Origin of the sequence: Olleya aquimaris, from assembly GCF_003259525.1 — a bacterium.
In the GTDB taxonomy this organism is placed as follows: Bacteria; Bacteroidota; Bacteroidia; order Flavobacteriales; family Flavobacteriaceae; genus Olleya; species Olleya aquimaris.
Genome location: NZ_QLLO01000010.1, coordinates 57,672 through 115,342, shown reverse-complemented (window position 1 = coordinate 115,342; position 57,671 = coordinate 57,672). Strand labels below are relative to the sequence as shown.

At 31.3% G+C, this 57,671-nt stretch carries 59 protein-coding genes and 1 other RNA gene (2 of these 60 cut by a window edge); 27 read left to right on the top strand and 33 right to left on the bottom strand.

Annotated features, from left to right (window positions below; genetic code table 11):
* The 3 genes from ppk1 to LY08_RS12595 all read left to right on the top strand — a co-directional run.
* Nucleotides 1–221: the 3' end of a polyphosphate kinase 1 gene (gene ppk1 / locus LY08_RS12605; protein WP_111660809.1), read on the top strand. It extends 1,840 nt beyond the left edge of the window; 221 of the gene's 2,061 nt are visible here — the last part of the coding sequence; its start codon lies off the left edge, out of view; the stop codon is at nt 219–221.
* Nucleotides 214–1,125, top strand: coding sequence for a Ppx/GppA phosphatase family protein (locus tag LY08_RS12600; protein ID WP_111660808.1), 912 nt, complete (start codon nt 214–216; stop codon nt 1,123–1,125). Before ppk1 ends, LY08_RS12600 begins: the two co-directional genes overlap by 8 nt.
* A gap of 97 nt (nt 1,126–1,222) precedes the next feature.
* Nucleotides 1,223–1,759 (top strand): porin family protein, encoded by a 537-nt coding sequence (locus LY08_RS12595; RefSeq protein WP_111660807.1) that lies wholly within the window; start codon nt 1,223–1,225, stop codon nt 1,757–1,759.
* A 67-nt stretch (nt 1,760–1,826) separates the two neighbouring features.
* Here the strand turns inward: LY08_RS12595 and miaE are convergent, their stop codons facing one another.
* The 3 genes from miaE to dnaX form a co-directional block, all read right to left on the bottom strand.
* A complete protein-coding gene (gene miaE / locus LY08_RS12590; protein WP_111660806.1) occupies nt 1,827–2,408 on the bottom strand; it encodes a tRNA-(ms[2]io[6]A)-hydroxylase in 582 nt (193 codons plus the stop codon).
* A 32-nt stretch (nt 2,409–2,440) separates the two neighbouring features.
* Nucleotides 2,441–2,581 carry a hypothetical protein gene (locus LY08_RS13520; protein WP_158526739.1) on the bottom strand — a complete coding sequence of 47 codons (141 nt, stop codon included), beginning with the start codon at nt 2,579–2,581 and terminating at the stop codon, nt 2,441–2,443.
* Between the two features lie 93 nt (nt 2,582–2,674).
* Entirely contained in the window at nt 2,675–4,408 is a 1,734-nt protein-coding gene (dnaX, locus tag LY08_RS12585) for a DNA polymerase III subunit gamma/tau (protein WP_111660805.1), read from the bottom strand.
* A 958-nt stretch (nt 4,409–5,366) separates the two neighbouring features.
* On the opposite strand from dnaX, the gene LY08_RS12575 reads away from it, so the two are divergent.
* Nucleotides 5,367–5,840: a hypothetical protein gene (locus tag LY08_RS12575; RefSeq protein ID WP_111660803.1), complete on the top strand. Its 474-nt coding sequence runs from the start codon at nt 5,367–5,369 to the stop codon at nt 5,838–5,840.
* 88 nt (nt 5,841–5,928) lie between these two features.
* Nucleotides 5,929–6,238, top strand: an RNA gene (rnpB, locus tag LY08_RS12570) — RNase P RNA component class A.
* Nucleotides 6,239–6,268: 30 nt separating this feature from the next.
* Here the strand turns inward: rnpB and rsmD are convergent.
* The 3 genes from rsmD to LY08_RS12555 are packed head-to-tail and all read right to left on the bottom strand — an operon-like array spanning nt 6,269 to nt 8,371.
* Entirely contained in the window at nt 6,269–6,826 is a 558-nt protein-coding gene (rsmD, locus tag LY08_RS12565; RefSeq protein WP_111660802.1) for a 16S rRNA (guanine(966)-N(2))-methyltransferase RsmD, read from the bottom strand.
* On the bottom strand, nt 6,826–7,647 hold the full coding sequence (locus tag LY08_RS12560) for a DUF3822 family protein (RefSeq protein ID WP_111660801.1): 822 nt from the start codon (nt 7,645–7,647) through the stop codon (nt 6,826–6,828). Before LY08_RS12560 ends, rsmD begins: the two co-directional genes overlap by 1 nt.
* Complete coding sequence (locus tag LY08_RS12555; protein WP_111660800.1) at nt 7,631–8,371, bottom strand: hypothetical protein; 741 nt, start codon at nt 8,369–8,371, stop codon at nt 7,631–7,633. The genes LY08_RS12560 and LY08_RS12555 overlap by 17 nt, the downstream gene beginning before the upstream one ends.
* Before the next feature lie 124 nt (nt 8,372–8,495).
* Between LY08_RS12555 and LY08_RS12550 the strand changes: the two genes are divergently transcribed.
* The 5 genes from LY08_RS12550 to LY08_RS12530 are packed head-to-tail and all read left to right on the top strand — an operon-like array spanning nt 8,496 to nt 13,059.
* Complete coding sequence (locus LY08_RS12550) at nt 8,496–9,926, top strand: ATP-dependent DNA helicase (RefSeq protein ID WP_111660799.1); 1,431 nt, start codon at nt 8,496–8,498, stop codon at nt 9,924–9,926.
* Between the two features lie 36 nt (nt 9,927–9,962).
* Nucleotides 9,963–10,691, top strand: a complete 729-nt coding sequence (kdsB, locus tag LY08_RS12545; RefSeq protein WP_111660798.1) for a 3-deoxy-manno-octulosonate cytidylyltransferase — start codon at nt 9,963–9,965, stop codon at nt 10,689–10,691.
* Entirely contained in the window at nt 10,682–11,386 is a 705-nt protein-coding gene (locus LY08_RS12540) for an HAD family hydrolase (protein WP_111660797.1), read from the top strand. Before kdsB ends, LY08_RS12540 begins: the two co-directional genes overlap by 10 nt.
* 40 nt (nt 11,387–11,426) lie before the next feature.
* On the top strand, nt 11,427–12,509 hold the full coding sequence (locus LY08_RS12535) for an iron-containing alcohol dehydrogenase family protein (RefSeq protein WP_111660796.1): 1,083 nt from the start codon (nt 11,427–11,429) through the stop codon (nt 12,507–12,509).
* A 1-nt stretch (nt 12,510) separates the two neighbouring features.
* Nucleotides 12,511–13,059, top strand: coding sequence for a 1-acyl-sn-glycerol-3-phosphate acyltransferase (locus LY08_RS12530; protein ID WP_111660795.1), 549 nt, complete (start codon nt 12,511–12,513; stop codon nt 13,057–13,059).
* Between the two features lie 227 nt (nt 13,060–13,286).
* Here LY08_RS12530 and LY08_RS12525 read toward each other — a convergent pair whose 3' ends face one another.
* Nucleotides 13,287–14,741 (bottom strand): TonB-dependent receptor, encoded by a 1,455-nt coding sequence (locus LY08_RS12525; protein WP_111660794.1) that lies wholly within the window; start codon nt 14,739–14,741, stop codon nt 13,287–13,289.
* A 93-nt stretch (nt 14,742–14,834) separates the two neighbouring features.
* On the opposite strand from LY08_RS12525, the gene LY08_RS12520 reads away from it, so the two are divergent.
* Nucleotides 14,835–15,596, top strand: coding sequence for an MBL fold metallo-hydrolase (locus LY08_RS12520; protein WP_111660793.1), 762 nt, complete (start codon nt 14,835–14,837; stop codon nt 15,594–15,596).
* A 12-nt stretch (nt 15,597–15,608) separates the two neighbouring features.
* Nucleotides 15,609–16,106 (top strand): hydrolase, encoded by a 498-nt coding sequence (locus LY08_RS12515; RefSeq protein ID WP_111660792.1) that lies wholly within the window; start codon nt 15,609–15,611, stop codon nt 16,104–16,106.
* Nucleotides 16,107–16,130: 24 nt separating this feature from the next.
* On the opposite strand, the gene LY08_RS12510 is transcribed toward LY08_RS12515, so the two are convergent.
* The 4 genes from LY08_RS12510 to LY08_RS12495 are packed head-to-tail and all read right to left on the bottom strand — an operon-like array spanning nt 16,131 to nt 20,289.
* Entirely contained in the window at nt 16,131–16,778 is a 648-nt protein-coding gene (locus LY08_RS12510; RefSeq protein ID WP_111660791.1) for an alpha/beta hydrolase, read from the bottom strand.
* Nucleotides 16,778–17,110 carry a hypothetical protein gene (locus LY08_RS12505; protein WP_111660790.1) on the bottom strand — a complete coding sequence of 111 codons (333 nt, stop codon included), beginning with the start codon at nt 17,108–17,110 and terminating at the stop codon, nt 16,778–16,780. The genes LY08_RS12510 and LY08_RS12505 overlap by 1 nt, the downstream gene beginning before the upstream one ends.
* Nucleotides 17,111–17,113: 3 nt before the next feature.
* The gene (locus LY08_RS12500; protein ID WP_111660789.1) at nt 17,114–18,364 is read right to left on the bottom strand and encodes a dihydroorotase; all 1,251 of its coding nucleotides are present in this window, start codon (nt 18,362–18,364) and stop codon (nt 17,114–17,116) included.
* Complete coding sequence (locus LY08_RS12495) at nt 18,361–20,289, bottom strand: vWA domain-containing protein (RefSeq protein WP_111660788.1); 1,929 nt, start codon at nt 20,287–20,289, stop codon at nt 18,361–18,363. Before LY08_RS12495 ends, LY08_RS12500 begins: the two co-directional genes overlap by 4 nt.
* A 150-nt stretch (nt 20,290–20,439) precedes the next feature.
* Here LY08_RS12495 and LY08_RS12490 point away from each other — a divergent pair, with 150 nt between their 5' ends.
* Together LY08_RS12490 and LY08_RS12485 are read left to right on the top strand one after the other, a co-directional pair.
* On the top strand, nt 20,440–22,335 hold the full coding sequence (locus LY08_RS12490) for a M61 family metallopeptidase (protein WP_111660787.1): 1,896 nt from the start codon (nt 20,440–20,442) through the stop codon (nt 22,333–22,335).
* Between the two features lie 104 nt (nt 22,336–22,439).
* Nucleotides 22,440–22,766 carry a DUF6799 domain-containing protein gene (locus LY08_RS12485; protein WP_111660786.1) on the top strand — a complete coding sequence of 109 codons (327 nt, stop codon included), beginning with the start codon at nt 22,440–22,442 and terminating at the stop codon, nt 22,764–22,766.
* A 52-nt stretch (nt 22,767–22,818) separates the two neighbouring features.
* Here the strand turns inward: LY08_RS12485 and LY08_RS12480 are convergent, their stop codons facing one another.
* The 5 genes from LY08_RS12480 to LY08_RS12460 all read right to left on the bottom strand — a co-directional run bounded on the left by LY08_RS12480 (nt 22,819) and on the right by LY08_RS12460 (nt 28,579).
* Nucleotides 22,819–24,015: a sensor histidine kinase gene (locus LY08_RS12480; protein WP_111660785.1), complete on the bottom strand. Its 1,197-nt coding sequence runs from the start codon at nt 24,013–24,015 to the stop codon at nt 22,819–22,821.
* Between the two features lie 66 nt (nt 24,016–24,081).
* Nucleotides 24,082–24,846 (bottom strand): TIGR02757 family protein, encoded by a 765-nt coding sequence (locus tag LY08_RS12475; protein ID WP_111660784.1) that lies wholly within the window; start codon nt 24,844–24,846, stop codon nt 24,082–24,084.
* A complete protein-coding gene (locus LY08_RS12470) occupies nt 24,846–25,403 on the bottom strand; it encodes a CPBP family intramembrane glutamic endopeptidase (protein ID WP_111660783.1) in 558 nt (185 codons plus the stop codon). The genes LY08_RS12475 and LY08_RS12470 overlap by 1 nt, the downstream gene beginning before the upstream one ends.
* A gap of 3 nt (nt 25,404–25,406) precedes the next feature.
* On the bottom strand, nt 25,407–26,066 hold the full coding sequence (locus tag LY08_RS12465) for an ABC transporter ATP-binding protein (protein WP_111660782.1): 660 nt from the start codon (nt 26,064–26,066) through the stop codon (nt 25,407–25,409).
* Nucleotides 26,067–26,131: 65 nt separating this feature from the next.
* Complete coding sequence (locus tag LY08_RS12460) at nt 26,132–28,579, bottom strand: DUF5916 domain-containing protein (protein ID WP_111660781.1); 2,448 nt, start codon at nt 28,577–28,579, stop codon at nt 26,132–26,134.
* Between the two features lie 175 nt (nt 28,580–28,754).
* On the opposite strand from LY08_RS12460, the gene msrA reads away from it, so the two are divergent.
* From msrA to LY08_RS12445, 3 genes are read left to right on the top strand one after another with little or no spacing between them, the layout of a single operon-like run.
* Nucleotides 28,755–29,321 carry a peptide-methionine (S)-S-oxide reductase MsrA gene (gene msrA, locus LY08_RS12455; RefSeq protein WP_111660780.1) on the top strand — a complete coding sequence of 189 codons (567 nt, stop codon included), beginning with the start codon at nt 28,755–28,757 and terminating at the stop codon, nt 29,319–29,321.
* Nucleotides 29,311–29,907: a GTP cyclohydrolase I FolE gene (gene folE / locus LY08_RS12450; protein ID WP_111660779.1), complete on the top strand. Its 597-nt coding sequence runs from the start codon at nt 29,311–29,313 to the stop codon at nt 29,905–29,907. Before msrA ends, folE begins: the two co-directional genes overlap by 11 nt.
* Before the next feature lie 53 nt (nt 29,908–29,960).
* Nucleotides 29,961–30,263, top strand: a complete 303-nt coding sequence (locus LY08_RS12445; RefSeq protein ID WP_111660778.1) for a hypothetical protein — start codon at nt 29,961–29,963, stop codon at nt 30,261–30,263.
* Between the two features lie 54 nt (nt 30,264–30,317).
* On the opposite strand, the gene LY08_RS12440 is transcribed toward LY08_RS12445, so the two are convergent.
* From LY08_RS12440 to LY08_RS12400, 9 genes are all read right to left on the bottom strand, one after another.
* Nucleotides 30,318–31,079 (bottom strand): CDP-alcohol phosphatidyltransferase family protein, encoded by a 762-nt coding sequence (locus LY08_RS12440; RefSeq protein ID WP_111660777.1) that lies wholly within the window; start codon nt 31,077–31,079, stop codon nt 30,318–30,320.
* A 148-nt stretch (nt 31,080–31,227) separates the two neighbouring features.
* Entirely contained in the window at nt 31,228–33,471 is a 2,244-nt protein-coding gene (locus tag LY08_RS12435) for a TonB-dependent receptor (RefSeq protein ID WP_111660776.1), read from the bottom strand.
* A 65-nt stretch (nt 33,472–33,536) separates the two neighbouring features.
* Entirely contained in the window at nt 33,537–33,866 is a 330-nt protein-coding gene (locus tag LY08_RS12430) for a hypothetical protein (RefSeq protein WP_111660775.1), read from the bottom strand.
* Nucleotides 33,867–34,355: a DUF6787 family protein gene (locus tag LY08_RS12425; protein WP_111660774.1), complete on the bottom strand. Its 489-nt coding sequence runs from the start codon at nt 34,353–34,355 to the stop codon at nt 33,867–33,869. It abuts the gene before it with no gap.
* Between the two features lie 36 nt (nt 34,356–34,391).
* Complete coding sequence (locus LY08_RS12420) at nt 34,392–34,823, bottom strand: DUF6146 family protein (RefSeq protein ID WP_111660773.1); 432 nt, start codon at nt 34,821–34,823, stop codon at nt 34,392–34,394.
* Between the two features lie 100 nt (nt 34,824–34,923).
* On the bottom strand, nt 34,924–35,562 hold the full coding sequence (locus tag LY08_RS12415) for a DUF937 domain-containing protein (protein ID WP_111660772.1): 639 nt from the start codon (nt 35,560–35,562) through the stop codon (nt 34,924–34,926).
* A 112-nt stretch (nt 35,563–35,674) separates the two neighbouring features.
* Nucleotides 35,675–36,637, bottom strand: a complete 963-nt coding sequence (locus LY08_RS12410) for a D-2-hydroxyacid dehydrogenase (RefSeq protein WP_111660771.1) — start codon at nt 36,635–36,637, stop codon at nt 35,675–35,677.
* Between the two features lie 111 nt (nt 36,638–36,748).
* Nucleotides 36,749–37,810, bottom strand: a complete 1,062-nt coding sequence (serC, locus tag LY08_RS12405) for a 3-phosphoserine/phosphohydroxythreonine transaminase (protein WP_111660770.1) — start codon at nt 37,808–37,810, stop codon at nt 36,749–36,751.
* A gap of 106 nt (nt 37,811–37,916) precedes the next feature.
* Nucleotides 37,917–38,978 carry an acyl-CoA reductase gene (locus LY08_RS12400; RefSeq protein ID WP_111660811.1) on the bottom strand — a complete coding sequence of 354 codons (1,062 nt, stop codon included), beginning with the start codon at nt 38,976–38,978 and terminating at the stop codon, nt 37,917–37,919.
* Between the two features lie 77 nt (nt 38,979–39,055).
* On the opposite strand from LY08_RS12400, the gene LY08_RS12395 reads away from it, so the two are divergent.
* On the top strand, nt 39,056–39,409 hold the full coding sequence (locus LY08_RS12395; RefSeq protein ID WP_111660769.1) for a 4Fe-4S dicluster domain-containing protein: 354 nt from the start codon (nt 39,056–39,058) through the stop codon (nt 39,407–39,409).
* 37 nt (nt 39,410–39,446) lie between these two features.
* Here the strand turns inward: LY08_RS12395 and LY08_RS12390 are convergent, their stop codons facing one another.
* From LY08_RS12390 to LY08_RS12380, 3 genes are all read right to left on the bottom strand, one after another.
* Complete coding sequence (locus LY08_RS12390) at nt 39,447–40,190, bottom strand: class I SAM-dependent DNA methyltransferase (RefSeq protein ID WP_111660768.1); 744 nt, start codon at nt 40,188–40,190, stop codon at nt 39,447–39,449.
* Nucleotides 40,191–40,193: 3 nt separating this feature from the next.
* The gene (locus LY08_RS12385; protein ID WP_111660767.1) at nt 40,194–40,799 is read right to left on the bottom strand and encodes a short chain dehydrogenase; all 606 of its coding nucleotides are present in this window, start codon (nt 40,797–40,799) and stop codon (nt 40,194–40,196) included.
* Between the two features lie 83 nt (nt 40,800–40,882).
* Nucleotides 40,883–43,678: a TonB-dependent receptor gene (locus LY08_RS12380; protein WP_111660766.1), complete on the bottom strand. Its 2,796-nt coding sequence runs from the start codon at nt 43,676–43,678 to the stop codon at nt 40,883–40,885.
* Nucleotides 43,679–43,906: 228 nt separating this feature from the next.
* Between LY08_RS12380 and ychF the strand changes: the two genes are divergently transcribed.
* The 5 genes from ychF to LY08_RS12355 all read left to right on the top strand — a co-directional run bounded on the left by ychF (nt 43,907) and on the right by LY08_RS12355 (nt 51,421).
* Nucleotides 43,907–45,001 carry a redox-regulated ATPase YchF gene (gene ychF / locus LY08_RS12375; protein ID WP_111660765.1) on the top strand — a complete coding sequence of 365 codons (1,095 nt, stop codon included), beginning with the start codon at nt 43,907–43,909 and terminating at the stop codon, nt 44,999–45,001.
* Between the two features lie 132 nt (nt 45,002–45,133).
* Nucleotides 45,134–45,586, top strand: coding sequence for an SRPBCC family protein (locus tag LY08_RS12370; protein WP_111660764.1), 453 nt, complete (start codon nt 45,134–45,136; stop codon nt 45,584–45,586).
* Between the two features lie 120 nt (nt 45,587–45,706).
* On the top strand, nt 45,707–47,566 hold the full coding sequence (locus LY08_RS12365) for a DNA topoisomerase IV subunit B (protein ID WP_111660763.1): 1,860 nt from the start codon (nt 45,707–45,709) through the stop codon (nt 47,564–47,566).
* Nucleotides 47,567–50,248, top strand: a complete 2,682-nt coding sequence (locus LY08_RS12360) for a DNA gyrase/topoisomerase IV subunit A (RefSeq protein WP_111660762.1) — start codon at nt 47,567–47,569, stop codon at nt 50,246–50,248.
* A 135-nt stretch (nt 50,249–50,383) separates the two neighbouring features.
* Complete coding sequence (locus LY08_RS12355; protein ID WP_111660761.1) at nt 50,384–51,421, top strand: hypothetical protein; 1,038 nt, start codon at nt 50,384–50,386, stop codon at nt 51,419–51,421.
* 43 nt (nt 51,422–51,464) lie between these two features.
* On the opposite strand, the gene LY08_RS12350 is transcribed toward LY08_RS12355, so the two are convergent.
* From LY08_RS12350 to LY08_RS12340, 3 genes are all read right to left on the bottom strand, one after another.
* Nucleotides 51,465–52,250 (bottom strand): TerC family protein, encoded by a 786-nt coding sequence (locus LY08_RS12350; RefSeq protein WP_111660760.1) that lies wholly within the window; start codon nt 52,248–52,250, stop codon nt 51,465–51,467.
* 6 nt (nt 52,251–52,256) lie between these two features.
* Entirely contained in the window at nt 52,257–52,631 is a 375-nt protein-coding gene (locus tag LY08_RS12345; protein ID WP_111660759.1) for a DNA topoisomerase IV, read from the bottom strand.
* A gap of 100 nt (nt 52,632–52,731) precedes the next feature.
* The gene (locus tag LY08_RS12340) at nt 52,732–53,163 is read right to left on the bottom strand and encodes a helix-turn-helix domain-containing protein (RefSeq protein ID WP_111660758.1); all 432 of its coding nucleotides are present in this window, start codon (nt 53,161–53,163) and stop codon (nt 52,732–52,734) included.
* A 313-nt stretch (nt 53,164–53,476) separates the two neighbouring features.
* Between LY08_RS12340 and LY08_RS12335 the strand changes: the two genes are divergently transcribed.
* From LY08_RS12335 to LY08_RS12325, 3 genes are all read left to right on the top strand, one after another.
* Nucleotides 53,477–54,625 carry a M14 family zinc carboxypeptidase gene (locus LY08_RS12335; protein WP_111660757.1) on the top strand — a complete coding sequence of 383 codons (1,149 nt, stop codon included), beginning with the start codon at nt 53,477–53,479 and terminating at the stop codon, nt 54,623–54,625.
* 62 nt (nt 54,626–54,687) lie between these two features.
* Nucleotides 54,688–55,167 (top strand): Lrp/AsnC family transcriptional regulator, encoded by a 480-nt coding sequence (locus LY08_RS12330; protein ID WP_111660756.1) that lies wholly within the window; start codon nt 54,688–54,690, stop codon nt 55,165–55,167.
* Nucleotides 55,168–55,245: 78 nt separating this feature from the next.
* Entirely contained in the window at nt 55,246–55,761 is a 516-nt protein-coding gene (locus LY08_RS12325; RefSeq protein WP_111660755.1) for a DinB family protein, read from the top strand.
* Here the strand turns inward: LY08_RS12325 and LY08_RS12320 are convergent, their stop codons facing one another.
* Nucleotides 55,762–56,076 (bottom strand): hypothetical protein, encoded by a 315-nt coding sequence (locus LY08_RS12320; protein ID WP_111660754.1) that lies wholly within the window; start codon nt 56,074–56,076, stop codon nt 55,762–55,764. It abuts the gene before it with no gap.
* Nucleotides 56,077–56,163: 87 nt separating this feature from the next.
* The gene (aroB, locus tag LY08_RS12315) at nt 56,164–57,228 is read right to left on the bottom strand and encodes a 3-dehydroquinate synthase (protein WP_111660753.1); all 1,065 of its coding nucleotides are present in this window, start codon (nt 57,226–57,228) and stop codon (nt 56,164–56,166) included.
* Nucleotides 57,229–57,319: 91 nt separating this feature from the next.
* Here aroB and LY08_RS12310 point away from each other — a divergent pair, with 91 nt between their 5' ends.
* Nucleotides 57,320–57,671 carry the 5' portion of a proline dehydrogenase family protein gene (locus LY08_RS12310; protein WP_111660752.1) on the top strand. 821 nt of this gene lie beyond the right edge of the window, so only the first 352 of its 1,173 coding nucleotides appear in the window; its start codon is at nt 57,320–57,322; the stop codon falls past the right edge of the window.

Below are 57,671 nucleotides of genomic sequence, written 5' to 3'. Positions count from 1 at the left end.
TGACTAGAAATATTGAAAATAGAGTAGAGGTTACTTGTCCAATTTATGATGATGCTATTAAATTAGAGTTAATAGATACGTTTGACATTTGCTGGAAGGATAACCTTAAAGCAAGACTATTAAATAAAGCACAAAATAACACCTATAAACAAAACGATAAACCAAAATTTAGAGCACAATTTGAAGCTTATAATTATTTAAAAAATAAATTAGATGCTTAAAATTCAAAAATATGCAGCTATAGATATAGGTTCTAATGCAGTTAGACTACTAATTTCTAATATTGTAGAAGAAAAGGATAAGCCCACACGGTTTAAAAAAAGCTCGTTGGTAAGGGTGCCTATTAGACTTGGTGCAGATGTTTTTATTACAGAAGTCATTTCAGAAAATAACATTAAACGTATGTTAGATACTATGTTGGCTTTTAAATTACTAATGCAGTCCCATGGAGTAGTAAAGTACAAGGCTTGTGCAACATCTGCAATGCGTGAAGCTAATAATGGAAAAGAAATAGCAAAGCTCATCAAGAAAAAAACTGGTTTGCAAATAGATATTATAGAAGGCGAAGAAGAAGCTGCTATTATTGCTGCAACCGATTTAAATACTTTTATTGATGTAAATAAAACCTATTTGTATGTAGATGTTGGAGGAGGTAGTACAGAATTTTCTATTATAACTAATGGAGAAAAAGTATCATCAAAGTCTTTTAAAATTGGAACCGTCCGATTATTAAATGATATGGTTAAAAAAGAAGCTTGGTTAGATCTAGAACACTGGATTAAAACACAAACTGAAACATACGAAAAGATTGATGTTTTAGGGTCTGGTGGTAACATTAATAAAATATTTAAAGTGTCAGGTAAAGCGTTAGGTAAACCCTTATCTTACTTTTATTTAACTACATATTACAATATGTTACAGACTTATTCTTATGAAGAGCGAATTTCTATACTAGATTTAAATCAAGATAGAGCAGATGTAATTATACCTGCAACTAGAATATACCTTTCTGCAATGAAGTGGTCTGGCGCTAAAGACATTTACGTCCCAAAAATTGGATTGGCAGATGGGATTATAAAAAGTATGTATAATGAAACAGTATCAAGCCATACAAAGTTAAAATAATACACTTTATCTGTTTATTATATTTAATTTATTAAAAAAATATATATTTACTATTGTAATCAATAACTCAATTTAACCAACTTAAATTTTTCAAAACATGAAAAAAACTATTTTACTATTTACACTGTTTCTAGCGTCTTTTTATGGATTTTCTCAGGATGCATTATATGGTGTTAGAGCAGGTTATACTATTTCAAACTTAGATTTTGAACCTATGGTACCTGCAGGAGTTGAAAACGCACATAGAAATGGCTTTTTTATAGGTTTTTTCGGTGAATATGGTTTGTCAAATACTCTTGCATTTGCTCCAGAAATTCAGTTTTCTGCAGAAGGTGCTAAAGATCAAAACTTAAGAATTAACTATATCCAAATGCCTTTATTTTTTAAATTTCAAATTAGCGAAAATTTTACCCTAGGCTTAGGACCTGTTGCTAGTATAAAAGGACATGAATATAACGACGGATTTAAAAATTTCGGTTTTTCTGGTTTAGGAGGACTTGAATATATGATTTCTGAAGAGTTTTTTATTGATTTTAGATACTCTTATGGTTTAACTAATGTTTTAGATGACAATTCTGCAAATTTAGAAGCAAAAAATACAAACATGCAGATTGGATTAGGAGTTAAATTTTAATACAACTAAATCAATTTAAAAAAAGCCAATTCTACATAGAATTGGCTTTTTTATTTAAATCTTATTGTTAACCATGTATGGTTTCGCTTTTACTTAAATTTTTCATGATTTGTGCTTCAAATTCAAGTAAATCTTGCCATTTTTTATCCACTTCTTTTCGGTCTCCATATTGTCTTGCAAACCCTAAAAACATGGTGTAATGGTTAGCTTCACTGACCATTAATTTTCTGTAAAATTCTGCTAATTCTTTATCTTCTAATTCTTCAGACAATAGTCTAAAACGCTCGCAACTTCTAGCTTCAATTAAAGCTGCATATAATAATCTGTGTACTAATTGCGTGGTTCGGCTTCCACCTTTTGGAAAAAAAGTTAATAGCTGTATAACGTAGTCATCCTTTCTGTCTCGACCTAGTGTCCAACCTTTTTTTAAGATTAAATCATGTACCATTTTAAAATGGCTAATTTCTTCTTTAACTAAAGCTACCATTTCTTGAACCAACTCTGTGTATTCAGGAAAACTAACTATTAAGGATATGGCTGTACTAGTTGCTTTTTGTTCGCAATACGCATGGTCTGTTAATATGTCCTCTATGTTTTTTTCTACGATGTTGACCCAACGTGGATCTGTGGGTAGTTTAAGTCCTAGCATTTATATTAGTTAAAAGTTAAAAATTAAAAATTTCATATTTTACGTACTGAAAACGAGTCTAAAAGCTTATTTTCAATAAGTACTTCTTGAGGGGTTTTATGGACTCTGTCACGACCATCACAGCTTAAAAAAGCAATTAAAATGCCTAAGAGTAAAAGTGTGAATCTATTCATATAACAAAGATATTCAATTTATACGTTCAATACTAGTTATGACAAAACACTTAAAAGTGAGAAAAACATCTATCATCGGACTTTGGTCATCCATTAAAGATCCAAATCAAAGGTTTTACGTAGCAATTCTAAATTAGGGTTTTTCTCTTTTAATTTCTCGTACTTTTCAATAGGAGTGTAGGCATATTTAGTATTTAAAGCTTCATTAATTGTAATGTCTAAAGTGACATCATAATTATTAAGATGTTTACGTAAATAAGACATTAAATCAAACGAGTTACGTTCAACTTCTACCTTATTGGTTGGATTAGGAAAAGTTAATTGAATAGTATATCCATCCTCAGCAAGTGTTGGAGTGTCAATAGATAGTATAGAGGCTAAGTTGTAATTACCCTCTTTTTCAATTTGATCTACAAATTGATTCCAAACAGTAACTAATTCATCTTGGTTAAACGCATCACGTGGTAAGTTTTCTTCATCAACAACAACTTCCAATTGCTTAATTTGATGCTCTTTTTTGGCTCTAATACTTTTTAAAGATAAACCAGAGGTACGTTTGTTGTCCGAAGCAATTCCTTTTTCTAAAACAATTTTAGGTTTAGGTGGTTCAACAAATTTTTGTAATTCTGGATTAACCTTTACAGGTTCTTTTTCAACCGTTTGTATAGCTTCAGGTTCCTTTTTAGGTTTTGTGACTTTTACAGGTGTAATACCAATCTTTTTAAAATAAGAAGGCGGAATTATGAAGCGACTGCTATTTTTTTTTTCTCCATCAAAAGTGATAGAGGCTAATTGCATTAGTGTTAACTCAACCAAGAGTCGTTGGTTTTTACTGCTTTTATATTTTAAATCACACTCGTTAGCCAAGTTAATTCCTTTAATTAAAAAGTCTTGAGATGCTTTTTGGGCTTGCTCTACATATTTAGTTTTAGTGTCATCACCAACCTCTAATAACTCTATTGTAGATGGGTTTTTACACACTAACAAGTCTCTAAAATGTGACGCTAATCCTGCAATATAATGGTGGCCATCAAACCCTTTGGCTAAGGTTTTATTAAACAGAATTAATAATTCTGGAATTTTATTTTCCAAAATATAGTCTGTGCTTTCAAAGTAGGTTTCGTAGTCAAGGACGTTTAAGTTTTCGGTAACAGATTGTCTGGTTAACTCTTTACCAGAAAAACTTACTACTCTGTCAAAAATAGATAAGGCGTCACGCATAGCACCATCTGCTTTTTGGGCAATAATGTGTAAAGCATCATCCTCTGCAGTAATCCCTTGCTCTTTAGCAATATATTTTAAGTACTCTTTAGCATCTTTAACAGTTATACGTTTAAAATCAAAGATTTGACAACGCGATAAGATGGTTGGAATTATTTTGTGCTTTTCAGTAGTTGCAAGTATAAAAATACAATGTTTTGGAGGCTCTTCTAAAGTTTTTAAAAAGGCATTAAAAGCAGCTTGAGACAGCATGTGTACCTCGTCAATAATATAGACTTTATATTTACCAACTTGTGGTGGTATACGGACTTGGTCTGTTAAGTTTCTAATATCGTCAACCGAGTTGTTTGATGCTGCATCCAACTCAAAAATATTAAAGGCGTAATCCTCGTCACCAGTCTCATTACCATCACTATTAATCATTTTAGCCAAAATACGTGCGCAACTGGTTTTACCAACACCACGTGGTCCTGTAAATAATAAGGCTTGTGCTAAATGATTATTTTCTATAGCATTAGTTAACGTATTTGTAATAGCAGACTGTCCCACAACATCTTTAAATGTTTGTGGTCTGTATTTTCTAGCCGATACTACAAAGTGTTCCAATTAATACTACGTTTTTCTAACATCTTTAGATGTTATTTTAATAGTAACAAAGTTAAAAATTCATATTCAAAATTAGAAATTTGAAGGTATAATTTAATAGGAGTTATTAACAAAATAAAACACTTTTTAAGCAGAATAGTATATTGATTAATTAATAATTGTTTGGATATTTATTTATAATTAACTTTACGGGATAACAACAATACTAAAGCTTCCATATCCCGATATATTTACGGGATATAGACAATAAAACTTACTATATAACGAGTTGCCAAACATAGCGAAATTTCACTCTGACGCAAAAAATCAGAATTTATAAAACTGCTGATTTTCTGCCTACTCAAACTCTGAAAAACTTACTCAAGATCTGAATTTTACTCTTGTGGAATTTTTGCCACTTTATCTAAAAAAAAACCTCGTTTTAGGCGCGAAATTTTTTTAGAATTTTAAGAAAGTAAAAACTAAAACACTCATTTGCTGAACTTTACTCTTGCGGAATTCCAACTCTTGCGCTGAAATCCACTCAAACGGAATAACATTGTTTGCGGAAAAGATGCAACTGAAATTCCACGTTTGGCAACAACGTGTATATTTAATTTGCTCGTTTCTTAATTGTCGTGAAATTCTGCCGAATTTCACTTAGGCTAGTTTTTATTTATTAAATTAGTTGCTTAACAACGCAAACTAATCATACACAACAACGTTGTAAGTAATTTACATAGACATTAATGGACAATCTAAAACCAACATTATTTTTCATTTTCGCAGCTTTACTTTTTTGGTTTATTGGACCGATAATTGTGAAATATCAATTAAAATTTCATAATAAACATAACCCTAAATTAGTTGAGAAAGCACCAGGAATTTTTAAAGGAATGAAAATCTTTTTTAGAGTCTCTTCAATCATTTGTATAATATTCGCTTTTATAGTTCTATTGGGAATTAAAATTTAGAATTTATGAGTAAATTAAAATTAACTTTTGAAATTCCTAAAAATGGTTGGTTGCCGACAAGTTTAAAATATTCTGACCTCGAATTGAAATTTAGTGCGTCAAATATTCCCAAAAATCCGACTGACAAACTTTGCGAATCTCTGATTTTAGCACTTAACGGAATTAAAACGGAAACACTCTGGAATCTGGAACCTGAATGTTATTTCTTTGAACTCAAACCAAACAAAAAAAAAGGAATTGATTTTATAATCTCAAAAAGTGGTGGAATAACAGAAAACCGAAATCTGATTTATGAGCTTACTGGAGATTTTGAGTCTGTGATATTACCAATGTATAGGAGTTTAAAAAAGTTCAGTACATTGGAATTTGATAAAGCGGATTGGAAAAAAATTGACAAAATAAAACTGAAGAAATTAACGGAATTAGTAACTGAAAGAAAAAACTACTTACAACATCCGTATATAACAAATAGAATTTGATAAAACTTACCTAAAATTTCTAATTACAGAACCATAAGTTTACTAATAATTAGTTGACATAATAACATAGTTTATCGTAATTTTGCAACCAGTAAATCGCCTTATCGCTGCGCTTTTAGCGTAGAGGAAAGTCCGGACACCATAGTGTAATCATAGTGGCTAACAGCCATCCACCGAGAGGTGAGGAAAAGTGCAACAGAAAGTATGTACAGGTCATGCTGTAGTGAAACCAGGTAAACTCTATGAGGTGCAATACCATGTATACTAACGTTTGAGCGTGCACGCGCGATTGTTAGAGGGTAGGTAGCTAAAGTCTATTGGTAACAATAGTCGTAGATAAATGATAAGGGTTACGTCTAGGCGTAATACAGAATCCGGCTTATAGATTTGCTTATATACACAAAACCACTCTTTTGGAGTGGTTTTTTTTATTCTTCTTCATCACTAGTGTCGTTCTCAAAAAAGCTAAAGGTATTACCTCCATAACTTTTAGAATAGGCATAATGTTTTAATTGGGATAAATCGGTGTGTTTAGAGTGTTCTACAACAAGTAATCCATCAGTCTCTAAAAGGTTGTTTTCAAAAACTAATTCTGGAATTTTAGCAAACTCCTCAACTGGAAAATCATAAGGAGGATCTGCAAAAATAATAGTGGCTTGTTGTTTACTGTTTTCTAAATATTTAAAGACATCACTTTTTATGGTTTGTATAGGCATTTCAAAACTAGCAGCAGTCTGGTTTATAAATTTTATACAACCATAATCTTGATCGACACAGGTAATGTGTTCTGTACCACGAGAGGCAAACTCGTAACTAATATTTCCTGTACCAGCAAACAAGTCTAATACTGTAACAGAATCAAAATAATACTGATTATTTAAAATATTAAACAAGGCTTCCTTAGCCATATCTGTGGTTGGTCTTACAGGTAATTTTTTAGGTGCTGTAATTCGTCTTCCTTTAAATTGTCCAGATATAATGCGCATTATAAGCTTTTTAGTAACGTAAAATTAGAATAGTTAGATTTTGGTTGCGTATTAAAAGTAAAAGTGTCCATTCTATTACCAAAGGATACGTGTCTTATATATTTATAAGCTATTTGGTACAAGGTGTCATCTTCATTTATATCACCTAAAAATACAACTTCTATAGTTTCTGGGTTTAATTGTAATTGCTCTAAAGTAAACAATAAATAATAGATAAAGTCTTCTTTGGTTTGGTGTTCAAAGGTGTTGTATAATAACAATTCACCATTGTTAAACGCTATAATTTCAAAATTAAATTCCGATATGTTGACATATACTTTTGAGGTGTTATTGTGTTTTTCAAAAGTTAATAGTTGTTCTATTAGAATGGTGGAAAAGTGCTTGTAAGTAAACGTTCCAAATTGGTCAAAAATATAATTATTGACGTTAGTAAATGGGACGTAAACGTTAACACTGTCGTTTTGAGTAATCTCATCAAACGTAATAAAGTCGGTTTTTAAAATTTTAGTATTAAATTTTAAATAATCTGCTAAACTCTCTTCTTTAAACAAAGGTTTAGGAACTAGTGTAGACCAATCATTAACATGTATTACCGTTATGGTTTTAAAAGTTTGCTGTAAAACCGTTTCAGTATTAAATAGATGTTTTAAAGCATCTAACAGATCTGTAGGCGATTTTTTTATCTTAAAGCTAATAGAGTGTAAGTTTAAGATAGTGGTGGTGCTTCTGTCTAACACACAAAAAGAAAGTCCACTCAAACTAATTTGAATGGACAGTTCTAGGTTGGTTAATTTATGATTTGTATTATTCGTTTGAGCCATAAGTTTTTGGCCAGTTTCCAATAGTTTTTACTTCTTCCATAGATCCAACACGTAACGCATCTCCGTTTACACCTTCTACAGACTGTACTTGTTTTTCTTTAAGAACTAAGTTTTTGTCTTGATCGTATAAAAGATCATCTTTCATTACAAACGCTTCAAATACTGGAATTTTTAATCCACTTTCTTGTTCTATTTCTCCAGCATTCATAGTAAATGTTGTGCCTTCTTTAGCGTAAGGAACAATCATCATGGTTTTATACCTGTCTGAGTCATTAAATAATTTCTCTTTTACAGACTCAAATCCTATAGTATCTGTAATTACAATATCTTTATAAGTAGTTACACCACCATATGCTCTTGTTCTTTCTACATCTACAATACTAGAATCTCTTCTTTCTATAATAGTAAATTTACCATTTTCAATAAATTTTATTAAAGTATCATAACTTTTGGTAAATTTTCCAGTTACAGTTCTGTGGGCTAACTGCGAGTCTCTAATATCTTTTAACTTCTCAATTGCTGCTGCGTAACGTTTTTGTTTTAACTGATTAAATTTAATTTCACCATAAACAGAATCAAAAGTTAGGTATCCTAAAAATATGATAAGTCCCCAAAGAGCTATTGTTATAAAAGGTTTTGCTTTAACAGGAACAAATTTGTCTATAAGCCAAACAATTAGAATTGTTAGTAAAATCGCTCCAACTATAATAAGTGCTAATTTCATATTTTATATTATTAAATTTAATTAAGGTCAGTGACAAATCTACAATTTTTTTTTATTCGTAAAAACCATTGTAGGTAAAAATGATTTATATATTTGATAAAAAGTTTTCAATCCACACAATTTAATGACCAGTTCGCAATTTTATTCACTTATAAAACAGCAATTTCCGTTTCAGCCAACCTCAAAACAAGATATTTTACTTTTACAATTATCAGAATTTATTTTAAACGATAAACAAAATGGTGTTTTTTTACTAAAAGGCTATGCAGGAACCGGTAAAACTACCATTATTGGTACGATTGTAACAAATTTATGGAAAGCAAAAAAAAGTGCAGTGCTAATGGCACCAACAGGTCGTGCAGCTAAAGTAATTTCTAATTATTCAAAAAAAGAAGCCTTTACCATCCATAAAAAAATATATTTTCCAAAAAAAGAAAAGGGTGGAGGTGTCAAATTTGTTTTACAACCCAATAAACATAAAGACACTATTTTTATTGTAGATGAAGCGTCCATGATTCCAGATTCGCCTAGCGATTCAAAATTATTTGAAAACAGCTCTTTGTTAGACGATTTAATGCAATACGTCTATCAAGGTCATAGATGCAAATTGTTACTTATTGGTGACACAGCACAATTACCACCTGTTAAATTAGATTTAAGCCCAGCTTTAGATGAGAATACATTAAACCTTAACTACAATAAATCTGTAACTAAAATGGAATTGGATGAAGTGGTTAGACAAGGTGAAGGCTCGGGAATTTTAGAAAATGCAACTATTTTAAGAGAAACCTTGGCTGGAAGCTTTTACGATAGCTTTAAATTTAATTTAAAGTCGTTTAAAGACATTATAAGACTGGTTGATGGTTATGAGATTATGGACGCCATTAACGATGCATACAGCGCTTTAGGATATGAAGAAACCAGTATAATTGTTAGAAGTAATAAACGCGCCAATTTATATAACCAACAAATACGTAGTCGTATTTTGTTTAGTGAAAACGAATTAGCATCTGGAGACTACCTTATGGTGGTTAAAAACAATTACTTTTGGATTAAACCCACTACAGAAGCTGGATTTATAGCAAATGGCGATATAATTGAAGTTCTAGAAATTTTTAGTATTAAAGAATTGTATGGTTTTAGATTTGCTGAAGTCAAAGTACGCATGGTAGATTACCCAAAAATGCGACCTTTTGAAACCGTTTTACTATTAGATACTATTGAAGCTGAAACTCCGTCGTTACCATACGAAGAGTCTAACAGGTTGTACCAAGAAGTACAAAAGGATTATGAAGACGAAACCAACAACTATAAAAAATTCTTAAAAATAAAAGGCAATAAATATTTTAACGCCTTACAAGTTAAATTTAGCTACGCAATTACGTGTCATAAATCTCAAGGTGGACAATGGAATACCGTTTTTGTCGAGCAACCTTACCTTCCAAATGGAATAGATAAAGATTATTTAAGATGGCTGTACACTGCAGTAACTAGAGCAAAAGAAAAATTGTATTTAATTGGTTTTAAAGACGAATTTTTTGAAGAAGACCATTAAAATATCCTATTTTTATACTTCAATTTAATGATGTAGATGAAAATTATAGCCATGATACCTGCACGATATAGTGCCTCCCGTTTTCCAGGAAAATTAATGAAAGACTTAGGGGGAAAACCAGTTATTACTCGTACTTACGAAGCGACTGTTAATACCAAATTATTTGATGATGTTATTGTAGTTACCGATAGTGATATTATATATGACGAAATCACAAAAATTGGTGGTCATGTTATGATGAGTAAAAAAGAACACGAGTGTGGTAGCGATCGTATTGCAGAAGCTGTAGAAAATTTAGATATTGATGTTGTAGTAAACGTTCAAGGTGACGAGCCTTTTACTGAAGTAGAATCTTTAGAAAAGCTTATACAAGTGTTTAAAGATGATAAAGACAAGCAAGTCGATTTAGCCTCGCTAATGGTTCATATTGCAGACTGGGAAGAAATAAAAAATCCTAATACAGTTAAAGTCATTGTTGACAAACAAAATTTTGCACTTTACTTCTCACGTAGCCCAATTCCGTATCCTAGAGACGAAACCGTTGATGCTAAATATTTCAAACATAAAGGGGTTTATGCCTTTAGAAAAGACGCTTTAATGGATTTTTACCGCTTACCAATGTTAACATTAGAAGCTTCAGAAAAAATTGAATGTATTAGATATTTAGAATACGGAAAACGCATTAAAATGGTTGAAACCTCTGTGCAAGGCGTAGAAATTGATACACCAGAAGATTTAGAACGTGCCAAAAAATTATGGAAATAGATTACAGTCATATCAAAGTCATTGGTTTTGATGCTGATGATACTCTTTGGGTCAACGAAACCTACTTTAGAGATGCAGAATTAGAGTTTGCTAAACTGCTTAGTGCATTTGAAACCGCTAATAAAATTGACCAAGAACTATTTAAAATGGAAATGAAAAACCTTCCTGTTTATGGTTATGGTATTAAGGGATTTGTGTTGTCTATGGTAGAAATGGCAATAGAATTGTCCAATAATACAGTATCTAATAAAACCATTTCTAAAATATTAGACATTGGAAAAGACATGATTAATAAAGACGTAGAATTGCTAGAAGGTGTAGAAGACGTGTTGCAACAGTTATCAAAAAAATACAGATTAATAGTAGCAACAAAAGGAGACTTATTAGACCAAGAGCGTAAACTTGAAAAATCAGGATTGTTAGATTATTTTCATCATATAGAGGTGTTAAGTGATAAAAAGGAAGCCAATTACTCTAAGCTTTTAAACCATTTAGATATCAAACCTTCAGAATTTTTAATGATAGGAAACTCTTTAAAATCAGATATTTTACCACTAATAAACATAAAAGCTCATGCTATACATGTACCTTTTCATACCACTTGGTTGCATGAGCAAGTAGAAGTTAATCATGATAAGTCCAAACAATATCAAACCATAAAAAGTTTATTAGAATTACCTAAATTATTAAATTAATTTTCAAAAAAAGCCATATTTTTGAATCAGAAACAAGTCCATGAGTTATAAAAATTTTCCGATGGTGTCCAGAGTAATATTTGGACGAGGTAGTTTTAATCAATTAAGCGAAATTATTGAGCCTAAACGATTAAATACTAACGCACCATTTATATTTTTTGTAGATGATGTTTTTAAAGGTAATGCTTGGCTAATGTCAAGAATACCTCTGTCTTATCAAGATAAAGTCATTTATGTTTCTGCTAACGAAGAACCTAAAACAGAACAAATAGACCAGCTTGTAGAAGACATTATTTTAACTTTTAAAGAACGTCCTTCTGGTATTATTGGTATTGGTGGTGGTTGCTTATTAGATATAGCAAAAGCAGTGTCTATCATGTTAAATAATGATGGAGAAAGTAAAGACTATCAAGGTTGGGATTTAGTAAAAAATCCAGCAGTTTATCATGTTGGCGTACCAACCATTTCTGGTACAGGAGCAGAAGTATCCAGAACTACCATATTAACAGGACCAGAACGTAAACTTGGTATTAATAGCGATTATACACCGTTTGATCAAGTTATTTTAGATCCAGAATTAACTAAGGACGTCCCAAAAGACCAGTGGTTTTACACAGGAATGGATTGTTATGTACATTGTATAGAATCTCTTAACGGAACATACCTAAACACCTTTAGTAAAACCTACGGAGAAAAAGCATTAGAATTATGTAAAGACATTTTTTTAAATAATACATTATCTGTTGAAGAGTCTCAAGATAAATTAATGATGGCTAGCTGGCATGGAGGTATGAGTATAGCGTACTCTCAAGTTGGTGTGTGTCATGCATTAAGTTATGGACTTAGTTATTTATTAGGTATAAAACATGGTATTGGTAACTGCATTGTGTTTAATCATTTAGAAGACTATTACCCAGAAGGAGTGGCGCTATTTAAACAAATGAAAGAAACCCATAATATTACTTTACCCCAAGGGGTTTGTGCAGATTTGTCTGATAAAGATTTTGATGTTATGATTAAAGTCGCTTTAAGTCTTGAGCCTTTATGGGAAAATGCAATAGGTAAAAACTGGAAAAAAACAATTACACCAGAGACGTTAAAAGCTTTATACCAAAAAATGTAATATGCGCTGGTTTGCTAAATTTATCTATTTTAAAATCCTAGGTTGGAAGGTGGTTGGAAATACCAATTTTTCAAAGGATACGGTTAAAAAAGCGGTCATTATCTCTGCACCACATACAAGTAATTTAGATTTTATCATTGGTATTTTATTGCGAAAAGTAGTAGGAGTTAAAACCAATTTTATTGGTAAAAAAGAACTCTTCACTTGGCCTTTTGGTTATTATTTTAGAGCTGTAGGCGGTGTGCCAGTAGACCGAAAAACAAAAGAAAACAAAGTACAGTCTATTGCTAAATTATTTGAAAATAAAGAAGAGTTTAGATTAACCCTAGCACCAGAAGGGACAAGGAGTAAAGTAGACGAGTGGAGGACAGGGTTTTACTACATAGCTAAACAAGCTAACGTCCCAATAATTATGTTTACTCTAGATTTTGGAAATAAACAAAACAAAGTGTCTGAACCTTTTTATCCAACAGATAATGTAGAAGAAGATTTTAAGTTTATGAAAAACTTCTTTAAAGGTGTTGTAGGAAAAGTAAAAAATAACTCTTAGTTATACTTCTGAAAATTTATTATTGTGTATTTCATCGATTTTTTTTGCATTTTATCAGATTTTTTATATCTTGGTACCATTATTGGATATTTAACCACTGTAGTAACTAATGAAACATAAAGTAAACTTCTTCTTAAGTCCCTAAAAAGAAACATTGACCTACTACAAAAGCAAAAGCGACTTTAATGTTAATTAAAGTCGCTTTTTTTAGTAATTATTTTGTTTGTCTAATTGTTGTGTTGTATTTCTTCAGTTTCACAACCAAATAGACTTTTTTCTGTAATTAATTTAGAAACCCCTTCAGGTAACATTTGTTGCCAACCTTCTTCTCCAGAAGATATCATTTTTAAAACTTTTCTTGAAAAGACATCTAGTGTTTTTGGGTCGTAATCTGTAATATCAACTACTTTACCATTGTACTTAAAGAACTTGTAAAGCTCTTTCATTCTTGGATGTACTTTTAAGTTATCACTTGTAGTTATATTTCCATTCTGATCACGCATTGGATATAGGTATACACGTAAATCTTTAAAGAATAATTTACCAAATGCTTCTAAGATACCACCACTTAAATGTCTATAATACTTTTCGTCAAAAATATCTACTAAGTTATTTACTCCCATTGCTAATCCCATACGATTCTTAGTGTATTGAGAGAAATATTCTACTAATTTATAATACTCTTGAAAGTTAGAAATTAACACGGTTTGTCCTAAAGAGCATAGCAATTTAGCACGATCCATAAAATCTTGTTCATCAATTTCTCCTTCGGCTCTAAGGTTTGATAAGGTAATTTCAAAGATTACTTGTGTTTTATCCTCGTCTACTTTATTTTCTTTAATAAACATCTCCAAAGACTTTTGGTACATGTCCATATTTACTTTGGTTACTGGTCTAAAACTACCACGTAATGCCAAAATATTCTTTTTATAAAGGACTCTTGCAGGTAAAACGTTATTTCCATCAGGAGCAAACATGACTGCATCAGTCATTCCGTTTTTTACCAGTTGCAAACTCATTAAACGGTTATCTACATCTTTAAAAACAGGACCAGAAAAGTTTATGGTATCAATTTCTATTTGATCTTTGTCTAAGTGGTCGTATAAATAACGTAGTAATTTTCTAGGTTCATTATACTTATAGAAAGCACCATAAATTAGGTTAGTACCTAACATTCCTAGTGTTTCTTGTTGTAAACGTGCATCATTTTCTTTAAAACGTAAATGAAGCACAATCTCGTTATATTCTTTTTCTGTAGGATCTATTTGGTATTTAATACCTACCCAACCATGACCTTTATATTTTTTTGCAAAATCTATGGTTGCAACTGTATTAGCAAAGCTAAAAAACATTCTGTTTGGGTTCTTTTTACGATCAATACGCTCTTCTAGAAGTTTTACTTCATGAAATAGCATCTTTCGTAATCGTGCTTCAGTCACATAACGTCTATCATCTTCAATACCATAAATAGCATCACTAAAATCTTTGTCGTAAGCAGACATAGCTTTAGCAATAGTACCAGATGCACCACCTGCTCTAAAAAAATGACGAACCGTTTCTTGACCTGCTCCAATCTCTGCAAACGTTCCGTAAATGTTTTCGTTTAAGTTAATGCGAAGCGCTTTATCTTTTAGGGACGGAATATTCTCAAATTCCTTGTCTCCTTTTAGCGTTATTTCCATATAAAAATCCCTATCATGTTAAGTTTTACAAAGGTATCAAATAACTATAGCAAACAAAAAAAATAACTTATTTTTGTGAGAAATCTTCAACTATTGAAAATTACATTTTTAGGCACAGGGACATCTCAAGGAATTCCAGTAATTGGAAGCACTCATCCTGTATGTTTAAGTAATAATCCTAAAGACAAGCGGTTGCGTGTGTCCATTATGGTGCAATGGGACGATAATACTTTTGTAGTGGATTGTGGACCAGACTTTAGGCAGCAAATGTTACGTGCTAATCCAGAAAAAATAGATGCTATTTTATTTACGCATGAGCATGCAGACCACACCGCGGGAATAGACGATATTAGACCATTTTGTTACAGACAAGGCGAAATGCCTATTTATGCACACCAACGTGTGATAGAACAGCTTAAAATTAGGTTTGAATATGTGTTTGCTACAAAAAATAGATATCCTGGAGCACCAAAAGTAAAAATTAACCAGATTACTAATGAAGCGTTTAGTATTAACAACAAACAAATAATACCTATAGAAGGGTTTCATTACAAACTTCAAGTATTTGGATTTAGATTTGACCGTTTTGCTTATTTAACAGATATTAAAACCATAGCTGAAGCTGAAATTGATAAACTTAAAAATTTGGACGTTTTAGTCATTAATGCTTTACGTGAAGAGTCACATATCTCTCATTTAAATTTAGAAGAAGCTTTACAATTGGTTAATGTTATTAAACCTAAACGTGCTTATTTTACACACATTAGTCACTTGTTAGGATTTCATGATGAGGTGCAACAAAAATTACCAAATAACGTTTTTTTGGCGTATGACCAATTAGAAATAACCATTTAAAAAAATATTATAATGAAGAACAAAATTTTTATGTACCTGTTTATTTTTACACTGCTAATAGTAGTGTTTCAGTATGTAAACTCTAAAAATATTTTAGACGATAGTGCTAAGCGCATGGAAACGCTTAAAACACAAAACACAGCTCTTAAGGCGCAAGTAGAAGCTCAGAACTTAGAGTTGTCAGATTTGTCATTATTTGATTTGCGTCATAACCAAATGGCTAAAGATTATTTTTATAACAAAAGCTTAGATATTGATGCTCTTATACCTTTTCTTCAAAATGAGTTGTACAAATTAAATGAAGTAGATGGAGAACATCCATTAATCCCTTATGCAGCTTCAGAAGGAAAGAAAATGCAATTTAATACCATTAAAATGCTAAACCACAGATGGATTATTGCCGATTTTACCGATGGACATTTTGAAGGTGAATTGCTTATTAAATATTTTATTTCTTCCGATCAAAAAGTAGATTTTGAAGTATTGGATTACTTGTTGTATACCAGGTAATTATTAATAAAATAATATATTTTCCTATATCAACTCCACCAACCAATCTTTAAACTCATAAAAGTTTTGTGGTGCTACACCATGTCCAACAGGAAACTCACTGTACTGGTGTTTGATGTTTAAAGCTTCTAAAAATTTAGGTGCTTGTCTTGCCCAATCTACAGGAATCACTTGGTCGACAGTTCCATGAGAGCAGTAAAAGCTTAAATGTTGGTAGGCTTCTGCATCTTTAACATCAAATAAATCTTCATTTATATAACCGCTTAACGCAATAATATTTTTGACTTTTTCTGGATACGTTAGTGCAACTGCGTAGCTTAAAATAGTCCCTTGACTAAAACCTAAAAGCGTTACATTATCCTTATTTACAGGATAATTAGCAACCGCTTGATCTATAAATGTAGCAATTAAATCTCTGGATTGTTTGGCTTGCTCGTTATCGCTCCATTTTCCTTTTTCGGCATCAAAGTTTATAGCATACCAAGCATTTCCGTATGGTTGCATTGGGTAAGGCGCTCTTACCGAAATAATAAACAGCTCCTCTGGTAGCTCTTGAGCAAAACTGAATAAATCGTTTTCGTCACTTCCGTAACCATGAAAGAGGAGGAGTAAAGGTGCGTTTTCAGATAAAGACGAAGGTCTGGTGATGTGGTGTAAATTAAAGTGTTCCATTATTGTCCTAATCCTTTAAATAGTTTTTGAAATAATGGACCAATAAAAGGGATAGGCTTCATCGAGCCATTAATAGCTGTCATAACACCTAAAAACAATAACGATCCCATACTTACCCAAAATGCAATTGAGATTTGCAAATTATCAAACTGACTAACAAAATAACCAATTAGCATCCAAAGTAGGCATAATCCAAGACCTTGTCTGTTATGAAAACTGGTAAACTCGTTTTTCTTTTCGCCATTCATAATTATGGCTATAATACTACCAATAATGGTGAGGTAACTAATTACAGCTAACGATTTTCCTTCTTCTATTGTTTGTTGATTCATAGGTTATAATACAGTTTTGTTATTGGCAATGATTCCGTAGACTGTTCCTTTTAATTCTTGTCCTAAAAACGCGCTATTCTTAGATTTTGAAACGATATTAGTTTCCGCGAAAGCGTATTTAGTATTTGGATTAAACAACGTTAAGTTGGCTATTTCTCCTTCGTTTATTGTCGTTTGGTCTTGACCAAATCTAGATTTTCCTTTAGTTAATAATTGTATGGTTTTTTTAGTAGAAAATAAGTTATTTAACGCACCAAAAGCACTTTCTAACCCAATGGTACCATAAGCTGCATGGTCAAATTCTACATTTTTATCTTCAATGGTTAATGGGTTATGGTCACTAGTTACCATGTCTATAGTTCCGTCTTTTAGTCCTTCAATTAATGCGTCAATATCGGTTTGAGTTCTTAATGGTGGATTGACCTTATAATTGGTGTCAAACTGCTCTAAAACACTATCTGTTAAGCATAAATTATGAATCGCTACACTACAGGATACATCTAATTTTTTAGCTTTGGCTTGTCTAATTAATTCAACACTTTCTGCAGTAGAAATTGTAGGAATATGAAGCTTTCCACCTGTATATTCTAATAAAAACAAATCCCTTGCAACCTGCATGGCTTCGGCTAAATTTGGACTGCCTTTAAGTCCTAAGGATGTGCTGGTAAATTCTTCGTTAACCATTCCTTTTCCTGCTATTTGAGTGTCTAAAGGAAACGAACACACTAAACCACCAAAATTGCTAGCGTATTGTAATGCAATTTTAAGCAAATTAGGATTTTTTATAGGTTTTTTGTAGTCAGAAAATGCGACTGCTCCTGCATTTTTCATGTCAAAAAGCTCTGCTAAATCAACACTTTCACTGTTTTTGGTTAAAGCACCAATAGGTAATAAATTAACTGCATGGTTTTGCGCTTTAGATAATAAAAATGCAACATCTGCATTACTATCTATTATAGGATTGGTATTGGCTTGTAATGCAACACTTGCAAATCCTGATTTTGCAGCGGTTTTTAATCCGTTTTCAATAGTTTCTCGGTCTTCAAATCCAGGTTCGCCAAAACATACACTACTATCAAACCAACCTTGAGAAAGGTGTAGATTTTCTAAGTCGATTGTTTTGTAATTGTTAGTGTTTTTAATGCTTTTAGCAATTTTGCTAATTTTACCTTTTTCAATTAATACATCACAAGTTTGGTTATGAAACTTACTGGATGGATCAATAATGGTTGCGGTTTTTATTAAGACGTTCATTTAAAATATTTTAAGATGAGCATTTCTATAATCAATAAAACTAGTGCTAAAATTACAAACCATTTCCATAACTCGTTAACTTTAGCATCGTTTTTTATGTTATCAAAAACAGTGGTAATAGAATTACTAACTGTTGCAGACTCTAAATTATCAAGGTTGATGTAGGTTAAATTACTTTCGTTTCTGTTGTAATTATAGCTAACGTTTTGAATAATTTCTGAGTTGTTTTTTAAATCGTAGATACCTGCTTTTTCTGGTGTTTCATTGGTTTTGATAACTACTTTATTATTAAAATAATTCTGTTCTGGAATTATCTTATCCTCACCATTTACTAAAGTAAGCACAGCATCTTGTTGTAAATTAACTGCAACATCGTAGCTGTTATTGTTTCCAATGGTGTAATACAATGTAGAGGTGTTTAAGCTTTGCTTGGCAATATTATAAAAGGTAGGAACTATTAAATTGATGTTTTTAAAATTAGAGTTTTGGCTGTTTATGGCAGCAGAAAACACATACACAGACCCTTTTTGCGATAAAAATGGTTTAGCGTCTTCAAATTGTAATACGCTAGAGGCTTGGTTATTAACTTGTGGATAATAGCTATTTACCTTTGGGTATTGGAAGTTGTCTACACGTTTTTCAAACACACCATTAGCGTATAGTGGATGCGAATAGTTTATGGTTGTTATACGCTTTTCTGAAGTGACTAGATTGCTAAAAGGAGAAAACCCATTGCGTTGTAAAAATGTGTTATAGTCTGATACATTTCCTTTAGAGGAAGGAATAAAAACAACAGATCCACCTCTGTCTGTAAAGGCTTTTAAAGCAGTAGTCAGGTTTTCTGGCAAGGTTTCAATCTCATTAATCACAATAATATTTTGTGTATCAAATAAGCTGTAATCTAATGTACTGGTTGATTTTGATGTAAAATTAAATTCGTCTTCAGTAAAAATTCGACTTAAATAATCTGCATTTGCATCACTAATTGCTAACGCATTAATTTTTGAAGGTGTATTTATATTAAAATACAACGTGTTATCAAATTGTAATTGCGTGTCTTCAATGGTTACTTTTCCATTAATAATTTGATTGTTAGGAAGCGTGAAAATAGTACTAGTTTCTTCACTTAAATCTACAGACGCTTTAGATAATAAGTTGTTATTATTATAAATGGAAACAGGTAAATTTTTAATATCTGAGCCATCATTTTTTAAAACAACATTAAGCTCTAAATTGCTAGCGTCTTGTTTTGAAATGTACAAACTATCAATAGATGTATTGCTTTTGTTTACAGGAGTTAACTTAACTAAATTTAAAGTAATACTTGAATCTTTTTTTATATTAAAATCGTCTGTATTTTGTTGAAAATCTGATATATATATCAAATTTTTAATGGTATTGCTATCACTAGAAAATGCTTTTTTAGCTTTAAGCAAAGCAGCATCATAGGTTAATTGATTGGACGAATAATTAAGTTGTAGTAATTCGTTTTTAATGGCTTTAATAGTTGTATTTCTGTAACTCTCTGTATTGGTAATTAGTGACAGTTTTTCTGTATCAGGAATATTGTTAATTAAGTCTTGTATTGCACGTTTTAATAACTCGCCTTTATCACCTTTAGCTTGCATACTAAAAGAATTGTCAAGATAAATTACTGTTTCTTTTTCTGTATTAAAGGTTTCAGATTTAGAGATGTAAGGTTGTGCAAACGCAATAATTATAGCAGCTAATAGTAATAACCTAGTTAATAGGGTTAACCATTTTTTTATGGTCGAGCTTTTTCTGGTTTGTAATTGTACTTTCTTTAAAAAGGCAACATTAGTAAAATATTCCTTTTGGAATTTTCTAAGTTGAAATAAATGAACAATAATGGGAATAAGCAGTAAGAAAAGCGCGTAAAGAAGTTCTGGGTTTTTAAACTGCATTTAAATTTAAAGTTTGTCAAAGATAATAATTGCTTTTATATAATTGCTATCTGCAAATTAACATTTTAACAAAATCTTAGTGTATTGATTCTGTAACAAATTTTACATTTGGACGTCTTTTAACCAAGACCATTAACAAAATAACATACAATGAAAAAACTTTTAGTAACAACTATTGCAGCAGGACTTTTATTAGTGGGTTGTGGTGGAACAAAAACTTTAGACCCATTAGCGTCTCAAACTCCAATTGCAACAACTATAGACTTATCTAAAGTTGTTAACGACAAAGCTCCTGTAACTATTAATCCAGGACGTTTTACAGAAGAAACAGTAACCTATAGATTGCCAAGAGTAGTACAAGGGACGTACTCTGTAAGCGATTTTGGTAAATACATAGACGATTTTAAAGCATTTGATTATAAAGGAAACGAATTAGCTACAAACAAAGTAGATACAAACACGTGGACAATCTCTAATGCAACAGAATTAGATTACATTACCTATAATGCTAACGATACGTTTGATCAAGAAGCAGCTTCAGGAGGTGGAATAGGAGGTGACGTACCATTCTCTCCAGCTGGAACAAATATAGAACCAACTAACTACGTATTAAATTTACATGGTTTTATTGGGTATTTTGATAATTTAAAAGACAGCCAATATAGCTTAGACGTGACTGCTCTTGCAAGTTTTAAGCGTACTTCTGCGCTACAAGAAACAGGTAAGAAAACTAGTAAAGATGGTCAGTTAGTGACTTCAAGTTATTTTGCTCCACGTTATTTTGATATTACGGATAACCCAATGTTTTATGGTGATTTAGATGTAGAAGAGTTTCAAGTTGGTGATATTAAAATAGTATTAAGTGTTTATTCTCCAAATAAAGTACATAGTGCAGCACAAATTAAATCTGTAATGGAAAAAATGATGCAAGCACAAAAAGCCTATTTAGGAGACATTAATAGCACGCCTAGATATGATATCTATTTATATTTATCTGAAGGAAAGCCAGAATCACCAAAAGGATTTGGTGCTTTAGAACATCACACATCTACTGTTGTGGTTTTAAGCGAAAGTATGCCTTTTGAAGCTTTAGCCGAAAGCATGATAGATGTAGTATCACACGAGTTTTTTCATATTGTAACGCCTTTAAGTGTGCACTCAGAAGACGTACATTATTTTGATTACAACCAACCAACATTCTCTAAGCATTTATGGATGTATGAAGGTGTAACAGAATATTTTGCAACCTTATTTCAGGTAGATCAAGGGTTAATTGATGAAGAAGAATTCTATGGTGATATTTTAAGTAAAATCCAAACTGCTTCTAATATGAATGACAGTATGAGTTTTACCGAAATGAGTGAAAATGTGTTAGATGATCCTTATGCACCACAATACTATAATGTTTACATGAAAGGTGCCTTAATTGGGATGTGTATTGACATTTTAATGCGTGAAGAAAGTAACGGAAACAGAGGTGTTTTATCTTTAATGAAAGAATTATCAAACAAATACGGAAAAAACAAACCCTTTGAAGATGATAAGTTAATTGAAGAAATTACTGCAATGACTTACCCTAGTGTTGGCGAGTTTTTAAATACACATGTTGTTGGTGGTACACCTATAGATTACTCTAAATTCTTTGAGAAAGTTGGATTGACCATGGATAGTGGACGAGTAAAAACTAACTATATCCAAAATGATGGTGTTTTAATATTTGCACCAAATAGAGAGACAATGACTATTCCATTTAGCGAAGCAGTAAAAGACAATAGTTTTTGGGCAGAGAATGGTGTGTTACCTGGAGATGTGATTAAATCTGTAGATGGGAAAGAATTAAACCTAAGTACAGCACAACAGATTTTAACAAGTATGTATATGTGGCAACCTGGTACAGATATAAATGTTGTTTTAGATAGAGGAGGTCAAGAAATAGTTATTAAGACTAAAACAACACAATCTTATACTACAGGAAGTAAATTAGCTGAAGATCCAAATGCTACAGAAGCTCAAAAAGCTATTAGACAAGCTTGGCTTAAAGGATAATTTATTGTAAATTAGTTTGGCACAGTAGTTGAATTGTTTAAATTAGTGATGATTTATAACAAATTATAAATACTCTCAGCTAATAAACTTAAAAACACATAACAATGAAAAAATTAATTCTTATTGCATTTACTTTATTTTTAGGTGCAAACTCTGTAATGGCTCAAGAAGCTAACAAACTTGAAGATGCTAATTACGTGATACTTTTAGATAGTAAAGTCTTTCATTACACTGTAGATGGTGTTGCGCCTTTACAAGCAGATTTAACACTTAACAATGGTACAGTTGTAAAAACAGATGGTTCTTACATTACAAAAGATGGTGATACCGCTAAATTAAAAGATGGACAGTGCTTAGGGATGAGTGGTACTTTGTACAAAGACCAAGAAACCTTAACTAAGAAATTAGTAAAACATATGAGGAAATCCTGATAAGACTCATTTTAAAATATAAAAAAAGCCTAATCTAAAGATTAGGCTTTTTTTATTTAGCTATAGTAAATTCAAAAACACTTCCTTTTACTACTTCAGAGGTTAATTTAATTATACCACCAAGTTTTTCTACCAAACTTTTAACTGTAAATAATCCAATACCAGTTCCTTTGTTTCCTTTTACGTCTATTTGATTATTAGTATTAAAAAGTTTAAATACTTCATCTTGTTTTTCTGGTGCAATTCCATTTCCATTGTCAATGACCTTAAACTTGTAATAGTTTTTACTTTTAGAAAATACAAGTGTAACTTTTGGATTGGGCTTATTATTATATTTTAAAGCATTATCAACTAAATTTAATAATACTTGTGTAACTGCAGCTTTGTTAATAAACACATCTTGATCTGCATTTTCTGTTTTATAATGCTCATTATCCAATAAATAGATACGTTGTACGTCTTCAAATAATTTTTTAACACTTATGTATTCTTTATCAGCATTTACAAGTTCATTGGCTTTGTAATGAATTAATATACCATCAATGTAATTTTTTAAAGACTCGGCAGATTCTTCAATAAAATTAATATACTCTATTGAGTTTTCAGTTAATGTATTACCTTCTTCATCCTTTAAAAACTGGGTTAATGAAATAATATTAGCTAATGGTGATTTTAAATCATGTGAGACGTGACTAGCAAATTTATTGAGTTCTGCATTACGGTTGGTCAATTCTAATTTGGCTTCGTCTAGCAATCTATTATTTAGCCTAAGTTCAAATAAATTTATAACTAATTTAGCAAAAGTTAGCATTGCTTTTTTTTGTAAATCTGAAAGGGTTCTAGGTTTATGGTCATAAACACATAATGTGCCTAAAGCTAATCCTTCTTCATTTCTTAAAGGTACACCAGCATAAAAAATAGCATTAAAATTATCAATTAAAGGGTTGTCTTTAAATCTGATATCTTTTCTGGAATCTTCTACAATAAATATATCTTCCTCTTGTAGTATAGCATGACCACAAAAAGAAATATCTCTAGGAGACTCTTGTATATCTACTCCATGATGGGACTTTAAAAAATTACGATCGGTATCTAATAAAGTTATTAATGAGATAGGAACATCGCAAATAGTTGCTACTAGACTAGTAATATTGTCAAAATCACTTTCTGGAAGAGTATCTAATAATTGGTATTTTTTTACGCAGGAAAGACGCTCACGTTCGTTGTGAGGAACCTCAGGTTTAATCATTTAGTTAATTTATTATTTACATTTAATACACACTGGCTAAAATATGAATAAATTGCAATAAATATGTTAAAACTTTTCAAAAACCCCTAAACCAAATAATGCAAAATCATATTTTACAGGGTCATTTGGATCTAACTGTCTTAAAGATTGATCTAATTCTGCTAACGCTTTACCATCATTTTGTTTGCGATTTAGTAAACCTAATTTTCTAGCGACATTTCCAGAATGTACATCTAAAGGACATGAGAGTTGAGCAGGAGAGAGGCTAGTCCATATACCTAAATCTACATTGGTATTACTAGGTCTAACCATCCATCGCAAAAACATATTAATACGTTTTGCTGCACTGTTTTTTAAGGGATCACTAATGTGTTTTTGTGTACGTTGTAAATGGTCAACCTCAAAAAAAACAGATTTAAAATAATGTATAGAAGCTTGTAAACTATCCTTTTGTGCATATTTAGCAAATACTGCTTCTAATCCGTTGTGATTGGTATAAACATGCTGTAATCCTTTAATAAAAGTTATAAAATCTATTCCATTAAATGTACGATGTACAAAAGACTCTAGTTTCTCTAAATCAGATTCTTGGTGATGCATTATAAAATCAAAAGGATTATTATCTAACAATTGCATCATTTTATGTGCATTATTAATAATGCTTTTTCGATTTCCCCATGCAATGGTAGCACTTAAAAATCCAGCAATTTCAATATCTTCTTTTTTAGTGAATAAATGTGGAATTTGAATAGGATCACTTTCAATAAAATTAGGAGTATTGTATTGCTCTACTTTAGAGTCTAAAAAATTTTTAAGGTCTTTTGTGTTCATTACTTTAAAGCTTGTTCCATAAATAGCAGAGAAGGAATCATTAATACACCATTGTAACAAGCATGTAATAGCATAGCATATGCTAAACCTAAACGGACACGAATGTAACCAAAAACTAATCCAATAATAATTTGAGGTGCAACAAACAAAGGAGATAAAAGAATAACCTGTGTTGTAATTTCAAAATTAATAATATGCACGTAGCCAAATAAAATAGCAAATGCATAAAAGACGATTTTAAAGTACTTTTTATTAAAAAGAGTTAATGGACCTCTAAAAATAAATTCTTCAATAACAGGAGCTAATATTACCGCTGTAAATAAAATGTAAGCAGGAGATTCTTCTTCTAATAGCTTGTTTATAGCATGTGTGTCTGAATCGTATACACCTAAAGCTTCTAATACCACAATTACTAATCCAAATCCAAGTCCTAAACCAATACAAATAGGTACACATGTAAATACAATACTTAACTTTTGTTGTATAGTTATGTGTGTAAGTTGTTTTAAACGTGGGTTTTTAACGTAATTTAAAATGGAATAAAATAATGCTTTCATGTGTTACACTATTTTACCATCTATCATGGTTAGTTTTCGGTCAGCTAGATTTGCTAATTCTTCGTTGTGTGTTACTATTACAAAGGTCTGACCAAATTGATCACGCAGTTTAAAAAATAAATTGTGAAGGTTTTCTGCACTTTCGCTATCTAAGTTTCCTGAGGGTTCATCTGCAAAAATAAGCTCTGGATTGTTTACTAAAGCACGTGCTACAGCCACACGTTGTTGCTCTCCACCAGATAACTCGCTAGGTTTGTGATTATATCTGTGTGATAAGCCTAAAAAGTCTAGTAATTCTTTTGCTCGTGTTTCTGCTTCAGATTTAGAAGTCCCTTTTATAAAAGCTGGAATACACACGTTTTCTAGTGCAGTAAATTCTGGTAATAATTGATGAAACTGAAATATAAATCCAATATGGGTGTTTCTAAATTGTGCTAATTGCTTTTCGGTTAAACCAGTAACTAATGTATTGTTTATAATTAATTTGCTTTCAGCTTTATTTTCAATAAAATCTAAAGTCCCTAATATTTGAAGTAAAGTTGTTTTTCCTGCACCAGAAGCACCAACAATAGAAACAATTTCTCCTTTTTTAATATGAACATCTACACCTTTTAAAACGTGTAAATCGCCATAATATTTATGAATGTTTTTTGCTTGAATCATATACAATTATAAAGTACGGAAATTACTACTTTATAAATTATTAGGCAACAATATCTGGATTTGCTTTAGCTTTTAAATACGTTTTTTAAATCGTTGTAATCTATAAAATAGACTAACCTTAAAGAAAACGTATTGCGTTGCTCTTGCTTAAATAAATCGTCCATGCTGTCAAAAAAACCAGCTTCAGAGTTGTTAGAAAAATTAAAAATTTGATTTCTGTATAATGCTGTTAACTGACTACCAGGTGCAAATTGCCATGTGTAGCTTAAATCTAAATTCCACGTATTAAAGTTTATATCTGGATCAAAATCTGGATTACTGCTAATTGTGTTTTTTGTGTATACATTAGATTTTGTTAACGATCCATCTGTTTCAAGCAGGTACATGTTATGATCATAAGTTACTGTGCTAAGGTAATTTCTAAAACTTAGTGTTAAAGCTTTAAATGGGTTAAAGTTATAGCTACCAGAAATACTAGCAGTCATGTCCACACGGTCACGTTGTCCAAAAATAATTTGGTCTTCTACTTCTTGTCCATTTACATAACCTCTATCTGCAGTAGAGTTATCATAATTAAAGCCTAAAACCATTAAAAATTTGTCGTTAAATTTAAATCTTGGATTAAGTCCAAACCATGTATTATTAAAGTTTTTTCGATCATCATTAAAAAAACGACCATACCCAAAGTTTGCATCTAACGCAAAAAACAAATTATAGTTAGTAGATAACCACATATTGGTTTGCGCATAATCTTCTGTTACAAAATAACTATCAAATCCATTTCTTGGTTCAAAAAAGTCATATTGTTTACCAATATTCCAATTGGCATTAAACCCAAAATTATGTAGGGTTTTGGATTGCGCATTAAAGTTAAAACCCGTGTTTGCACCAGTGTAGGTATTAGGATTTGCTAATTGTCTATAATTTACCCAGCTACCAATGTACATTTGATTAAACCTTTTAGTAGGTTCAAAAATACGGTAGCTTACATCTGCACCAAAGTTGCTATAATTGTTTCTAAATAAAATTCCTAAATCGTTGATATCATAATTTTCATCTGCATAGCTATAGTCTACACTATATCTAATTTTTCCACTTGCTTTTCCTGCTCTAAAAAAGGCGTTGTATCCATTTTCTTTATTTGCCACATCGTTAAATGTGCTCATTTTTACTTGACCAACAACACCATAAGTATTTTTCTTATTTAGCACATCCAATAATAAACCAGTAACATTAGCATCTCTAAAGTCACCATTTCTTGTTACATTGGTATTAATTAAAGTTACAGAAGAATTTTTATTAAACTGTTGGTCTAAAACCATAATATTATAATTAGCCAACGGTTCTACTATTTGCTTACGTTTTTCTCCAGTATCATTATTAATTATAGACACTTCAGTTTTTTTAGTAATAGCATTAAAAAACCCTACACCTAGTCCATTTTTAGTACGACCAGAGACTTTAACTGCATTTAATAATTGTACTTTTTCAGGGTACTCTTCAACAGATTCGTTACTATCCAAATCAGGTCTTCCAGATGGTCTATCTCCAATACGTCTAGAATAAAATAAGTTTCCTTTACTAAACAAATCAACACCTTCTGTAAAAAATTGTCGTTGTTCTGCAAACTGTTGTTCAAAAGGTCCTAAGTTTAATCGGACATTATCAAAACCAGCTTGACTAAAGTCTGGTATTAAAGTGGCATCTAACGTTATATTTTCTGTAAGACCATACTTAATGTCTAAACCAGCAGCAAAATCGGTATCGGTTTCGCCATCAAAAGTACTGACTAGCCCAGAAGCATACGGAAAAAAGCTTAGCCTAGTTGGTGGTGTTATGTTTTTTATTCCTTTTAACTCTGCATTATATAAGCCTATATTACCTTTGGTAACATCTACAGCATTCCAAGTCATTTGCTCGCGAGTTTTTCTATAATGTCTATGAAATTGAATACCCCAAGTTGGGTCTTCTTGTTGTGTAAAACGAAGCGAACGATATGGGATTTTAATTTCAACAATCCATCCATCATCTACAATATTAACGCTACTTTCCCAAACTGCATTCCATCCAAAATCTTCACCAATGTTTGGGCTTTCTACAGCATCTGCTTGCGTACCAGAACTAAATACAAAAAACTCGGTGTTGTTTTGTGCATCGTTATTTGGATTAAAAATAACAGCAAAAAAATCAGACTGCCCAAAGTTATCACGTTGGGTAAATTGACGCATAATATCTTGCGGATTATCATAGCAATAAGCTGCTACATAAATACCAGAGTCGTCATAAGTCATTTTAACTTTGGTTTTTTTGTTTTCTGCAGCAGTATCGCCAACATCAGGTCTAAATTCAACAAAATCTGTAGCAACTTGAGCATTAATCCATGCTTTGTCATCTAAAACACCATCAATTTTTGGAGGTGTATCAGTACGTTCAATATGGTATGTTTTTTTGTCTTGAGCTTTGATTTGAAAAGAAATTACTAAAGCGAAAAATAAAGTTAGATAAATTCTCATTTGGTTTTTTTGATTGATGATTACTGTTTAAAGACTTCGTTTTATTTACATTGTTACAGTATGACACTGCAAAACTAATTTTGATGCTAAATTAAAGTCATAATTAAACGTTAAAACTCCATTTTGTTTACCAAATTACATACTTATCCTAAACAGATTTAGTTATTTTTACAATATGAAAAACAAAAATTTACAAATTGCAACATTTGCTGGTGGCTGTTTTTGGTGTACCGAAGCGGTGTTTTTAAGAATTAAAGGGGTAGAAAAAGTAATTTCTGGTTATACAGGAGGACAAATTAAAAACCCTGCCTACAGAGAGATTTGTACTGGAAGAACTGGTCATGCAGAAGGCATTCAAATATTTTATGATGAAGACATAGTCAGTTATACAGAGTTGTTAGAAATCTTTTTTGCAACTCATGATCCTACTACCTTAAACAAACAAGGACATGATGTTGGTACACAATATCGATCGGCTATTTTTTATAATTCTGAAACACAAAAAGAGCAAGCAGAAGCTTTTATCAAACTACTAGAACAAGAAAAAGTTTTTGATAATCCAATTGTTACAGAAGTGACAGAATTAGGTGCTTTTTACATTGCAGAGGACAATCATCAAACGTATTATGACAGAAACAGAGAAGCTTCTTACTGTCAGTTTGTTATTGATCCAAAAATCAATAAAATTAAAAAGTATTACAAAAATAAATTAAAAGAAAACACACCAAAAGATGCCATATAAAAAGTTTGAAGAGTATAACATTAAGGTTACCGACGATGTTAAAGACCGTTATAAAAAGATTATCGAAGATTTAGGCGAAGACAGTAATCGTGAAGGGTTATTAAAAACACCAGAACGTGCAGCAAAAGCTATGCAGTTTTTAACGCAAGGATATGCTCAAGATGCAGCCAAAATACTTAAAGGTGCTATGTTTGCAGAAGATTACAATGATATGGTTATTGTAAAAGATATTGAGTTTTATTCGCTTTGCGAACATCACATTTTACCCTTTTTTGGAAAAGCACATATTGCTTACATCCCAAATGGACATATTGTAGGTTTAAGTAAATTACCCAGAATTGTAGATGTGTTTTCTAGACGTTTACAAGTACAGGAGCGTTTAACACACCAAATATTAGATTGTATAAATGATACTTTAAAACCAGAAGGCGTTGCTGTGGTTTTGGAAGCTAGTCATATGTGTATGCAAATGCGTGGTGTGCAAAAACAAAGCTCTGTAACAACAACGTCTGGATTTAGAGGTGCTTTTGAGAATATTGAAACGCGAACAGAATTTTTAAACCTAATTAACTCTAAATTAAGTTAGATTTTTTTGGAATGCTATTTGCTTTATTATTCTTAGAATTATAAATGAAATAAATGAATTTTAGCAACACTAATAAATACGCCAAACTACTTTTAGGATTATTTTTTGATGCATTGGGATATGTCTCTTTTATTATCCCAGGAATTGGAGAATTTGCTGATATAGTTTGGGCTCCAGCATCTGCTTGGTTAATGACCAAATTATACAAAGGGAGAACCGGAAAAATAGCAGCAGTTTTTTCTTTTATAGAAGAAGCATTGCCAGGTTTAGATGTCATACCATCCTTTACATTAATGTGGTTTTATACATATGTTTTTAGTAACAAATCTAAAGAATCGACAATTGAGGTTAAATAAATAATTGTCTAACTAATAAAACACAAGCATTTCTAAACAGAAATGCTTTCTTGTTTATAACCTTTTTCTAATGGCAATAAATATTAAAATCATTACAGTGTATATTGCAAAAAACGGTATGATAATATCTTTAAATCCTAGGACCAATAATAATGCAATTAGTAATAACTGAAACCCTAAGCCAAAAGTAGATAAAGCGGTCATAAACCAATTAGGAAACACTTTTCCGTATGCTGCTCTTGGGTCTAGGTAATAGATGGCTTTATCAAAACGACCATATAATACCTTGTATAATTTAAACAGAATATTGACATGTTGTTGCTTTTCACCTTCAAGTGCAGTAGGTATTTTATTTTCAAAAATCCGACTTGTAGTATCGCCATCAAATTTATTTCTTAAGATGACGTAGTAATAATTATATAATGTCCCTTGAAGCTGAATCCCTAAAAATGCTAAGATGGTCATCCAGATGCTAGCCTCACTAATATACCAAATAGCCATTAAAATGATTATATTAAGTAATATATCTGCAACCGAGTCTAAATAGCGTCCTGTATAAGACGGTGTGTTTTTTACTCTTGCCAATTCGCCATCTGCAGCATCTAAAATAGATTTTAAAATTAAAAAGAAAGCTGCAGCCCAAAATTGTTCTGTAATTATGCACCAAACTGCAATTAAGCCAGACACTATAAAAGCCAATGTGACGTGAACAGGAGTGAAGTTGGTGTTTTTTAAATTATTAGCAATTAGTTTTGCTAAGGGTCTTCCGTAATCTGAAAGATCAATAAATTTATGTTCTTGTGGTAATTTTGACATGTATTGTCATACGTAAAAAAGTGTTGCGGAATATACCAGTTAGTATTTTATATACATTGAGATTGAAAGTGTAAAAATAGACAAAAGAGAACGGTTGTTCTCTTTTGTCATTTAAAATTATTTAAAAAAAATTTAATTAAATAAAATATTACAATATGTAACTTAACCCAAAACTAATGTTACGACCCATATTAGCAATACCCTCTGGTTTTAATCTTGAAAGGTGATTGATATAAACAGTATCAGTTAAGTTAGTACCAGAAATACTTAGGCTTAATGGGTTATTAAATAGTGTAACTGTAGTACCTAATCCTGCACTTAATAAATTATAATTAGGTGTGTTAGTTTCAAAAGCACTTACATTATTTTGTGCAAAAGTGCTACGTAACCTTACAAAAGCATAGCTTTTTTTAAAGGTGTTATTTTCAAACTCTATGCGTAAGGTATTAGTCCAACTGTTTGCAGGAATTAATGGTAAGTATTCATTATTTTCTAATTGTCCTGTAACGGTTTCAAAACTAGACTCCATATGCAACCAATCTAAAGGATGTGGATGCAAATGCAATCCAAACTCGCCACCATACAATCTTGCGTTACTTTGTAAATAGTTAAATACTGGAGTTTCGTCTATAGTTTCACCACTAGGCGATAAGAAAATATAATTATTAATATGATTGTAAAAGCCATTAGCAAATACTTCAAAATGCTGGTTAGCATATTCTACTGCCAAATCACTCTGAAAGTTTTGCTCGTTGTTTAAATCTATATTTCCAATTTCATATCTGTTGGTCCCTTCATGAGTACCGTCTGAGGCTAATTCTGATAAATTTGGAGCTCTAAAACCTGATGCTAGATTTAAACGTAATACTACGTTATTTAAAATGTTGGCTTTTACACCTGCTGCACCATTAAAACTATTAAATTGTCTGTTTATACTATTGTTAATTTCAATGTTTCGGTTATCAAATCGTGCACCTAATTGCACATCAAAGGTTTCAAAATGGATGTGAGAGGTTGCTAAAATACCAATATCATTTGTGGATGCATTAGGGATAAGTAATTCTTCTCCATAATTAGTGTTTACTTGATGCATGCCTTGTAGTCCAACAATAGTTTCAAATTTACCAAGTCTTGGCAAGTTATACTTTACATCATAATTAAATGTTTTTAGCTTCATATGTAAAGCAGGCTCTTCATCTTCTAAGTCAATGTCTTCATCATGGTCATCATCATGGTCGTCATCATGGTCGTCATCATGATCATCTTCATGATGATGATCTTCAAATTCTTTTCTATCGTTATAAATAAAACCTAGGTTAACATCTAAACTAGAGTTATTAAAAAACCAAGTGCTTTTTGAGCTTAAAATATGATTAGCTAAGGATTGAAAGGGCTCTAAAGGTGTTCTAGCATTAGATTGTGCTTCTATCTCTTCTGGAATTCCAATTTTGGCTAGATTGACATTGTATCTAAAATCGGTTTTAAAATTGGTGTTTTGAAAACCCAAACCAGTTTTTAAATCTTGTTCTCTAAATCTAGTATTAGTGACACTGTAATTTTTGGTCTCGTAGTCACTATGTTCTGCTTGGCTAGCTCTAATTAAAAATTTAAACTGATTTGCAGATTTTTTAAATCCAAAGTTGGTACTATAACCTTGCGTATTGGTAAAGTAACGTGTATTTATATCTGTTAAACTTTCGTTTTCCGAAGCATATCGTTCTGGATTTAAATATAAAACTCCACCTAAAGCATCACTACCATATAGGAGGGAAGCAGGACCTTTTATAACTTCTATACTTTCTATACCTGCATCATTAACACCCAAACCGTGTTCGTCTCCGTACTGTTGATTTTCTAAACGTACACCTTGAGCATAGACCAACACACGATTACTACTTAAACCTCTAATTACAGGTTTACCAATGCTAAGTCCAGTAGTTACACTTTCTACACCAGCAATGTTGGTTATTCCGTCAGATAGTGTTACAGCACCTTTAGCTTGCAGCTCGCTAACTTTTTCTTGCTCCACTTTCATAACATTATCCCTTTGTAACTGGTGAAAAGGAGTGGATAATATAACTTCATCAATTTCAATTGCTGAAGGTGTTAATTGAAAATTTAAGCTATTAGTTGTTGGAAGAGTTATTGTTTGAGATAAAGTCTCAAAACCAATAACAGAAATGATTATTTTTTGATTCCCAGAAGGTAAATTGTCTATAGTATAGTTACCATTTACATCTGTTGCTGTTCCTTTTTCTAATTGCGGAAAATACACGTTAGCAAACGGTATTGGTTCTGAAGAATTTACAATGGTTACTTGACCAGATATGGTTTGTTGTGCTATTGTAGTTGTTGAAACTAAAGCCAATAGCATAAAATATAATATTTTCATTTTATGAATATTTAGTATAAATGTTGTTTAATAAGAAATAGTTTTCCGAAGAAAACATCGAAAAATTATACTAATTGTGGTGGTCCACGGAGGGCAATACCAAGCTTTTGGTATGTGCTAATAAAATGATATTGTGAGGTTATTTTTAAGTAATTCTGAATAGAAGTTTCTAAATCGGCATACTTTATTTTAAATGTAAAAACTGGATTGATTTTAAATTTATAAAATTCGCAGTCCACGTCCATTTCATGCATGTGTGTAGTACTATTATCTATACACACTTCATGTTCGTGTTGTTCTAAAACATGAACAAATTTTACAGCAGAAGGAAATAGCACAGCTAATAAGACAACTACTGAAAGGATTTTAATTAATATATTTTGTTGTGTATTCAATTAATCTACTAATTTACCTAAACCAAACCTTCGAAGCATCTTTTTTTCAAATTCCCAGAAAAATTTATGCTGTCCAGCTAGCCAACCAAAAAACACTAATAATATTTGATAAAATATTAAGCCAATAATACTATATAAAATCCAATAGAGAGTCACATTTAAGTTTTCTTTAGTAATTCCTAACCAATTAATTAATGGTCTTCCAACAAATAATGAAGAACTTCCGGTTACTGCAAAGACTATAAAAATGCGAATCATTTCCCATTTGTAAGTTACTTTCCATTTAGTTTCTAATTTTTTAAATAAAAATAAGGTGACTTTTAGTAAAGTAATTGAAATGATTATTGTCAATAAAACAATAAGTAGTGTGTTGGTTGTAAATAGTTTAGCTAATTTAAATCCAGAATATAAAAGACCAATTAGGCCTAAGAAGGGAAATATAAGTTGCCAATTGTGTTGGATATCCCAACGTTTTTTAAATTTTTCCATTACAATTTTTAATCATGCAAATATATTGAAATGGCTTTAATTTGGTGGTACGCGACCACCTAAAAGATTTTGTTTGTATTTGTTTTGAAAGTAAATAAAGTAGTTATATAATTGATAATTAACATCGTAGCCATAATCTATTGTAGGACTATAATTAATTGGTAGCTCATATAAGTCTGCGTTAAAACGTCTTCGTTGATTAACTCGACTATTCCACTCGTTAACGTAAAAAATATTTTTATTTTCTAGGTAGTCTTGAGAGTAATATCCTTTGGGTTGAGCAATACTATTTAACCAAGCATTAAAACCAGGTTCTATGATAAGAATTTCATATTCTGTTTTATCGCTTGAAATACTAATTGTGTCTCCAACCTGAGCTACAGATGTATCTTTGTTTGAGGTGCTTTTAGAAGTCCCGCAACTCATTGCTATTACTAATATAACTGCTACTACTATAAAATTTTTCATGTTCAATGCTTTTTCTTAAAAATACAAATAATTTGAATTTTTAATCATAAAAAAAAGCCAAACGTTAGTTTGACTTTTTTAAAATATTGTTAAAGTAAGTTTATTTTCTTCCAAAAAGACCTCCTAATAATCCAGCTAGACCTCCTTTTTTCTTAGCTCCTCCAAGTACCATTCCTGCAACATCGTCTATAACGCTTCCATCACCATCTGCATCTAATATTTTTTCTAAGAAACTTTGTTCGTTTGTTGTTTTATTATCGCCTAATAATCCTCCTAGTAAACCTCCTAAATCATTAGTAGAACTTACCTTGTTTTGACTAGCTTGTTTACCTAAAACACCCATTAAAATAGGAGCAGCAACTTTTAATATGTTTCCAACAGATCCAGCGTCTAAACCAGATTTTTGTCCAATAATTTGTTGTACACCATCTCTTTTAGAACCAAGAACATGACCTAAAATTTTATCTCCATCATTAACTACTTCTTCGTTAACTCCACCTCCAAAAAGATCACCTAAATTATCTAAGATACTTCCATCATGTTTCCCTTTAATTGCTCCTAAAAGTCCTTCCGCACCTTCTGGAGTAGAAGCGTTACGCTCCATTGCTTTCATTAAAACAGGTAAAGCCATAGTTAGTACGCTTCCAGTTCTGTCTTGGTCTGTTCCAGTAGATCCTGAAACACCACTAATAATTGTTTTTCCTAAATCAGAGTTTAGTAAATCTAATATTCCTGCCATTTTTGTTAATTTAAATTTATAATTATATGGAATTGAAAGGTACAAAAAAAAGCTCCCTGTAAAGATTGGAGCTTTTTAAAAAAGATAATTTTTCAATTTACCCTATAAAAGGTTAGTTTTTATCGACTAACAACAAGTTTTTAATTTGTGTAGCTAATTCTGTACCAATTCTATCTTGTGCTTCGTTAGTAGCTGCACCAATATGAGGTGTTAACGATATTCTACCATTCATTAGTAATTGTACAGCTGGAGTAGGCTCATTTTGGAAGGTGTCTAAACCTGCAAATGCTAGTTTTCCGCTTTCAAGTGCGTTAACTAATTCTACTTCATTGACAACACCACCTCTTGCAGCATTAATTATTGCTGCACCATTTTTCATCATATCAAATTCTTTTTTACCAATCACGTAATCTTTTTGAGCAGGTACATGTAAGGTAATAAAATCTGATTGTTTTAAAACATCTTCCATAGGTTGGGTTTTGATGTTAAATTTAACGGTTTGACCATCAAAAAAATCTAATGTAATATCTGCTTCATCAATAAACTTATCTGCAGCAATTACTTTCATTCCAACACCTAGTCCAATTTTAGCAACTTCTTGACCAATACGTCCAAAACCAATAACACCTAAGGTTTTACCTCTTAATTCTACACCTTTAGCATAGTTTTTCTTTAGCTTTTTAAATTGTGTATCGCCATCTAGAGGCATATTTCTATTGGCATCATGTAAAAAACGAACACCACCATACAAGTGGGCAAAAACTAATTCTGCTACAGATTGTGAGGAAGCAGCTGGAGTATTAATAACATGTAAACCTTTTTCTCTGGCGTAATCTACATCTATATTATCCATTCCAACACCACCACGTCCTATGATTTTTAAACTAGGACAAGCATCAATCAAGTCTTTACGTACTGTAGTAGCACTTCTTACCAACAAAACACTTATGTTCTTATCGTTGATATAATTTACTAATTGTTCTTGTGCCACAGTTGTGGTATTGACTTCAAATCCTGCAGCTTCTAAAGCGTCAATTCCGCTTTGTGAGATTCCGTCGTTTGCTAATACTTTCATTATTACAGTTAAAAGTTAAAAGTTAAAAGTTAAAAGTTTTGAATACAATTACATTCAACTTATAGTTAATTAATATTTTTTAATAATAAGGGACTAATTACTTATCACTATTTATGCTTTACTTTCTAATTCGCTCATTACTTCAACTAATACTTTAACACTATCTAACGATAATGCGTTATACATACTAGCTCTGTATCCACCGACACTTCTATGACCGTTTAATCCATTGATACCAGCGTCTTTCCACATGGTGTCAAAGGTTTCTTTTAAATCTTCATTAACTAGGGTAAAAGTGGCATTCATGTCAGAACGGTCTTCTTTGGCAGCAAACCCTTTAAACAATGGATTTAAATCTATTTCAGAATACATTAAACGTGATTTCTTTTCATTTTCTTTTTCAATTGCTGCAATTCCGCCTAAATCTTTTAACCATTGTAAAGTTAACATAGAAGTATACACAGCAAAAACAGGAGGTGTGTTAAACATACTGCTTTTATCAATATGCACCTTATAGTCTAACATAGATGGTATTTTACGAGAAACTTTACCTAAAATATCTTCTTTAACTACCACTAAAGTAGTACCAGCAGGACCCATGTTTTTTTGTGCTCCTGCATAAATTAAATCGAATTTAGAAAAATCTAAAGTACGTGAAAAAATATCGCTACTCATATCACATACCATAGGTATTGGAGAGTTTGGAAATTTTTTAATTTGAGTTCCAAAAATGGTATTGTTTGATGTACAATGAAAATAATCATGATCTTCTGGAATCTCAAAACCTTTTGGGATATAATTGTAGTTAGCATCTTTAGATGAAGCTACTTCTAAAATATCATCAAAAATTTTAGCTTCTTTAATTGCTTTATCTGCCCAAGTCCCTGTATTTAAATAAGCAGCTCTCTTTTCTAATAGGTTTTGTGCCACCATTAAAAACTGTGTGCTAGCTCCACCTTGCAAAAATAATGCTTTGTAACCTTTGCCTTCTAAACCTAGTAACTCTAATGCTAACGCTCTGGCTTGTTCCATAACATCAACAAAAGGTTTACTTCTGTGAGAGATTTCTATTAAAGATAATCCGTTATCAAAATCTAGAATGGCTTGTGATGCTTTTTGTAATACTTCTTGAGGTAATACGCATGGTCCTGCGCTAAAATTATGTTTTTGCATGGTTACAAATTTAGGTTTCTGAAGGTTACAGAAATTATATTTTTTTCAGTTAACAAAGGTGCTAATTATTGATTTAAAATAAGTTAAGAATTTAATAATTTATCAACTAGATTTTTAACAAAAATGCAATAGTATCTATATCATCTGCATAATCATAAAGCTCTGGTTTTTGGGTTTTTCCAAACGGAATCTCAGAATTGCTAAATCCATCTGCCACAATACATTGTATTAAATCTTGGTCTGCATCAATTTTCTGTTTTAGTGCTTCTTCACTGCTGTAATACTCATAAAACACAGTAGCAATAGGAGAGGAGTAGCTTTGATCTTCTTTTATCATTAAAAAGCCATTTTCAAGCATATCAAATTCACTCATTAAATACACAGCTTTATTATAGTCATAATTATTTGCGTATTTGTTCTGGTGAATTATATCATTCCACTTGTACATCGCTTCAAAAAAAGCATCAAAATTATAATCCTTTGGAACAAATAATTTGCTAACGTTTCTACAACCTAACCCGTAATACCTAAAAATATCTTCAGATAATAAATCTAATTGTTCTTTAGATTCGTTTCCTGTTAAAATGGCTACCGAATTTCTGTTTTTTCGAATAATTGAAGGTTTATCTTTAAAATAATATTCAAAATATCTTGCAGTATTATTACTTCCAGTTGCTATAACAGCATCAAAATTGTCTAATTTATCTTCAGTAAATTTTATTTTACCTTTTAGTTCTGGAGTAACATATTCTAAATATTTAGCAATAAAAGGTAATAAGTGCTTGTCATTAGAAGATTGTTTGATCAATATATTATGTCCCGATATTAAGACGCATAAAAAGTCATGAAACCCAACTAAAGGGATGTTTCCAGCCATTATAATAGCTACAGTTTTTGGTTGAGATGTTTTAAGAGTATAATCTTTTAGCCAATTGTTTAGCTTTTCTTCTGTTAATTGTTTACTCCAACCTTCTAAAGCAAATACGATGTTATCTTGTGTAAACCATCCGTTATTTTCATTTGCTACTTTAATTTGATGTTTAAATCCATCAAAAAATAAGTCGTTATGCAGAATATTTTCTGCTTTTTTTATTCCATTTGATGAAAATTGGCTTAAAAAGCGACCTAATTGTATAAAAGCTTCTGTTATGTGATTTTTGTTACTCATTATTATTTGTATAACACCTTTTTTGGCTTTATTTTTGCACCACAAAGTTAAGTAAACAAAAAGATTTAAAATACGCTATGGCAATTATTATAACAGATGAATGTATTAACTGTGGAGCATGTGAGCCTGAATGTCCTAATACAGCAATTTATGAAGGTGCTGACGATTGGAGATACAAGGATGGAACTAGTCTTGAAGGAAAGTTAGTATTAACTAACGGAAAAGAGGTTGATGCAGATGAAGCGCAAGAGCCATTAAGTGATGAAATTTATTACATAGTACCTGACAAATGTACTGAATGTGTTGGTTTTCATGAAGAACCACAATGTGCTGCGGTTTGTCCTGTAGATTGCTGTGTACCTGATGAAGATCATGTAGAAAGTGAAGAAACCTTATTAGGAAAGCAAAAATTTATGCATCCAGATGGTTAATTAAAATACAATCATAAAAAAAGCCTTAAGTAATTTCTTAAGGCTTTTTTTGTGCGACAATAGCATAACAATCAAACATATAAGAGGGCTTGTCAATAATCTCTAAAACTTTAAAATCGTTTAAATAGAGGAGTAGTTCCCATTCGTTTTTTGTAAAAGCTCTAACTTCCGATGTGTCTTCTGCTATTAATTTTTTATTATTGTTTTTGACTTCATAATATCTAGACCACCAATCAAACATAAAGTTATTTGAATTATTTGTGTTTAAAACACTCTCCCTATAATATTCAATTTGATTGAAATTAGCTGAATGCTTAAATGTTTTACCTCCTTTTATGACTTTAAAAAAACGAGAAGCATCTATAAAGTCAAAACATAAAATTCCTTCTTTTTTTAAATTAAGATTAAAAGAATTTAAAGCAGCATGAACATCATGGTTACTTAGTAAATAACTAGTTGTTCTGCCTGTAATAATAATACTATCTACAGGTTTTTTAAGACTAAAATTTTTCATGTCAGCATGAATAAACTGACCTATAGAATTTTTTTTAATAGCCAAATTAATCATGTCTTGACTATAATCTAAGCCTTGATAATTGAAATTGTGTTTTAAAAAATAATGTGCCAAATTACCAGTTCCTGAGCCTATTTCTAAAACATTTTGTTTGTTATAGTCATTTAGAATATTGTTGTAGAACTGATATTCTTCTTTATAATCAATAAAAGTTTGATACATGTTATCATATATTAACTCAAACCCATTTGAATATAAACTTTGCATTATTTATTCGTAATATCTTATTACGTTTCCGTTAGTTTTTCCTTCAATACTTCTAACATACGCATTAACTACTTTAGACATAGGTACTGGATTATGACCCGGAAAATAATCTTTATATTTCTCATAGGCATCTTCAACCATTCCTAGAGATACAACATTTAATCTAGTTCCTGTTGGAATTTCTAATGCTGCTGCTTGTACAAAACTATGAATTCCTCCATTTACCATAGCTGCACTTGTTGTTTTAAGTACTGGGTCATCAGCTAAAATACCTGTTGATAATGTTATAGAACCATTTTGGTTTAAATAATGTTGACCTATTCTAACGATATTAACTTGTCCCATTAGCTTACTTTTTAAACCAATGTAGTAGTCCTCTTCAGTCAGGTCATTAAATGGTGCCCATTTTGCTTCACCTGCAATGCAAACTATAGCATCTACCTTACCTAATTGTTCAAACATAGATTTAATGGACTTGCTATCTGCAATATCTACATTTACATCTCCGTTAGTTCTAGCTGCAATTATAACTTCGTGTTCTTGTTGTTTGTAGTGGTTTGCGACTCTTTTTCCTATAGTGCCATTTCCACCAATGATTAATAGTTTCATAAATACATTGATATTTAAGTTAAAAGTAATAAAAAAATGCTGCCCTATACAGAACAGCATTTTTATTACTTAGCAGTTGTTAATTAAAACTTGTAATTTAAAGACAAGTTAAACATAGTTCCTAATTGACTAAAATGATATCCATCATAAGTCATTTGAGAATAACGTTGATTAAATGTAATTAAATTAGATTGATTTTGAACTTGAGCAGGATCTGCTAAAATAGCTTCTCCATTAGCATTTTCTGCTTTAAAGCTCCACTCTGGTAATACATTTAATAAGTTATTAATGTTTAGTGCGATAGTTAATTTTTCTGAAGCACTATAGTTAATACCTAAGTCTGTAACAATTTTAGGAGTAAATTCTGTTCTTAAATCGTTACTTAATCCTTGTTGCTTAAATGTAGTTTTTCCAAAATACGTATTGTTTAAGGATAAGCCCCATTTATTAATATCATAATTAGCACCTAAAATCCACTTAGTTTTTGGTCTAGAGGTGAAAAATAAAGCCTCTTGAGTTTCGTTAACAACAGATTGACCTGAGTTTGCAACTAAAGGAATATCTTTTACTGCACCATCACGTTCGTTTTGGATGGTATAATTACCTGATAAGTTAAGATCTAATTCTCCATTACCTAATCCAATGTTTTGTTTACTTAAAACAACATCAATACCAGAAGTACGAGTATCTATTGCATTAGAGAAGAAGCTGACATCACTTAAATTATTATTAGTTAAAAGAATATCTAATGGATTAGCTGGGTTTCCGCTTGCTCCAATTTCAGAACCTAATACAATTCTGTCCTTTACAGCAATGTTGTAGTAATCTAAAGTAAAGCTAACTCCGTTATCAAACTTACCACCTAAACCAATAGTAAAGTTATTTGAAGTTTCTGCATCTAAGCTTGGAATACCTAATAATTGAGCTTGAGTAGACACATTATTTACTAAACCTCCAACTTGAATACCTTGTCCAGGTACAAAGCTATACTGCGCTTTTTGAGTATAGATTTGGTGTAACGTTGGTGCTCTAAATCCAGTAGATACAGAAGCTCTTGCTGAAATATCATCTGTAATTTTGTAACGTGTACTAAATTTGTAAACAAAAGTGTTTCCAAAATCAGAATAATTCTCAGTTCTAATAGTACCACTTAATAAAAAGGCATCACTAACATCATAATCTAAAGAGAAGTAACCACCAATATTATAACGGTTAAATTTTCCAGAGTTTTCTGGACTGTTACCTGCAAAAGAATCGGCTCCACCACCATCATAAGATGCTAAACCACCTTCAATAACTTCAAATACCTCGTTTCTAAACTCGGCACCAAAACCAATACTTACTTTATCGGATAATACTCTGTTAATGTCAATGTTTCCAACGTTATGAGTAAATTTAGTTCCACCTGGATCAAATGATTGTGGACTATTTGCTTGGTATAAAGGTGCACCTTCTGAGATTTCACCAGAATCCACTTGACCATTATTGTTGGCATCCACCCAAGTAGATGGAGAATACACAACATTTCTGTTATGTGACTGATTTACTTTATAAGTCTGTGTGTTACCACCAGTAGTATAACTTAAGTCAACATTCCAGTCGTTTATATTAGTTTTAATTCCAACTGTACCATTATAATCATTTAATAATCCTTCAAAAGTTGGTACATATCCATCATAACCTCCAGCTGTATTTGGATTATTTCCTGGGAAAAAATCAGCTAAATAAGGGAAGTCATCTACAGTTCTCCAATATGGTGTTCTGTAGTTAGCAAAACTATTTACCTTTTTATATACATAGGCAGCGTTAAAATATAACTCTGTGTTGTCAGCTAAATCAAATCCACCATTAACTAAAAACTTAGAAGCAGCAGTTTCTGGAGAACCATTGATGTTTCCAGCATCAGGACGACGCCCTAAAAATTCGTTTACAAAAGCAATATCTGCAGGAGTACCTCCTGTAAAATCGGCAATTTCTCCACCAGCATCTACAGTTCCAGGTCTATTAGCTAAGTTTACTTTAGAAAAATCTATTGTATAATTAATAAATCCTTTATCATCACCGATCATAGATCCATTATTTACTGCTATACCAATCATTTCACCATCACCTTCAGAGGTCATTCCAGCTCTTAATGTTGCAGATCCAAGATTTACATCATCTTTTAAAATAATATTCATTACACCAGCAATTGCATCAGAACCATACTGTGCAGATGCACCATCACGTAAAATCTCTACTCTCTTAATTGCATCTGTTGGGATAGCAGAGATATCTGCACCAGTTTCTCCACGTCCTGGAGACGTTTGAGTATATAATAATGCACTTAAATTTTTACGTTTTCCGTTAATTAAGATTAATGTTCTACTTGGTCCCATATTTCTAATTTCATATGGATCTAATAAAGACGTCGCATCATTAACAGGTGTTTGTACAGTGTTAAAAGATGGTATTCTGTATTGTAACGCTTTGTCAAACGTTACTTGACCAGTAGAGTTTAATTCTTTTACGCCTACAACATCAATAGGTAAAGCTGTGTCTACACTACTTCTTGGAGCAGTTCTTGATCCAACTAATACTACTTCATCTAAAGATTCACCACTATTTAAAGTGACATTAATAGAAGTTCTACCGTTAACAGCTATTTCTTTTGTCTCGTAACCTATGTAACTAAAGATTAACGTCGCATTATCTGATACTGTTATGGAATAATTTCCATCAAAATCTGTTGTTGTACCATTAGTAGTACCTTTTTCAACAATATTAACTGTGGGAATACCCATGCCATCATCACCAGTAACGACACCAGTAACATTGGTTTGTGCATTTGCTAATGCTACAGTAAAAAATAGCATTAATAAAAAGTTTAGTTTTTTCATAAAATTTAATAAGTTAAGGTTAATTAAATGCTAAAATATGTTAAAAATTTCACAAAACTATAAAGTATATCTAATAAAATGGGGTGTGTTTTAAAAATTCATAACTAAATCGTTATTTTTTTTAAGTAATTAATAGTGTAATTGTTAAAAAATTAAATAGCATATAACGTTAATTATGTTAATAAGATAGTACTATATTTGCAGCCATAAATATTATAAATACCAGAAATGAAAGCAGGAATTGTCGGATTGCCAAATGTTGGAAAATCTACGTTATTTAATTGTTTGTCAAACGCTAAAGCGCAAAGTGCTAATTTTCCATTTTGTACCATCGAACCTAATATTGGTGTCGTTAATGTGCCAGACCCAAGATTGGAAAAATTAGAAAGTTTAGTAAATCCTGAACGTGTTGTACCTGCAACAGTTGAGATAGTTGATATTGCTGGATTAGTTAAAGGTGCCAGTAAAGGAGAAGGTTTAGGTAATCAGTTTTTAGCAAACATTAGAGAAACAGATGCTATACTTCACGTTTTACGTTGTTTTGATAATGATAATATTGTACACGTTGATGGTAATGTAGATCCTATAAGAGATAAAGAAACTATCGATATGGAATTACAGCTTAAAGACCTTGAAACTGCAGAAAAAAAGTTGGATAAAGTAAAACGAGCAGCAAAAACTGGAGATAAAGAGGCACAAAAAGAAGAGGCTGTATTATTAAAAATAAAAGATGCTTTAGAAGCTGGAACCTCTATTAGAGCATTAGAGTTTTCTGAAGAAGATTATAAAGCTTATGTAAAACCTTTACAGTTTATTACAGACAAGCCTGTCATGTATGTGTGTAATGTTGATGAAGGTAGTGCAGTAACTGGTAACGCTTATGTGGATTTAGTTAAAGACAAAGTTAAAGATGAAAACGCTGAAGTGCTAGTGTTAGCAGTAGGTACAGAAGCAGATATTAATGAATTAGACGATTACGAAGAGCGTCAAATGTTTTTACAAGATATTGGATTAGAAGAACCTGGTTCTGCTAAATTAATTCGTTCTGCTTACAAATTACTTAATCAGCAAACGTATTTTACTGCTGGTGTAAAAGAAGTGCGTGCTTGGACAGTTAATATAGGAGCAACAGGTCCACAAGCTGCAGGAGTAATACATACCGATTTTGAAAAAGGGTTTATTAGAGCAGAGGTTATAAGCTATGACGACTATGTACAATATGGAAGTGAAGCCAAAGTAAAAGAAGCAGGAAAAATGCGTGTGGAAGGTAAAGGATATGTAGTTAAAGATGGAGATATTATGCATTTCTTGTTTAATGTATAGTAGAACCAAGAATCAAGTAAAATAGAATAAAGACAAAAACGAGGTGAATTTTCATCTCGTTTTTTAGTTTTATATTTATACATAAAATAAAAAAAATACTGTCACACTTAGCGCAGTAGAAGTACCTTATTTATGCCTTTTATAGAAATCAAAACCCTAATAAATGCAGATATCAAAACGTGTTTTGATTTATCCAGAAATATTGATTTTCATAAAAAGTCACTTAAACATTCAAATGAAAAAGCAATAGCAGGTAAGACTTCTGGTTTAATTGGTTTAAATGAATGGGTAACATGGGAAGCCTCTCATTTTGGAATCAAACAGCAATTAACTTCAAAAATTACAAAATTTGATTTCCCTCATTATTTTGTTGACGAAATGGTTTCAGGAGCTTTCAAAAGCTTTAAGCATGAGCATATTTTTATAACTGAAGATGACAAAACTATAATGATTGATAAATTTTATTTTGAATCACCATTGGGTTTATTAGGAAAATTAGCTAATGTTTTATTTTTAAAACGCTACATGACTAATTTGTTAAAAACAAGAAATCAGTTTTTAAAAGTAGAAGCAGAATCTAAATAAAAAGCCAATGTTCTCAACAACATTGGCTTTTTATTGTTAATTACTTTATTGGCGCACAGTTTCATTTTTTAAAGCGTTATATTATATTAGCAACCTATCTCAAAATTGCACCTAAATTTTATGTCAGAACAAACAAAATATACCGAAGACAATATACGCTCTCTAGACTGGAAAGAACATATCCGAATGCGTCCAGGAATGTATATTGGTAAGCTTGGTGATGGGTCGTCTCCGGATGATGGTATATATATTCTACTTAAAGAAGTACTAGACAACTCTATTGACGAGTATGTTATGGGAGCTGGTAAAACCATTGAGATTTCTATCCAAGGTAGCAAGGTGATTGTACGCGATTATGGTCGTGGGATTCCGTTAGGTAAAGTCGTAGATGTAGTATCTAAAATGAATACAGGTGGTAAGTACGACTCTAAAGCCTTTAAAAAATCTGTAGGTTTAAATGGTGTTGGTACCAAAGCAGTAAATGCATTATCCTCATATTTTAGAGTAGAATCGTCAAGAGATGGTAAAAGTGCTTCAGCAGATTTTGAGCAAGGTAACTTGGTCGATCAAGAATTTTTAGAAGAAACAAGTAGACGTAAAGGGACTAAAGTCTCTTTTATACCAGATGATGTCATCTTTAAAAATTACAAGTATAGAAGCGAGTATGTGGTTAAAATGCTTAAAAACTATGTGTACCTTAATCCAGGATTAACCATAGTTTTTAATGGTGAAAAATATTATAGTGAAAACGGATTAAAAGATCTATTAGCCGAAAAAATTGCAGAATCCGACTTGCTATACCCAATCATCCATCTTAGAGGTGATGATATTGAAGTCGCATTAACCCACAGTAAAACACAGTATAGCGAGGAGTATAATAGTTTTGTAAATGGTCAAAATACCACACAAGGAGGTACTCATTTAAATGCATTTAGAGAAGGATTAGTTAAAACTATTCGTGATTTTTTTGGAAAGCAATATGATGCATCAGATATACGTAAATCAGTTGTTAGTGCAATTGCTATTAAAGTTATGGAGCCTGTTTTTGAAAGTCAAACCAAGACCAAATTAGGGTCCACAGACATGGGTGGCGACTTACCAACGGTACGTACTTATGTCACCGACTTTTTAAAAACACATTTAGATAATTACCTTCATAAAAATCCAGATACTGCAGAGAAAATTCAGCGTAAAATTTTACAAGCAGAACGTGAGCGTAAAGAATTATCTGGAATCCGAAAATTAGCAAAGGACAGAGCAAAAAAAGCAAGTTTACATAACAAAAAACTACGCGATTGTCGTATTCATTTTGGGGACACAAAAAACGAGCGTAACCTAGAAAGTACACTGTTTATTACCGAGGGAGATTCGGCTTCCGGAAGTATCACAAAATCTAGAGATGTTAATACACAGGCAGTTTTCAGTTTAAAAGGAAAACCGTTAAATTGTTATGGATTAACTAAAAAGATAGTGTATGAGAATGAAGAATTCAACTTATTGCAAGCTGCATTAAACATTGAAGAATCTCTAGAAGATTTACGTTACAATAACGTAGTTATAGCAACAGATGCTGATGTCGATGGGATGCACATACGTTTATTATTAATCACATTCTTTTTACAGTTTTTTCCTGAAATTATAAAGGAAGGACATTTATACATTTTGCAAACACCATTATTTAGAGTTCGTAATAAAAAAGAAACCATTTATTGCTATTCTGATGAAGAGCGCATCAATGCTATAGAAAAATTAAAACCTAAACCAGAAATTACACGATTTAAGGGGTTAGGTGAAATTAGTCCAGACGAGTTTGTACATTTTATAGGTGAAGATATTAGATTGGATCCTGTTATGTTAGACGATAATATGTCTATTGAAGAATTACTATCGTTTTACATGGGAAAAAACACACCAACCAGACAAGAGTTTATTATTGATAATCTAAAAGTAGAATTAGATTTAATTGAGGAGGAAAAATAAATGACAGAAGACAACGACGACCTAACTAACGACAACATAGAACATCAAGAACCACAAGAAACCATTACCAGAATTACTGGTATGTATAAAGAATGGTTTTTAGATTACGCCTCTTACGTTATTTTAGAACGTGCTGTACCAGCAATTGAAGATGGTTTTAAGCCTGTACAACGACGTATCATGCATTCCATGAAAGACTTGGATGATGGACGTTACAATAAAGTTGCCAATATTGTTGGTCACACGATGCAATACCATCCGCATGGTGATGCTAGTATTGCAGATGCAATGGTGCAAATTGGTCAAAAAGATTTATTAATAGATACCCAAGGAAACTGGGGAAATATTCTAACAGGCGATCGAGCTGCTGCTTCACGTTATATTGAAGCACGTATTTCTAAATTTGGATTAGACGTTGTTTTTAACCCAAAAATTACCGAGTGGCAAGCGTCTTATGATGGTAGACGTAAAGAGCCTGTTAATCTTCCAGTAATGTTCCCGCTGTTATTAGCTCAAGGAGGAGAAGGAATTGCAGTAGGTTTATCAACCAAGATTTTACCACATAATTTTATCGAGTTGATTGACGCGTCTATAAAGCATCTTCAAGGAAAACGATTTACTATTTTACCAGATTTTCCAACAGGAGGTATAGCAGATTGTAGCGACTATAATGATGGTTTAAGAGGCGGAAAGGTACGTTGTCGTGCAAAAATTAGTCAATTAGATAAGACCACTTTAGTAGTTAACGAATTACCTTTCGGGACGACCACTTCATCTTTAATAGATTCCATTTTAAAAGCTAACGATAAAGGAAAAATAAAAATTAAAAAAATTGAAGACAATACATCTGCTGAGGTCGAGATTTTAATTCATTTGCCTTCAGGTTTATCTCCAGATAAAACCATTGATGCATTATACGCCTTTACAGCATGCGAGACTTCAATTTCGCCTTTAGGCTGTGTTATTGAAGACAATAAACCGTTGTTTATTGGTGTCACAGAAATGTTACGTCGTAGTACAGACAAAACAGTTCAGCTTTTAAAACAAGAATTAGAAATAAAATTAGGCGAATTAGAAGAGCAGTGGCACTTCGCAAGTTTGGAGCGTATATTTATCGAAAATCGTATCTATCGTGATATCGAGGAAGAAGACACTTGGGAAGGCGTTATCAAGGCTATCGATAAAGGATTACAGCCACATATTAAACATCTAAAACGTCCTATTACAGAAGACGATATTACACGTTTAACAGAAATACGAATCAAACGTATTTCTAAATTTGATATTGATAAAGCGCAACAAAAAATTGATGCGTTAGAAGAGCAAATAGCAGAAGTTAAACATCATTTAGCTAATCTAATTGATTATGCTATCGCCTATTTTAAGCGATTGAAAAAAGAGTATGGTGAAGGTAGAGAGCGCAAAACAGAATTACGTGCTTTTGAAGATGTAGATGCCACAAAAGTTGTGATTAGAAATACCAAACTATACGTTAATCGTGAAGAAGGGTTTATTGGCACATCTTTGCGTCGAGACGAGTATGTTTGCGATTGTAGTGATATAGATGATATAATTGCATTTACTGCAGATGGTAAAATGATGGTGACCAAAGTAGATAGCAAAACCTTTATTGGTAAAAATATTGTTCATGTTGCTGTCTTTAAAAAGAAAGATAAACGTACCATCTACAATATGATTTATCGCGACGGAACTAAAGGTGCCTCTTATGTTAAACGTTTTGCTGTTACCTCAATTACAAGAGATAAAGAATACGACTTAACCAATGGAAATAAAGGGTCTAAACTTTGGTACTTCTCTGCTAACCCTAATGGTGAAGCAGAAGTAGTTACAATTAGTCTACGTCAGGTAGGAAGTATTAAAAAACTAAAATGGGACTTAGATTTTGCAGATATTTTAATTAAAGGACGTGCCTCAAAAGGTAATGTGGTTACCAAATACGCGATTAAATCTGTAGAATTAAAAGAGAAAGGAATTTCAACTTTAAAACCTCGAAAAATCTGGTTTGATGATACCGTTCAAAGACTAAACGTTGATGGTAGAGGTGAGCTGATTGGCGAGTTTAGAGGTGAAGATAAGTTGTTAATAATCAACCAAAAAGGAGTTGTCAAAACAGTTACACCAGAAGTGACTTTACATTTTGATGATGATATGATTATTTTAGAAAAATGGATACCTAAAAAACCTATTTCTGCAATATATTTTGATGGCGAAAAAGAAAAATATTTTGTTAAACGCTTTGTTATAGAAAACGAAAATAAAGAAGAATCCTTTATTACAGATCATCCAAATTCGCAGTTAGAAATTGTCTCTACAGACTGGAAGCCTGTTGCAGATATCGAATTTACTAAAGAACGTGGTAAGGATAGACGCGATAATGAAACTATTAATTTAGAAGAATTTATTGCCATTAAAGGAATTACAGCTTTAGGAAACCAATTAACTAAACATAAAGTTAACCAGATTAATCTTTTAGATCCAATCCCTTATGAGGCTCCAGAAGAGACTCCTGCAGAAGAATTAGAGGTTGTGGATGAAGAAACTGTAACTAAAGACTCTGATAATCAATCAGAAAGTAAAAGTAAAGAGTCGTCTTCAACAAAAGATAATGACGATAATTCTGATTTTGGATTGGATGATAAAGGTCAGGTGACTTTGTTTTAATCTTAATAATAATGATGCAAGTTTTATAATTCTATAAATATTTTAAAAAATGATGTAACATCAACTGCTTAGTTGTGTTGCACTTTTGTATTCAGAGAATCGAATATTAATAAATATTTAAAATAATTAAAAACTATGAAATCATTAAAATTCACAAAAATTGCAGTTTTATCTTTACTAACAGCAGTATCATTTACATCTTGTAGTAATGATGATGATAGTGTCGATATGAATAATCAAAACAACTCATCAGTAAAAGTTTATGCATCTAACAATTCAGACGGAAACATCACAATTTATGATGTAACCAACTCATCCTCTGTAACCTCTAAAACTTTAATTACTACTAGTTTAGCTGCAGATGGTGTGTATTATGACAGTACTAACGATTTTTTATTACAAGCCTCTAGAACAGACTTAGGTTTAGAAGGTTTTAATAATACAAAAGATCTTGTCTCAGGAAGTGTTTTATCTATAGATATTGATGGTCCAAACGACATGCAAAGCCCAAGAGAGGTTGCTGTAAACGGAAACTTAATTGTGGTTGCAGATAATGCAGATGTAGATGGGATTTCAGCAACACCAGATGGTAGACTGTATATTTACAGCAAAAACGGAAACTCTATTACTTTAAGAAATACTATTATTACAGATTTTAAAGTTTGGGGAATTACCTTTAAAGGGAATGATTTATATGCAGTTGTAGATGCTACTAACGAGATTGCTGTTTTCACAAACTTTTTGTCTAATACAACTAATACTACATTAAGTGCAACAAAAAGAATTGCAATTGAAGGATTAGTTAGAACACACGGAATAACTTATGACTCAGCTTCAGATGTTATGGTTTTAACAGATATTGGTGCTGCATCAAATAGTCAAGATGATGGAGGTTTTCATTTTATCGAAAATTTTACAGCTAAATTTAACGGAGTTTCTAATGGTGGTACTTTAGCTGCTAGTCAACAAATTAGAGTTGCAGGTAGTTCAACTTTATTAGGAAATCCTGTGGATGTCGCTTATGATGCTACTTCACAAACCGTTTATATTGCAGAAGCAGGTAATGGTGGAGGAAGAATATTAGCATTTAATAATTTTGCGTCTGGTGGAAATATATCGCCAATTATTAATACTACTTTAGCTGCAGCTTCATCTGTTTATTTATCTAAATAAGTTTTAAAAACTTAAAAAGCCCATCAATTTTGATGGGCTTTTTTTATTTCTTCTTACTAATTTTCTGGTTCAAAAACTCTACAAACAAAGAAAACGCTATTGCAAAATATAAGTATCCTTTAGGGATAGCGCCTACAGTTTTACCAAAAAATGTAGTGTGGGATAAATGTCCAGCTTCTGTAATTAGCATAAAGCCAATTAAAATTAAAAATGATAATCCTAAGATCTGAATACTTGGATTACTATCTATAAATCGTCTTATTTTATTAGCAAAAACAATCATGATAATTATAGAAATCATAACCGCAATAATCATTAACACTAAATTATAATTATGGTTATCAGACAATCCATTTGTCATTCCTACCGCAGTTAAAATAGAATCTATAGAAAATATAAAATCTATTATTAAAATTTGTACAATTGCTTGTTGTAAAGACTGTATAACCTTTCCCTTTACTTCATCTTCATCATGTTTAGGGGTTTCAACTTTTTCTCTAATTTCTGAAGTAGATTTGTAAATTAAAAATAAACCTCCAAAAAATAATATCAAGGCTTGCCAACTAAGCTCTAAGTGCATCCAATCTAAATCCAAAGTATAAAATGGTTTAGAAAGTCCAACTAAAAACGATACAAAAAACAGTAGTATAATACGTTGGACCATTGCTAGAATTAATCCAATATTTGTGACTTTACCGCGTTGGTTTTCTGGAAGCTTATTAGCAGCTATGGATATAAAAACTATATTATCTATTCCTAAAATTATTTCTAGAAACGTTAAGGTAAGCAATGCAAAAATGGCATCACTTGAGGTGAAAAATTCTAACATAGTGTATTATTTTTTTCGGTAAGCAATTCCTTTTTGCTTAAAATTTTCTCCAACATAAGAATATTCAAAAGTGTAAGAGGAATCTGTTGTTTTTAATATTTTAAGATGTACATCTTTACGTTCTGCCATATTTTTAGGATTGATAGTTTTATAAACAACCTCACAGTCATTGATCCATCTTATTTGTGTACTATCAACTTTTCCATTATAAAACTCAACCTGTATGCTATCTGTTCTAGAAAAGGTAGAAGTAAATATTTTATCATTAATAATGACTTCACTGTAAAATAATCCAGTTTTAAAGTCGCTACAATTACGCTCTACTTGGTAGCAGCTAGTCAATACTATTAAGAAAAAAAGAAAAATAAAACGATGCTTCATTAAAATTGTATTTAATACAAAATTAATGAATTGTTAGTTTAAAATTTTGAAAAAGACAACCTTTCTATAAATCGCGTATTTGAAAATTATCTGTAGCTTATCACGAATTCTCAAAATTTGAAAAACTACCGTCTGTATAAAAAATAACGATACGTTCAATTGTTTTTCCTTCAGAAGTCTTTTTGATACTATTTTTTTCAGATTCTGAAACTATAGGATTAGAGTTGTTTTTGTTTTCAGATTCGGTAAATAAATCTTGATTTATGTTTTTAGAATTTTGTTGTTCTGTTTTTATAGTGGCATCAGATTTTGGAAATTGACCTTTACCATTCATCAACCAATACAATTCAACTTCCGGAAAAGAGGCAAGGACTTTTAAAACAAATTCTAAACTTGGTTTATTTCTTCCAGATAGTATATGAGAAATACTAGATCGTTGCACACCAATTTTTTCAGCAAAAGAGGAGGCACTTTCACCGTAATAATCAATAATTTTTTGAAGTCTTTTAGAAAATTCTGCGTTGTTTATCATGGTGGTACAAATGTAAACAAATAATTAATAATTGTAGTGTTACATTTGTAAAATTATATGATACATATAGAGAAAACCTCTTCAAAAGACATCTAAAACATTATACTTATACTTTAAATAAAATATATTAAATCATTGAAATAGAGTAAATTAAATAATAATAATTAATTCTGATTATAATTATCGTGCTTGACTTGAATTTAAGTAGGTATAAAACATCAAATTGTTTACAGAAGTAAATTACAAATGTAAAATTTATTGTTTACAAATGTAAATAATCAATTGGTTACATTTGTAAACCAATTAGACAGCTATGAATCATAAACTAATTAATGACTTATATAACTCTTATAAAGAAGATGCTTTATTTGGGCGTTATATTAGACTAGAAGATATTAATCCTCTTATAAAAAACTTACCCTCTCAATTTAACATTGATGTCATAGGACGCTCTGTTTTAAATCAAGACATACATTCTATAACTTTTGGATCTGGCTCTAAAAAAATATTAATGTGGTCTCAAATGCATGGTAACGAGTCTACCACCACTAAAGCTGTTTTTGATCTTTTAAATGTTTTTAAAGACCATCAATTAGATAGTATCTTAAAAGATTGTACTATTAAAATAATTCCAATGCTAAATCCAGATGGTGCTAAAGCTTATACTAGGCTAAATGCCAATAGGGTTGATTTAAATAGAGATGCGCAGGATTTATCCCAACCAGAAAGCAAGGTGCTTCGATCGTGTTTTGACGCTTTTAAACCTAACTATTGCTTTAATTTACATGGTCAACGTACTATGTATAGTGTTGGTCAAAGTAGTCGTACTGCAACTTTATCGTTTTTATCTCCTGCGGAAGATGAGCAAAGAAGCATTACAGAGACAAGAAAAAAAGCTATGGAAATTATAGTGCACATTAACAACATGCTTAAAGATAGATTGCCTAATCAAATTGGTCGTTATGATGATGGATTTAATATTAATTGTGTTGGTGACACTTTTCAATCTTTACAAGCTCCAACTGTACTTTTTGAGGCTGGACACTATAAAAACGACTATGTTAGAGAGGAGGTAAGAGTATTTACATATAATGCTTTGCTACATGCCATTAATTATATATCTAATAATGATATTACTGGACAGGTTTATAAAGATTACTTTAATATACCAGAAAACGGGAAACAGTTTTACGATATTATTATAAGAAATGGGCAATTTGAAAACGGGACTTTTGATGTAGGTATCAATTATCAAGAAAAATTGGTAGATAATTCCTTAAAATTTATTCCAGAAGTGGTTACAATTGATGATTTATCTAATTTTTATGGTCATAATGAGCTAAATGCCAATGGTAGTAAGATTTTAAATCCAAAAGGAGAGCTAATTAATTTGGGTGACTCAAACGATTTCGTAACTATTAATAATGTGAAATCATCACTAAATCTTTATAAAATTCGTTAATTAATGCATATTATTCATTAAAAATGTTTTAATTTTGTCTATTATATAATAAACACAAGAAAATGGCAAAGTTTAAATTAGACGAAATTGATCACCAGATTTTGGATATGTTAATTGAGAACACACGTGTTCCGTTTACAGATATAGCAAAAAAATTATTGATATCAGCAGGTACTGTTCATGTTAGAGTTAAAAAAATGGAAGATGCAGGTATAATTAAAGGATCTTCTTTAACTTTAGATTACAAAAAATTAGGATATTCTTTTATCGCTTATGTTGGTGTTTTTTTACAAAACACGTCTAGAACTTCTTTTGTTTTAGAGCGCATTAACGAGATTCCTTTTGTTACTGTAGCACACGTGACTACTGGAAAATTTAATGTGTTCTGTAAAATTAGAGCACGTAATACAGAGCATGCAAAAGATATTATTTTTATGTTAGATGATATTGAAGGTGTTTACAGAACAGAAACTATGATATCTTTAGAAGAAAGTATTAATGATAAAAAGCGTTTAATGCATAGTATTTTTAACGATTTATAAATACAACAAAGCATAAGTTTTACAGAAACGCTTCAATATTGAAGCGTTTTTTTGTTTCTTTAATTAAAAATAGTTTAAATGACAACTACAGATTTGCAACAAGACGAATACTTACCTTATTTTAAAAATTATATAGATAAAGCAAAAGGTGTAGAGTTGTTATCAGGTTTGGAATCTGAATTTAAAAAGGCTTATCAATTTTACACCTCAATTCCTGAAGAAAAATTAGATTTTAGATATGCTGAAAATAAGTGGAATATTAAAGAAATTATAAGTCATTTAATAGATACAGAGCGTATATTTTGCTACAGAGCATTATGCTTTGCAAGGCATGACAACACTATCTTACCAGGTTTTGACGAAAACAATTATGTGGACTACAGTTATGCAAAAACTAGAACAATTAAAAGCTTGCTGGAAGAATATACAACGGTTAGACAGGCAACTATTACTTTGTTTAATAGTTTTGCTAATCAAAGTTTAATGCGTAAAGGTGTGGCTGGAGCAGGAGAGGTGTCTGTTAGGGCTTTAGGGTTTTTAATAATTGGTCATGAAAAGCATCATATAGACATTATTAATCAGCGCTATTTATAACTACTCTTCTTCGTCAGATAAAATTAACTGCTCATCCAATTGCTTTTCGTTAAAATCAACCACAACATGACCTTCACTATTGGTTTCTACTTCTACGTTAGAATCAAAATTTGTCATGGTGTAGTGTAATTTACTGCTAACTTTTACTAAATAAATAGTGTCATCAGTTTTAACTTCTACCGCTTCAATAGTTTCATTTTTATGGTTATCAAAAACAATTATATCATTGTCTCCATAACCATCAGGATACTTTTGGGTAAGCAAATTTAGTACCTCAGGAGTTAATTTTTTATAATCTACAATTACTCTTCTCATATCAATTTATTTAAATTAATATTTAATTAGAATAGTCTTGTAACATAGCAATTACCTAAAATTACAATTTTTTTTTAAGCAAAAGTATTATTCGTTATAAAATTTAAAAGAATTGATTATCAATTCATTGGAAGCTACGCAATTAATTTTGGATTTACCAATAGTTTCAATAAGTGCAAAATTAATGGTTCCTTTTTCATTTTTCTTATCAAATTTCATTAAGTCGATAATAGCTGCGTAGTCTGTTTCAGGAATATCTATTTTACCAAATACCTTTATAGTATTATTTTTAATCTGTTGTGCTTTGTCCATGGATAAGTTTAGCAACTCTGCAGATAAAAAACTTTCTAGAATCATTCCAATAGCTATTGCTTCACCATGTAATAACGCTTTGGTTTTATGGTTTAAATAAAACGATTCTATGGCGTGTCCAAGTGTATGACCAAAGTTTAGCGATTTTCTTAGGTTTTGTTCTGTTGGGTCTTGCTCTACTATAGCTTTTTTAATTTCTATAGAATCATAAATTAATTGGTCCAAATCATCAAGGGTTAAATCGGACAATTCGGTTAATTTATTATAGTAAGACTCATTGTAAATTAGTCCATGTTTTAGCATTTCTGCTAGCCCAGAGCGCATTTCTCTTGCGGATAGTGTTGATAAATAATTGGTATCAACCAGCACCATATTAGGAGTTTTAATAATCCCAATTTGATTTTTTATAGGACCTAAGTCTACACCATTCTTTCCACCAATAGAAGCGTCTACCATGGATAATAATGTGGTCGGAATGTTTATAAACTGAATTCCTCTTTGGTAAGTACAAGCTACAAATCCTCCTAAATCCGTTACAACTCCACCACCCAAATTAATCAGTAATGTTTTGCGGTCTGCTCGTAACTCAGATAAAGTTTCCCAAACACCTAAACAAGTGTCTATGGTTTTGTGTTGTTCGCCAGCTTCTATCTCGATGACTTCTATGGTTAATTCTGTAACCAAATTGCTTAATAATACAGGTAAACAGTGAGTTGAAGTGTTAGAATCCACTAAAACAAATATATTAGAAAACGAATTTTCTTTAATGTAATTGTTTAAAGCTGTATAGCTATTTTGGTTAAAATGAATGATATAATCTTGAGTAGAAATTGAAGTCATATTTTTTATAATAATGAAATGTAAAAATAAGGAGTTTTTAAATAAATATGGGTTTGAAGGTTTATATTTGTCATTATAATTTTGAGATCTAATGAGTCCAGAAAAAATTTTTGATAATACCGAAATAGCTTTCGCTTTAAAATCTAAAAAAGAACTTCAAAAAACACGTTTCCTCTTTAAAATGATGTCCAATCCATGGTTAGTAAAAATTGGATCTTGGTTAACTAGAACATCTTTAAATTTAGGATTACCAGTAAAAGGCTTAATTAAAAAAACCATATTCAATCAATTTTGCGGTGGAGAAACAGAGCAAGAATGTCTTCCTGTTATTCATAAACTAAATGAAGTAGGTGTGTCTTCTATTATGGATTATTCTGTTGAAGGCAAAGAAAGTGAAGCTGATTTTGATGCTGCAGCCAAAAAGAAAGTAGAATTAGTAGCTT

Bases quoted from the DNA above. Each gene is read 5' to 3' on its own strand.
- LY08_RS12500 (WP_111660789.1), bottom strand. From the start codon at position 18,364: ATGAACGTCTTAATAAAAACCGCAACCATTATTGATCCATCCAGTAAG.
- LY08_RS12515 (WP_111660792.1), top strand. From the start codon at position 15,609: ATGAAGAACAAAATTTTTATGTACCTGTTTATTTTTACACTGCTAATA.
- miaE (WP_111660806.1), bottom strand. From the start codon at position 2,408: ATGCTAGGACTTAAACTACCCACAGATCCACGTTGGGTCAACATCGTA.
- LY08_RS12475 (WP_111660784.1), bottom strand. From the start codon at position 24,846: ATGAACACAAAAGACCTTAAAAATTTTTTAGACTCTAAAGTAGAGCAA.
- LY08_RS12325 (WP_111660755.1), top strand. From the start codon at position 55,246: ATGACAACTACAGATTTGCAACAAGACGAATACTTACCTTATTTTAAA.
- LY08_RS12385 (WP_111660767.1), bottom strand. From the start codon at position 40,799: ATGAAACTATTAATCATTGGTGGAAATGGCACTATAGGAAAAAGAGTC.
- LY08_RS12415 (WP_111660772.1), bottom strand. From the start codon at position 35,562: ATGGCAGGAATATTAGATTTACTAAACTCTGATTTAGGAAAAACAATT.
- LY08_RS12345 (WP_111660759.1), bottom strand. From the start codon at position 52,631: ATGAAGCATCGTTTTATTTTTCTTTTTTTCTTAATAGTATTGACTAGC.
- LY08_RS12400 (WP_111660811.1), bottom strand. From the start codon at position 38,978: ATGAGTAACAAAAATCACATAACAGAAGCTTTTATACAATTAGGTCGC.
- LY08_RS12540 (WP_111660797.1), top strand. From the start codon at position 10,682: ATGGAAATAGATTACAGTCATATCAAAGTCATTGGTTTTGATGCTGAT.
- LY08_RS12340 (WP_111660758.1), bottom strand. From the start codon at position 53,163: ATGATAAACAACGCAGAATTTTCTAAAAGACTTCAAAAAATTATTGAT.
- LY08_RS12535 (WP_111660796.1), top strand. From the start codon at position 11,427: ATGAGTTATAAAAATTTTCCGATGGTGTCCAGAGTAATATTTGGACGA.
- ychF (WP_111660765.1), top strand. From the start codon at position 43,907: ATGAAAGCAGGAATTGTCGGATTGCCAAATGTTGGAAAATCTACGTTA.
- LY08_RS12350 (WP_111660760.1), bottom strand. From the start codon at position 52,250: ATGTTAGAATTTTTCACCTCAAGTGATGCCATTTTTGCATTGCTTACC.
- LY08_RS12600 (WP_111660808.1), top strand. From the start codon at position 214: ATGCTTAAAATTCAAAAATATGCAGCTATAGATATAGGTTCTAATGCA.
- LY08_RS12395 (WP_111660769.1), top strand. From the start codon at position 39,056: ATGGCAATTATTATAACAGATGAATGTATTAACTGTGGAGCATGTGAG.
- kdsB (WP_111660798.1), top strand. From the start codon at position 9,963: ATGAAAATTATAGCCATGATACCTGCACGATATAGTGCCTCCCGTTTT.
- LY08_RS12575 (WP_111660803.1), top strand. From the start codon at position 5,367: ATGAGTAAATTAAAATTAACTTTTGAAATTCCTAAAAATGGTTGGTTG.
- LY08_RS12530 (WP_111660795.1), top strand. From the start codon at position 12,511: ATGCGCTGGTTTGCTAAATTTATCTATTTTAAAATCCTAGGTTGGAAG.
- LY08_RS12550 (WP_111660799.1), top strand. From the start codon at position 8,496: ATGACCAGTTCGCAATTTTATTCACTTATAAAACAGCAATTTCCGTTT.
- LY08_RS12460 (WP_111660781.1), bottom strand. From the start codon at position 28,579: ATGAGAATTTATCTAACTTTATTTTTCGCTTTAGTAATTTCTTTTCAA.
- LY08_RS12485 (WP_111660786.1), top strand. From the start codon at position 22,440: ATGAAAAAATTAATTCTTATTGCATTTACTTTATTTTTAGGTGCAAAC.
- LY08_RS12355 (WP_111660761.1), top strand. From the start codon at position 50,384: ATGAAATCATTAAAATTCACAAAAATTGCAGTTTTATCTTTACTAACA.
- LY08_RS12410 (WP_111660771.1), bottom strand. From the start codon at position 36,637: ATGAAAGTATTAGCAAACGACGGAATCTCACAAAGCGGAATTGACGCT.
- LY08_RS12420 (WP_111660773.1), bottom strand. From the start codon at position 34,823: ATGAAAAATTTTATAGTAGTAGCAGTTATATTAGTAATAGCAATGAGT.
- LY08_RS12525 (WP_111660794.1), bottom strand. From the start codon at position 14,741: ATGGAAATAACGCTAAAAGGAGACAAGGAATTTGAGAATATTCCGTCC.
- LY08_RS12480 (WP_111660785.1), bottom strand. From the start codon at position 24,015: ATGATTAAACCTGAGGTTCCTCACAACGAACGTGAGCGTCTTTCCTGC.
- LY08_RS12435 (WP_111660776.1), bottom strand. From the start codon at position 33,471: ATGAAAATATTATATTTTATGCTATTGGCTTTAGTTTCAACAACTACA.
- LY08_RS12380 (WP_111660766.1), bottom strand. From the start codon at position 43,678: ATGAAAAAACTAAACTTTTTATTAATGCTATTTTTTACTGTAGCATTA.
- LY08_RS12440 (WP_111660777.1), bottom strand. From the start codon at position 31,079: ATGTCAAAATTACCACAAGAACATAAATTTATTGATCTTTCAGATTAC.
- LY08_RS12470 (WP_111660783.1), bottom strand. From the start codon at position 25,403: ATGAAAGCATTATTTTATTCCATTTTAAATTACGTTAAAAACCCACGT.
- LY08_RS12560 (WP_111660801.1), bottom strand. From the start codon at position 7,647: ATGGCTCAAACGAATAATACAAATCATAAATTAACCAACCTAGAACTG.
- folE (WP_111660779.1), top strand. From the start codon at position 29,311: ATGCCATATAAAAAGTTTGAAGAGTATAACATTAAGGTTACCGACGAT.
- LY08_RS12425 (WP_111660774.1), bottom strand. From the start codon at position 34,355: ATGGAAAAATTTAAAAAACGTTGGGATATCCAACACAATTGGCAACTT.
- LY08_RS12510 (WP_111660791.1), bottom strand. From the start codon at position 16,778: ATGGAACACTTTAATTTACACCACATCACCAGACCTTCGTCTTTATCT.
- LY08_RS12330 (WP_111660756.1), top strand. From the start codon at position 54,688: ATGGCAAAGTTTAAATTAGACGAAATTGATCACCAGATTTTGGATATG.
- serC (WP_111660770.1), bottom strand. From the start codon at position 37,810: ATGCAAAAACATAATTTTAGCGCAGGACCATGCGTATTACCTCAAGAA.
- LY08_RS12360 (WP_111660762.1), top strand. From the start codon at position 47,567: ATGACAGAAGACAACGACGACCTAACTAACGACAACATAGAACATCAA.
- LY08_RS12505 (WP_111660790.1), bottom strand. From the start codon at position 17,110: ATGAATCAACAAACAATAGAAGAAGGAAAATCGTTAGCTGTAATTAGT.
- LY08_RS12320 (WP_111660754.1), bottom strand. From the start codon at position 56,076: ATGAGAAGAGTAATTGTAGATTATAAAAAATTAACTCCTGAGGTACTA.
- aroB (WP_111660753.1), bottom strand. From the start codon at position 57,228: ATGACTTCAATTTCTACTCAAGATTATATCATTCATTTTAACCAAAAT.
- LY08_RS12365 (WP_111660763.1), top strand. From the start codon at position 45,707: ATGTCAGAACAAACAAAATATACCGAAGACAATATACGCTCTCTAGAC.
- LY08_RS12595 (WP_111660807.1), top strand. From the start codon at position 1,223: ATGAAAAAAACTATTTTACTATTTACACTGTTTCTAGCGTCTTTTTAT.
- LY08_RS12495 (WP_111660788.1), bottom strand. From the start codon at position 20,289: ATGCAGTTTAAAAACCCAGAACTTCTTTACGCGCTTTTCTTACTGCTT.
- rsmD (WP_111660802.1), bottom strand. From the start codon at position 6,826: ATGCGCATTATATCTGGACAATTTAAAGGAAGACGAATTACAGCACCT.
- LY08_RS12445 (WP_111660778.1), top strand. From the start codon at position 29,961: ATGAATTTTAGCAACACTAATAAATACGCCAAACTACTTTTAGGATTA.
- LY08_RS12465 (WP_111660782.1), bottom strand. From the start codon at position 26,066: ATGATTCAAGCAAAAAACATTCATAAATATTATGGCGATTTACACGTT.
- LY08_RS12555 (WP_111660800.1), bottom strand. From the start codon at position 8,371: ATGAAATTAGCACTTATTATAGTTGGAGCGATTTTACTAACAATTCTA.
- LY08_RS12490 (WP_111660787.1), top strand. From the start codon at position 20,440: ATGAAAAAACTTTTAGTAACAACTATTGCAGCAGGACTTTTATTAGTG.
- msrA (WP_111660780.1), top strand. From the start codon at position 28,755: ATGAAAAACAAAAATTTACAAATTGCAACATTTGCTGGTGGCTGTTTT.
- LY08_RS12390 (WP_111660768.1), bottom strand. From the start codon at position 40,190: ATGCAAAGTTTATATTCAAATGGGTTTGAGTTAATATATGATAACATG.
- LY08_RS13520 (WP_158526739.1), bottom strand. From the start codon at position 2,581: ATGAATAGATTCACACTTTTACTCTTAGGCATTTTAATTGCTTTTTTA.
- LY08_RS12370 (WP_111660764.1), top strand. From the start codon at position 45,134: ATGCCTTTTATAGAAATCAAAACCCTAATAAATGCAGATATCAAAACG.
- LY08_RS12335 (WP_111660757.1), top strand. From the start codon at position 53,477: ATGAATCATAAACTAATTAATGACTTATATAACTCTTATAAAGAAGAT.